This window comes from Pseudomonas fluvialis, assembly GCF_002234375.1.
GTDB classification, from domain to species: domain Bacteria; phylum Pseudomonadota; class Gammaproteobacteria; order Pseudomonadales; family Pseudomonadaceae; genus Aquipseudomonas; species Aquipseudomonas fluvialis.
The window spans coordinates 55138-110589 of the sequence record NZ_NMQV01000005.1 but is presented as its reverse complement, the minus strand read 5'-3'; the positions used below and the strand labels follow the sequence as shown (position 1 = coordinate 110589).

Annotated in this window: 53 protein-coding genes and 1 pseudogene (2 of these 54 cut by a window edge); 35 read left to right on the top strand and 19 right to left on the bottom strand. The window is 64.0% G+C overall.

Translation table 11 applies throughout. The annotated features are described in order from the left end of the window. Nucleotides 1-519, bottom strand: partial view of a LysE/ArgO family amino acid transporter gene (locus CFY91_RS04110; protein ID WP_093985078.1) — the 5' portion only. 78 nt of this gene lie to the left of the window's left edge; 519 of the gene's 597 nt are visible here — the first part of the coding sequence; the start codon lies at nucleotides 517-519; its stop codon lies off the left edge, out of view. Nucleotides 520-619: 100 nt separating this feature from the next. Between CFY91_RS04110 and CFY91_RS04105 the strand changes: the two genes are divergently transcribed. After that, nucleotides 620-1510, top strand: a complete 891-nt coding sequence (locus tag CFY91_RS04105; protein ID WP_093985077.1) for a LysR family transcriptional regulator ArgP — start codon at nucleotides 620-622, stop codon at nucleotides 1508-1510. A gap of 12 nt (nucleotides 1511-1522) precedes the next feature. Here the strand turns inward: CFY91_RS04105 and CFY91_RS04100 are convergent, their stop codons facing one another. The 5 genes from CFY91_RS04100 to CFY91_RS04080 form a co-directional block, all read right to left on the bottom strand. Next, complete coding sequence (locus CFY91_RS04100; protein WP_093985076.1) at nucleotides 1523-1867, bottom strand: HopJ type III effector protein; 345 nt, start codon at nucleotides 1865-1867, stop codon at nucleotides 1523-1525. A 99-nt stretch (nucleotides 1868-1966) separates the two neighbouring features. Continuing rightward, nucleotides 1967-2341 carry a dihydroneopterin triphosphate 2'-epimerase gene (gene folX / locus CFY91_RS04095; RefSeq protein ID WP_093985075.1) on the bottom strand — a complete coding sequence of 125 codons (375 nt, stop codon included), beginning with the start codon at nucleotides 2339-2341 and terminating at the stop codon, nucleotides 1967-1969. Continuing rightward, nucleotides 2342-2902, bottom strand: coding sequence for a GTP cyclohydrolase I FolE (folE, locus tag CFY91_RS04090; RefSeq protein WP_093985074.1), 561 nt, complete (start codon nucleotides 2900-2902; stop codon nucleotides 2342-2344). A 22-nt stretch (nucleotides 2903-2924) separates the two neighbouring features. After that, complete coding sequence (gene folM / locus CFY91_RS04085) at nucleotides 2925-3635, bottom strand: dihydromonapterin reductase (protein WP_093985073.1); 711 nt, start codon at nucleotides 3633-3635, stop codon at nucleotides 2925-2927. Nucleotides 3636-3850: 215 nt separating this feature from the next. Further along, nucleotides 3851-4312, bottom strand: coding sequence for a thiol-disulfide oxidoreductase DCC family protein (locus CFY91_RS04080; RefSeq protein ID WP_093985072.1), 462 nt, complete (start codon nucleotides 4310-4312; stop codon nucleotides 3851-3853). 125 nt (nucleotides 4313-4437) lie between these two features. Between CFY91_RS04080 and CFY91_RS04075 the strand changes: the two genes are divergently transcribed. Both CFY91_RS04075 and CFY91_RS04070 read left to right on the top strand, forming a co-directional pair. Beyond that, nucleotides 4438-5388 (top strand): MerR family transcriptional regulator, encoded by a 951-nt coding sequence (locus tag CFY91_RS04075; protein ID WP_093985071.1) that lies wholly within the window; start codon nucleotides 4438-4440, stop codon nucleotides 5386-5388. Between the two features lie 197 nt (nucleotides 5389-5585). Then, nucleotides 5586-7364, top strand: coding sequence for an acyl-CoA dehydrogenase C-terminal domain-containing protein (locus CFY91_RS04070; protein ID WP_093985070.1), 1779 nt, complete (start codon nucleotides 5586-5588; stop codon nucleotides 7362-7364). Nucleotides 7365-7492: 128 nt separating this feature from the next. On the opposite strand, the gene CFY91_RS04065 is transcribed toward CFY91_RS04070, so the two are convergent. Continuing rightward, entirely contained in the window at nucleotides 7493-7939 is a 447-nt protein-coding gene (locus CFY91_RS04065; protein ID WP_093985069.1) for a PAS domain-containing protein, read from the bottom strand. Between the two features lie 94 nt (nucleotides 7940-8033). Between CFY91_RS04065 and CFY91_RS04060 the strand changes: the two genes are divergently transcribed. The 5 genes from CFY91_RS04060 (at nucleotide 8034) to CFY91_RS04040 (ending at nucleotide 11777) form a co-directional block, all read left to right on the top strand. Then, the gene (locus tag CFY91_RS04060; protein WP_093985068.1) at nucleotides 8034-8486 is read left to right on the top strand and encodes a flavodoxin; all 453 of its coding nucleotides are present in this window, start codon (nucleotides 8034-8036) and stop codon (nucleotides 8484-8486) included. A gap of 49 nt (nucleotides 8487-8535) precedes the next feature. After that, nucleotides 8536-9312 (top strand): class II aldolase/adducin family protein, encoded by a 777-nt coding sequence (locus tag CFY91_RS04055; protein WP_093985067.1) that lies wholly within the window; start codon nucleotides 8536-8538, stop codon nucleotides 9310-9312. Continuing rightward, nucleotides 9309-10217, top strand: a complete 909-nt coding sequence (locus CFY91_RS04050; RefSeq protein WP_093985066.1) for an alpha/beta fold hydrolase — start codon at nucleotides 9309-9311, stop codon at nucleotides 10215-10217. Before CFY91_RS04055 ends, CFY91_RS04050 begins: the two co-directional genes overlap by 4 nt. A 2-nt stretch (nucleotides 10218-10219) precedes the next feature. Beyond that, nucleotides 10220-10765: a DUF1569 domain-containing protein gene (locus tag CFY91_RS04045; protein ID WP_093985065.1), complete on the top strand. Its 546-nt coding sequence runs from the start codon at nucleotides 10220-10222 to the stop codon at nucleotides 10763-10765. 100 nt (nucleotides 10766-10865) lie between these two features. Then, entirely contained in the window at nucleotides 10866-11777 is a 912-nt protein-coding gene (locus tag CFY91_RS04040) for an SDR family oxidoreductase (RefSeq protein WP_093985064.1), read from the top strand. 65 nt (nucleotides 11778-11842) lie between these two features. On the opposite strand, the gene CFY91_RS04035 is transcribed toward CFY91_RS04040, so the two are convergent. Continuing rightward, nucleotides 11843-12916: an alpha/beta hydrolase family protein gene (locus tag CFY91_RS04035; RefSeq protein WP_133063668.1), complete on the bottom strand. Its 1074-nt coding sequence runs from the start codon at nucleotides 12914-12916 to the stop codon at nucleotides 11843-11845. Nucleotides 12917-13061: 145 nt separating this feature from the next. Here CFY91_RS04035 and CFY91_RS04030 point away from each other — a divergent pair, with 145 nt between their 5' ends. From CFY91_RS04030 to CFY91_RS04000, 7 genes are all read left to right on the top strand, one after another. Next, entirely contained in the window at nucleotides 13062-14093 is a 1032-nt protein-coding gene (locus CFY91_RS04030) for a Glu/Leu/Phe/Val dehydrogenase dimerization domain-containing protein (protein WP_093985062.1), read from the top strand. Between the two features lie 130 nt (nucleotides 14094-14223). Further along, nucleotides 14224-15324, top strand: a complete 1101-nt coding sequence (gene pdhA, locus CFY91_RS04025) for a pyruvate dehydrogenase (acetyl-transferring) E1 component subunit alpha (RefSeq protein ID WP_093985061.1) — start codon at nucleotides 14224-14226, stop codon at nucleotides 15322-15324. Beyond that, nucleotides 15317-16306 (top strand): alpha-ketoacid dehydrogenase subunit beta, encoded by a 990-nt coding sequence (locus tag CFY91_RS04020; RefSeq protein ID WP_093985060.1) that lies wholly within the window; start codon nucleotides 15317-15319, stop codon nucleotides 16304-16306. Before pdhA ends, CFY91_RS04020 begins: the two co-directional genes overlap by 8 nt. A gap of 21 nt (nucleotides 16307-16327) precedes the next feature. Next, nucleotides 16328-17449: a dihydrolipoamide acetyltransferase family protein gene (locus CFY91_RS04015; protein ID WP_093985059.1), complete on the top strand. Its 1122-nt coding sequence runs from the start codon at nucleotides 16328-16330 to the stop codon at nucleotides 17447-17449. Nucleotides 17450-17598: 149 nt separating this feature from the next. Continuing rightward, on the top strand, nucleotides 17599-18789 hold the full coding sequence (locus tag CFY91_RS04010; protein ID WP_093985058.1) for an NnrS family protein: 1191 nt from the start codon (nucleotides 17599-17601) through the stop codon (nucleotides 18787-18789). 21 nt (nucleotides 18790-18810) lie between these two features. After that, entirely contained in the window at nucleotides 18811-19248 is a 438-nt protein-coding gene (locus CFY91_RS04005) for a hypothetical protein (protein WP_093985057.1), read from the top strand. Between the two features lie 166 nt (nucleotides 19249-19414). Then, nucleotides 19415-20662 (top strand): acyl-CoA dehydrogenase family protein, encoded by a 1248-nt coding sequence (locus CFY91_RS04000; protein WP_093985056.1) that lies wholly within the window; start codon nucleotides 19415-19417, stop codon nucleotides 20660-20662. Nucleotides 20663-20725: 63 nt separating this feature from the next. On the opposite strand, the gene ytfE is transcribed toward CFY91_RS04000, so the two are convergent. Continuing rightward, nucleotides 20726-21385: an iron-sulfur cluster repair protein YtfE gene (gene ytfE, locus CFY91_RS03995; protein WP_093985055.1), complete on the bottom strand. Its 660-nt coding sequence runs from the start codon at nucleotides 21383-21385 to the stop codon at nucleotides 20726-20728. Between the two features lie 190 nt (nucleotides 21386-21575). Here ytfE and norR point away from each other — a divergent pair, with 190 nt between their 5' ends. The 8 genes and pseudogenes from norR to CFY91_RS16380 all read left to right on the top strand — a co-directional run bounded on the left by norR (nucleotide 21576) and on the right by CFY91_RS16380 (nucleotide 29233). Further along, a complete protein-coding gene (norR, locus tag CFY91_RS03990) occupies nucleotides 21576-23111 on the top strand; it encodes a nitric oxide reductase transcriptional regulator NorR (RefSeq protein ID WP_093985224.1) in 1536 nt (511 codons plus the stop codon). Between the two features lie 108 nt (nucleotides 23112-23219). Next, complete coding sequence (gene moaB / locus CFY91_RS03985; protein ID WP_093985054.1) at nucleotides 23220-23774, top strand: molybdenum cofactor biosynthesis protein B; 555 nt, start codon at nucleotides 23220-23222, stop codon at nucleotides 23772-23774. Next, nucleotides 23771-25006 carry a molybdopterin molybdotransferase MoeA gene (locus tag CFY91_RS03980; RefSeq protein WP_093985223.1) on the top strand — a complete coding sequence of 412 codons (1236 nt, stop codon included), beginning with the start codon at nucleotides 23771-23773 and terminating at the stop codon, nucleotides 25004-25006. The genes moaB and CFY91_RS03980 overlap by 4 nt, the downstream gene beginning before the upstream one ends. Nucleotides 25007-25107: 101 nt before the next feature. Then, nucleotides 25108-26103 carry a ubiquinone anaerobic biosynthesis protein UbiU gene (ubiU, locus tag CFY91_RS03975; RefSeq protein WP_093985053.1) on the top strand — a complete coding sequence of 332 codons (996 nt, stop codon included), beginning with the start codon at nucleotides 25108-25110 and terminating at the stop codon, nucleotides 26101-26103. A 10-nt stretch (nucleotides 26104-26113) separates the two neighbouring features. Next, nucleotides 26114-27004 carry a U32 family peptidase gene (locus CFY91_RS03970; protein ID WP_093985052.1) on the top strand — a complete coding sequence of 297 codons (891 nt, stop codon included), beginning with the start codon at nucleotides 26114-26116 and terminating at the stop codon, nucleotides 27002-27004. Continuing rightward, a complete protein-coding gene (ubiT, locus tag CFY91_RS03965) occupies nucleotides 26998-27501 on the top strand; it encodes a ubiquinone anaerobic biosynthesis accessory factor UbiT (protein ID WP_093985051.1) in 504 nt (167 codons plus the stop codon). The genes CFY91_RS03970 and ubiT overlap by 7 nt, the downstream gene beginning before the upstream one ends. Nucleotides 27502-27643: 142 nt before the next feature. After that, a pseudogene (locus CFY91_RS16385) lies at nucleotides 27644-28372 on the top strand (type IV pili methyl-accepting chemotaxis transducer N-terminal domain-containing protein); the annotation flags it as partial. Nucleotides 28373-28390: 18 nt separating this feature from the next. Next, nucleotides 28391-29233, top strand: coding sequence for a methyl-accepting chemotaxis protein (locus tag CFY91_RS16380; RefSeq protein WP_371870531.1), 843 nt, complete (start codon nucleotides 28391-28393; stop codon nucleotides 29231-29233). 28 nt (nucleotides 29234-29261) lie between these two features. Here the strand turns inward: CFY91_RS16380 and CFY91_RS03955 are convergent, their stop codons facing one another. The 6 genes from CFY91_RS03955 to CFY91_RS03930 form a co-directional block, all read right to left on the bottom strand. Further along, nucleotides 29262-29690, bottom strand: coding sequence for a putative zinc-binding protein (locus CFY91_RS03955; RefSeq protein ID WP_093985049.1), 429 nt, complete (start codon nucleotides 29688-29690; stop codon nucleotides 29262-29264). 37 nt (nucleotides 29691-29727) lie between these two features. After that, entirely contained in the window at nucleotides 29728-30402 is a 675-nt protein-coding gene (locus CFY91_RS03950) for a Crp/Fnr family transcriptional regulator (RefSeq protein ID WP_093985048.1), read from the bottom strand. 156 nt (nucleotides 30403-30558) lie between these two features. Then, nucleotides 30559-31344, bottom strand: a complete 786-nt coding sequence (locus CFY91_RS03945) for a type IV pili methyl-accepting chemotaxis transducer N-terminal domain-containing protein (protein WP_093985047.1) — start codon at nucleotides 31342-31344, stop codon at nucleotides 30559-30561. A 99-nt stretch (nucleotides 31345-31443) separates the two neighbouring features. Next, the gene (locus tag CFY91_RS03940) at nucleotides 31444-32700 is read right to left on the bottom strand and encodes an alginate export family protein (RefSeq protein ID WP_093985046.1); all 1257 of its coding nucleotides are present in this window, start codon (nucleotides 32698-32700) and stop codon (nucleotides 31444-31446) included. A gap of 260 nt (nucleotides 32701-32960) precedes the next feature. Then, on the bottom strand, nucleotides 32961-33611 hold the full coding sequence (gene narL, locus CFY91_RS03935; protein ID WP_093985045.1) for a two-component system response regulator NarL: 651 nt from the start codon (nucleotides 33609-33611) through the stop codon (nucleotides 32961-32963). Next, nucleotides 33608-35452 carry a type IV pili methyl-accepting chemotaxis transducer N-terminal domain-containing protein gene (locus CFY91_RS03930; RefSeq protein ID WP_229727175.1) on the bottom strand — a complete coding sequence of 615 codons (1845 nt, stop codon included), beginning with the start codon at nucleotides 35450-35452 and terminating at the stop codon, nucleotides 33608-33610. The genes narL and CFY91_RS03930 overlap by 4 nt, the downstream gene beginning before the upstream one ends. 373 nt (nucleotides 35453-35825) lie before the next feature. Between CFY91_RS03930 and CFY91_RS03925 the strand changes: the two genes are divergently transcribed. From CFY91_RS03925 to CFY91_RS03870, 12 genes are all read left to right on the top strand, one after another. Further along, entirely contained in the window at nucleotides 35826-37427 is a 1602-nt protein-coding gene (locus CFY91_RS03925) for an MFS transporter (RefSeq protein ID WP_093985044.1), read from the top strand. Between the two features lie 18 nt (nucleotides 37428-37445). After that, nucleotides 37446-37904, top strand: a complete 459-nt coding sequence (locus tag CFY91_RS03920) for a universal stress protein (RefSeq protein WP_093985043.1) — start codon at nucleotides 37446-37448, stop codon at nucleotides 37902-37904. A gap of 19 nt (nucleotides 37905-37923) precedes the next feature. Continuing rightward, the gene (locus CFY91_RS03915; RefSeq protein WP_093985042.1) at nucleotides 37924-39405 is read left to right on the top strand and encodes an MFS transporter; all 1482 of its coding nucleotides are present in this window, start codon (nucleotides 37924-37926) and stop codon (nucleotides 39403-39405) included. A 99-nt stretch (nucleotides 39406-39504) separates the two neighbouring features. Beyond that, a complete protein-coding gene (locus CFY91_RS03910; protein WP_093985041.1) occupies nucleotides 39505-43263 on the top strand; it encodes a nitrate reductase subunit alpha in 3759 nt (1252 codons plus the stop codon). A gap of 11 nt (nucleotides 43264-43274) precedes the next feature. Beyond that, nucleotides 43275-44813 carry a nitrate reductase subunit beta gene (gene narH / locus CFY91_RS03905; protein ID WP_093985040.1) on the top strand — a complete coding sequence of 513 codons (1539 nt, stop codon included), beginning with the start codon at nucleotides 43275-43277 and terminating at the stop codon, nucleotides 44811-44813. A 2-nt stretch (nucleotides 44814-44815) separates the two neighbouring features. Further along, entirely contained in the window at nucleotides 44816-45571 is a 756-nt protein-coding gene (gene narJ, locus CFY91_RS03900; RefSeq protein ID WP_093985039.1) for a nitrate reductase molybdenum cofactor assembly chaperone, read from the top strand. Further along, the gene (gene narI, locus CFY91_RS03895; protein ID WP_093985038.1) at nucleotides 45564-46259 is read left to right on the top strand and encodes a respiratory nitrate reductase subunit gamma; all 696 of its coding nucleotides are present in this window, start codon (nucleotides 45564-45566) and stop codon (nucleotides 46257-46259) included. Before narJ ends, narI begins: the two co-directional genes overlap by 8 nt. Nucleotides 46260-46355: 96 nt before the next feature. Further along, nucleotides 46356-47288 (top strand): peptidylprolyl isomerase, encoded by a 933-nt coding sequence (locus tag CFY91_RS03890; RefSeq protein ID WP_093985037.1) that lies wholly within the window; start codon nucleotides 46356-46358, stop codon nucleotides 47286-47288. A 55-nt stretch (nucleotides 47289-47343) separates the two neighbouring features. After that, nucleotides 47344-48336, top strand: a complete 993-nt coding sequence (gene moaA / locus CFY91_RS03885; RefSeq protein WP_093985036.1) for a GTP 3',8-cyclase MoaA — start codon at nucleotides 47344-47346, stop codon at nucleotides 48334-48336. Between the two features lie 323 nt (nucleotides 48337-48659). Next, nucleotides 48660-50675, top strand: coding sequence for a ribonucleoside triphosphate reductase (locus CFY91_RS03880; RefSeq protein WP_093985035.1), 2016 nt, complete (start codon nucleotides 48660-48662; stop codon nucleotides 50673-50675). Between the two features lie 34 nt (nucleotides 50676-50709). After that, on the top strand, nucleotides 50710-50859 hold the full coding sequence (gene nrdD, locus CFY91_RS16280) for an anaerobic ribonucleoside-triphosphate reductase (protein WP_093985034.1): 150 nt from the start codon (nucleotides 50710-50712) through the stop codon (nucleotides 50857-50859). Between the two features lie 71 nt (nucleotides 50860-50930). Further along, nucleotides 50931-51665 carry an anaerobic ribonucleoside-triphosphate reductase activating protein gene (locus tag CFY91_RS03870; protein ID WP_229727174.1) on the top strand — a complete coding sequence of 245 codons (735 nt, stop codon included), beginning with the start codon at nucleotides 50931-50933 and terminating at the stop codon, nucleotides 51663-51665. Nucleotides 51666-51672: 7 nt separating this feature from the next. On the opposite strand, the gene lnt is transcribed toward CFY91_RS03870, so the two are convergent. The 4 genes in view from lnt to CFY91_RS03850 are tightly spaced (at most 37 nt apart) and all read right to left on the bottom strand, a layout consistent with a single transcriptional unit that may run on beyond the window. Continuing rightward, a complete protein-coding gene (lnt, locus tag CFY91_RS03865; RefSeq protein WP_093985032.1) occupies nucleotides 51673-53193 on the bottom strand; it encodes an apolipoprotein N-acyltransferase in 1521 nt (506 codons plus the stop codon). A 37-nt stretch (nucleotides 53194-53230) separates the two neighbouring features. Further along, entirely contained in the window at nucleotides 53231-54070 is an 840-nt protein-coding gene (locus tag CFY91_RS03860; protein WP_093985031.1) for an HlyC/CorC family transporter, read from the bottom strand. Beyond that, complete coding sequence (gene ybeY / locus CFY91_RS03855; RefSeq protein ID WP_093985030.1) at nucleotides 54067-54546, bottom strand: rRNA maturation RNase YbeY; 480 nt, start codon at nucleotides 54544-54546, stop codon at nucleotides 54067-54069. The genes CFY91_RS03860 and ybeY overlap by 4 nt, the downstream gene beginning before the upstream one ends. Continuing rightward, nucleotides 54543-55452 carry the 3' portion of a PhoH family protein gene (locus CFY91_RS03850; RefSeq protein WP_093985222.1) on the bottom strand. The gene runs 83 nt beyond the window's last position, so 910 of the gene's 993 nt are visible here — the last part of the coding sequence; its start codon lies beyond the right edge, outside the window; it ends in the stop codon at nucleotides 54543-54545. The genes ybeY and CFY91_RS03850 overlap by 4 nt, the downstream gene beginning before the upstream one ends.

The window sequence follows — 55452 nt, the reverse complement described above, 5'->3', positions numbered from 1 at the left end:
GCGTGCCAGCCAGGGAGCCAGCCAGGCGGCGCCCAGCGCGATACCGAAGAACCACAAGGCCGAAGCACTGGCCGCGCCGGCGGCGTATGCGCCGGGAACGGCTTGCTGCGCGCCCAGACTGCCGATCAGCAACACGGTATCCAGGTAGACGTGTGGGTTGAGCAGCGTCACGGCGAGGGCGGCGAGCAGCACTGCGCGGCGCGAACGGGGGGCGGCGCTGGAAGGGTCCAGGCCTTGCGGGCGTAGCGCGCGTTGCAGGGCCAGGATGCCGTAAACCAGCAGGAACAGCACACCCCCCCAGCGAGTGATCGAGAGCAGCCAGGGACTTTGGCTGATCAGGCTGGCCAGGCCGAACACGCCGGCAGACATCAGCAGGGCATCGAACAGTACGCACAGTGCGGCCACCGGCAGGTGGTGCTCGCGACGCAGGCTCTGGGCGAGTACGAAGGCGTTTTGTGCGCCGATCGCCATGATCAGGCCGAAGGCCACCAGCAGGCCGTTGCTATAGCTTTGCCACATGTCTTGAAAGTTCCAGGGGGCGAGAAGGTGCTGGTCAGTCTGGGGGGGCTGCTTGTATAAGGAAAACAAATCATGCTGATGATTCATTAGGAAAAATGATGTGTTTGACTACAAGTTGCTGCTAGCCCTGGCTGCAGTGGTGGAGCAGGGCGGGTTCGAACGTGCCGCTCAGGTCCTGGGGTTGTCGCAGTCGGCGGTATCGCAGCGCATCAAGCTGCTGGAGGCGCGGGTTGGCCAGCCGGTGTTGCAACGCAGCACGCCGCCGCAGGCTACCCCGTTGGGCATGCGTCTGCTTAACCATGTCCAGCAGGTGCGCTGGCTGGAGCGCGACCTGCGTCGGGTGGTGCCGGCGCTGGCAGACAGTCAGCAGCCCGAGCGTTTGCGCATCGCCTTGAATGCCGACAGCCTGGCCACCTGGTGGGCGCCGGCGGTGGCCGACTTCTGTGCGCAGCAACAGGTACTGTTGGAGTTGGTGGTCGAAGACCAGCAGGTAGGACTCAAGCGTATGCGCGCCGGCGAGGTGGCGGCCTGTCTGTGCGCAGCAGAGCGTCCCGTGGCGGGCGCGCGCAGCCTGGCCTTGGGACGCATGCGTTACTTGGCGCTGGCCAGTCCGGCGTTCATGGCCCGGTATTTTGCCGATGGTGTGCAGCGCACCCGGCTGGCGCAGGTGCCGGCCATTGTATTCGGCCCGGATGACCAGCTACAGCACCGCTATCTGGCCGCGCTCGGTGTGCATGGGCATTTCAACCACCACCTGTGTCCCTCTTCGGAGGGTTTTGTGCAGCTGGCCCTGGCCGGGCTGGGTTGGGGGCTGGTGCCTGAGCTACAGGTGCGTGAGTTGCTGGCAGGTGGCGAACTGGTCGAGTTGCTGCCCGGGCAGTTCATTGATGTGCCGCTGTACTGGCATTACTGGCGGCAGGGCGGCGCTTTGCTGGATGGCTTGACGGCTGCCCTGCGCGACTATGGCCAGACACACCTGCATGCCTGGTAAATGGGCTGTGGCTCAGGGGGTCTTGCGCTGTAGCGGCAGGCTGCTGAAGCTGACGCCGGCCAGGCCGGTATCCATCAGGGCGCGGATATTGCCGTGATCCTTGCCCTCCGGGTGACCCAGCACCTGGCGGTAATGCTCACCAAAGGCCTGCAGGGTTTCTTCCAGGCTCAACCCTTCGAGCAGGGCCAGGCCGAGCAACTTGCAGGAGCCTTCATTCTGCCCGGCTGGATTGTCCAGTGTGCCGTTGCGGAAGGCGGCAGGCTGGTAGTCATAGTGTTCGGCAATGAACGCCAGGGTTTGGCTGAACAGATGCTGGCCACTGTGTAATTGGGCACGAAAGTGCTCGAGTGCGGTCATGCGCAGGGCTCCCGGAAAAGGCGACAGGGTAGGCGCGATAGTATAGGTCGCGCCGGCCGGCGAGCATGCCAGCCGGCCGGCGCGGGAGCAAATGGACGGTCAGTCGCGATGTGCGGCGAGGGTGATGGATACCGATTCGGCAAAGCGCAGGGCATGCGGCTTGTCGACTTCCACTTCGGCATAGCGCACCGCCGGATGAGTCATGACCAGGTCGAGGATTTCCTGGGTCAGGCGCTCCAGCAGGGCAAAGCGATTGCCTTCCACATGGGCGATCACCGCCTTGGTGATCGTGCGGTAGTTGAGTGCCTGCTCGATCACGTTATCCGCTACCGCCTGTTGCGCGGGGTAGAGGATGGTCAGGTTGATCAGCACATCCTGGCGGTTGAGGATTTCCTCTTCCTTGATACCTATATAGGTGCGCAAGCGCAGATCCTTGACGCGGATGCGCGCCATGCCCGGTTCCAGTCTCGGCATTTACTTGCTCCGTCCGATCAGCGTGAGGAATTCGTGGCGGGTATTGCACGACTCGCGGAAGGCACCGAGCATCACCGAGGACGTCATTACCGAATTCTGCTTTTCCACACCGCGCATCATCATGCACATGTGCTGGGCCTCGACGACCACGGCGACGCCGGCGGCCTGGGTGACCTGCTGGATGGCGTCGGCGATCTGCTTGGTGAGGTTTTCCTGGATCTGCAGGCGGCGGGCGAACATATCGACGATACGTGCCACCTTGGACAGTCCCAGCACCTTGCCGGTGGGAATATAGGCAACGTGTGCCTTGCCGATGAACGGCAGCAGGTGGTGCTCGCACAGTGAGTACAGCTCGATATCGCGGACAATCACCATCTCGTCGTTATCCGACTCGAACAGTGCGCCGTTGACCACCTCGTCGAGACTCTTGTGATAGCCGTTGCACAGGTACTGCATGGCCTTGGCGGCACGCTTGGGGGTATCCAGCAGGCCTTCGCGCTGCGGATTCTCGCCCAGGCCGACGAGGATGTGCTGGTAATGGGTGGACAGTTCTTGGCTCATGGAAAAATCCTCGCAGGCCGCCTCATTTGAGGTGACGGCCGCCGTTGACGGTGAGTGTGGTGCCGGTGAGGTACGGGTTGTCCAGCAGGTAACGCAGGCTTTGGTAGATCACCTCGGCACCCGGTTCGATGCCCAGGGCCGACTTGGCCAGGGTGCGGGCGCGATAGTCGGCATCATCGCCCTCGTTGAACTGAATCAGCGCCGGGGCAATGCCATTGACCTTGACCTGCGGCGCCAAGCGCGCGGCAAACGACAGGGTCAGGCTGTCCAGCCCGGCTTTGCTGGCGCAGTAGGCAATGCGCTGGGCACTGCCCTTGCGTGCTACGTCATCGCTGATGTGCACGATGTCGGCGGGGCCGCCGTGCTGCAGCAGGTCGCTGCAGTGCAGGTTGATCAGGTAGGGCGCCAGCATGTGTACGTTGAACAGCCGGGTGAAGGCGGCGGCTTGCTCGCTGGACGGATCGGCCTGCCAGGTCGAGGCATTGTGCACGATGGCGCGCAATCCCTGGCAGGCCTGGCGCAGGCGGGCAATGAAATCGACTATGCCGGTGCTGTCGCTGAAATCGGCCTGCAATACGCAGGCGCCGCGTTCGGCCAGCTCATTGACTGCCGGGCGCAGGGTGCGATAGCTGATGATCAGCGGATGGCCTTCATCGAGCAGGCGGCGCGCGCAATGCAGGCCGATGCGCTGACTGGCGCCGGTGATCAGGATGGGGAGCTGCGCTGGGCTCATGGGGGCCTCGACAAGAAAGTGGGCGTTCAGCGACCGCGCGCATAACCTGACCTGAGCTGCGTTTGGCCGTCTGAACGTACTAAGAAACTTATACCACTGCTCTTGTTTGTACAACCATGAGTATTGTGTGGAGATGGCTTGCTGCTGGCTTTTAGTGTTATCTAATTGATTATAAACAATTTTTGCTGGTTGATAATGTGCGTCGCGTAGGTTTTTTATTGTACGAAATGGTCTTTATGTACAGCTCTTGTCGGTGTTTTTGCGTGGTCGCTGCTCTGCGTTGTGCAGGTTTCCTCTGTGCAGCGACTGGCGCCTTGCGGGTGGGGCAGGCGGCCGAGATGTGGGCGAAGTCGGCAGAACGCGGCATACAGTGGTTGTAACACGGGTTGCAGCCAGCGGCGCTGCAACAGCCAGGCGCTCCGTCGCAGTCCGGCGGCCTGCCAGCTGGCGGCGGTGGCCTGCAGGCCGATATACCAGTGGCCGGCGGCATCCCGGGCATGCAGGCGCGCCTGCAACGCGGCGAGTGGTGGCGTGGCGGCCTGCTGCGGGTCGAAGTCTGCCAGGCTGATATCGACCAGCACGAGGCGCTCGACACTACAGCGTCGGCGCAGTACGGCGATTTCCCGGGCGCAGAGGGGACAGGCGCCATCGTAATAAAGGGTCAGGGGCCAGTGCATGAGTGCTCCAGGGTGATGTGAGGCGGCTTATGCTGAATCTGCGAGTTGTATAACCTAGGTACAATGTATGCTGGCTTGCCCCTGGGGTACAATGCCGGCCTTTCTCTGACCTGCCTGGCCACGCTATGAACGACATCGCCGGTACTCCCACGCTTGCCGCTGCCTTCAAGCAGGAAGAGTTGTTTCCGATTCGTGAAGTGTCGCGCCTGACCGGCGTCAATCCGGTGACCCTGCGGGCCTGGGAGCGTCGTTATGGGCTGATTCAGCCGACCCGCACCGACAGCGGTCATCGTCTTTACTCGCAGGCGGATATCGAGGCGGTACGCAGCATCCTCGCGTGGATCGAGCGGGGCGTGGCGGTCAGCAAGGTGGGCAAGATTCTCGCCAAGAACGAGGCAGCCAAGGCGCCAGTCGTCGAGCCTTATCAGGCCTTGGCCGAGGGCGAGTGGGGCGAGTGGCAGACACAGATCCGCCTGGCCTTGTCGCGTTTTGATGAGCTGCAGCTGGAGCGCCTGTACGGCCAGGTGTTCGCCACCTATCCGTTGGCCGTGGTGTTTGCCGATATCTTCCTGCCGATCTGGCAGGACCTGTTGCTGCGCCGCGAGCAGTTCGGCCAGACCAGCGAGTGGCTGTTCCTCGACAGTTTTCTGCGCGCGCGGGTACTGCAGCGCCTGCAACTGGCGCGTAATCCGGCACAGGAGCGGGTATTGCTGGTGGCGATTCCCGGGCATTGCCATGAGCTGGAGTTGTGGGTGGCCGGACTCCTGCTGGGCAGCAACGAATGGGCGGTGAGTGTGCTGGCGCTCGGACAGCCACTGGATGAGCTGGCGCTGGTCTGCGAGAAATTGCAGCCGCAGGCGTTGGTGCTGTTTTCCAACCATGCGCCGAGTGCCGAACTGCCCCGCCAGTTGCAGCGTCTGGCGCTGGGCCTGGGTTGTCCGCTGGCGCTGGCCGGCGAGGCCGCCGAGCTGGGTGGCGAAGCGCTCAGCGGTACGCCAGTGGCCTGTCTGGGCAATGCTCCAGGACTAATGTCGCGCCGCTTGCAGCGTTTCCTGGCGGGTCAGCTGGACACCTGACACACCCTGCGTTTTCCCTGATCTGCTGAGATGTGCCGGGCTGCTGTCAGCCAGCTCTGGCCGATTGCGGCTGTGCGGAGCCATGCCGCGCACGGCATAACCTGTACGGCTTGTACAAAAAATCCTTGCCTAAAGCTGCAAATGGCTATACAAAAGCTGTACAGATATTTTTCCTGTACAGCTTTGAGGAATGCCGCATGCCCGCTTATCGCGCCCCGCTTCGTGATATGCAGTTTGTCTTCGACGAACTGCTCGACGCCTATGCCACCCTGCAGTCGCTGCCCACGCAGCGCGAGTTCGGAAACGATCTCGGTGGCGCCATTCTGGAAGAGGCCGCCAAGCTGGCGGAAAACGTCCTGGCACCGGTCAACGGTTCCGGTGACAAGCAGGGTTGTCACTATGACCCGGTGAGCAAGACAGTGAAGACCCCGGACGGTTTCAAGGCCGCCTACAAGCAATTCGCCGAAGGTGGCTGGACCGCACTGGCCTGTACTCCGGAGTTCGGTGGTCAGGGCCTGCCGCATGTGCTGAACATGATGGTCGAGGAGATGGTCTGCTCGTCCAACCTGTCGCTGGGTATGTACCCGGGGCTGACCCATGGTGCGATCAATGCGCTGACTCAGCACGGCACCCGCGAGCAGCAGGAACAGTACCTGCCCAAGCTGATCAGCGGTGAGTGGACCGGCACCATGTGCCTGACCGAGCCGCAGTGCGGCACTGACCTGGGTCTGATCCGCACCCGCGCCACGCCGCAGGCGGACGGCAGCTATGCGATCAGCGGCACCAAGATCTGGATCACCGGCGGCGAGCAGGACCTGGTCGACAACATCATCCACCTGGTGCTGGCCAAGCTGCCCGATGCACCGGACAGCGTTAAAGGCATCTCACTGTTCCTGGTGCCCAAGTTCCTCGAAGACGGCTCACGCAACCCGGCTTTCTGCGGTGGCCTGGAGCACAAGATGGGCATCAAGGGGTCGGCCACCTGCGTGATGAACTTCGAAGGCGCCAAGGGCTGGCTGATCGGCGAGCCGAACAAGGGCCTCAAGTGCATGTTCACCATGATGAACTCGGCGCGCCTGATGGTCGGCATGCAGGGCCTGGGGATCGCCGAGAGCGCCTACCAGATCAGCCTCGGCTTCGCCAAGGAACGCCTGCAGAGCCGTTCGCTGTCAGGCCCGAAGGCCGCCGACAAGCCGGCCGACCCGATTCTGGTACACCCGGACGTGCGGCGCATGCTGCTGCGCCAGAAGGTGATGATCGAGGGCTGCCGTGCGCTGGCCTACTTTACCGGCCTGCACCTGGATGTCGCCCACGATCACGAGGACGCCGAAGTGCGCCAGCAGGCTGACGATCTGGTGCAGTTGCTCACCCCGGTGGTCAAGGCTTTCCTCACCGACGAGGGCTTCGCCTGCGCCAACGAGGGCCTGCAGGTGCTCGGCGGCTCCGGCTTCACCGAGGACTGGGGCATCGAGCAGTTGGTGCGTGACTGCCGCATCACCCGCATCTACGAAGGCACCAACGGCATCCAGGCGCTGGACCTGGTCGGTCGCAAGCTGGGCCTGGGCGGTGGGCGTGCCGTACGCGGCTTCTTCGCCCTGGTCGAAGGCTGGCTGAAAGCCAATCCCGAAGCGCCGCACGCGGCCGCAGTGGGCAAGGCGCTCAAGCAGCTGCAGCAGGCCACCTTGTGGATTGCCAGCGAAGGCATGAAGGACCCCGAGCAGGCCGGTGCTGCGTCGGTGCCGTACCTGCGCCTGTTTGCCCTGACTACCCTGGCCTGGCTGTGGTCGCGTATGGCCCTGGTGGCCCAGCAGAAGCTGGCCGCCGGTAGCAGCGAGACGGCGTTCTACGGTGCCAAGCTCAAATCGGCGGACTTCTACATGGCGCGCGTGCTGACCGAAACCGACAGCCTGCTGGCCGAAGTTCTGGCGGGCAAGGCCACGCTGATGGCCTTCAGTGAGGAAGAGTTCGCCGTGTAACGACTGCGCAATCCGGCAGCTGCCACATCCCCTTTTGGCTGTCGGATCTTTTTATGCCAGTGGGAAGGGGCTGATCCCCCTTCATCTTTCACCCGCTGCGTTGCCCGACGCAGCGGGTGTTTTTTTGTTCAGCCCTTGCAGCGGGCCAGTTCCGCCTGCAGTTCGGCCACCTGGGCTTCCAGTTGGCGCACGCGCTCCAGTGCCTCGACTTCGTCGGTGACGTCTTTCTGGATGCCGATGTAGTAGGTCAGCTGGTCGGCTTCGTTGACCACCGGGGTGATCGACAATTCATTCCAGAACGGTGTGCCGTCCTTGCGGTAGTTGCGGATGATCTGCCGGCACGGGCGATGTTCACGAACCGCTTCGCGAATGGCTTGCAGGGCAGGTTGCTGGCGGTCGCCAGCCTGCAGGAAACGGCAATCCTGGTAGAGGATGTCGTCGACGCTGTAGCCGGTCAGGCGCTCGAACGCCGGGTTGGCGTAGATCAGGATGTTGTCTTCGCCCTCTTGCTCGGCGACCACGATGCCATCGTTGGAGGCGTTGATTACCAGTTGCAGCAGCTTGGCGTTGATCATCGAAGGGACTTCCCGGTTCAGGTTGGCGGCATTCTAAGATAACGCCGCACTTTGCGGCATAATCCTGCGCATTTCCAAGTATGACGGAGTCTTCATGAAAGTAGCGATTGTCTCGGGAACGGTCTACGGCACGGCCGAGGAAGTGGCTCGCCACGCACAGGCGCGCCTGCAGGCGGCAGGCTTCGAGGCCTGGCACCAGCCGCGTGTGCAGCGCGCCGAGCTGGAGGCCTTTGCCCCGCAGGCCTTGCTGGTGGTGACCGCTACCACGGGCATGGGCGAGCTGCCGGACAATCTGCAGGCGCTGTATGCCAGCCTGCGCGATCAGCCACCGGCCTGGTACGGCCTGCCGGCGGCGGTACTGGCGCTGGGGGATTCCAGTTATGGCGACAGCTTCTGTGCCGCCGGCGAGCAGGTGCGTGAGTTGTATGCCGACATTGGCCTGCGCGAGGTATTGCCGATGCTGCGTCTGGATGCCAGCGAAACGGTGACCCCGGAGCTGGACGCCGAGCCCTGGCTGGATCAGTTGGCGGGCGCCTTGCGCGGCTGAGGCACGGGCTGTCATCCTCGCCGAAAACAACAACAAGAGGCGGCGCATCATGTCTGCATCCCTGCAGTTTCCCAGCTTGAAGAATCAGGTTAGCCGCGAGGAGTGGCAGGCGCGTATCGACCTGGCGGCCTGTTACCGGCTGATTGCCCTGTACGGCTGGGACGACCTGATCTTCACCCACATCTCGGCCAAGGTGCCTGGTACCGAGGACTTCCTGATCAACCCCTACGGGCTGATGTTCCACGAAATCACTGCCTCCAGCCTGGTCAAGGTCGACCTGGCCGGCAACAAGCTGATGGACAGCCCGTTCGACATCAATCCGGCCGGCTACACCATCCACAGCGCGGTGCATGAAGCGCGTAGCGACGTCGGTTGCGTGCTGCACATCCACACGCCGGCCGGTATCGCCGTGTCGGTGCAGAAGCAGGGCTTGCTGCCGCTGTCGCAGCAGTCACTGTTCGTGCTGGCCAGCCTGGCCTACCACGGTTATGAAGGCGTGGCGCTGCACCACGACGAGAAGGCCCGCCTGCAGGCTGACCTGGGCGACAAGCATTTCATGATCCTCCCCAACCACGGTCTGCTCACCGCCTTCGCCAGCATCGCCGATGCCTTCCTCGGCATGTTTACCCTGCAGCGCGCCTGTGAGATCCAGGTGATGGCGCAAAGTGGTGGTGGTGAGCTGATCCACATCCCGCAGGCGATTCTCGACGGTGCGGCGGGGATGATCGCCGGGGTGATGAAAAGCCCGCAGGGCATGGGCGGTGCGCTGCCCTGGCCGGCGCTGTTGCGCAAGCTCGACGCACAGATGCCGGGCTACGACCAGTGAGCGGCCTGCCGGGCATCGCCCTGGCCGACTGGCAGGCGCAGGGGCACGATTTACTCTGGCACGGCCAGCGCATCCGCTACTGGACGGCGGGCGAGGGCGAGCCGCTGTTGCTGATCCACGGCTTCCCCACGGCCAGCTGGGACTGGCACCTGTTGTGGCAGCCGCTGGCGCAGCGTTACCGGGTGATTGCCTGCGACATGCTCGGCTTCGGCTACTCGGCCAAGCCGCGTGGCCATGCCTACAGCCTGCTGGAGCAGGCCGATGTACAGCAGGCGTTGTTGGCGCAGCTGGCGGTCGATCAGCCCGTGCATGTGCTGGCCCACGACTACGGTGACAGCGTGGCCCAGGAGTTGCTGGCGCGGCATCAGCAAGGAACGGCCCGCCTGGCCAGCTGCGTGTTCCTGAATGGCGGCCTGTTTCCGGAAACCCATCGCCCGCTGCTTATGCAGAAGCTGTTGCTCGGTCCGCTGGGGCCGCTGCTCGGCCGGCTGTTTTCGCCTGCCGCGCTGGCGCAGAACCTCACCCGCATATTCGGGCCGCACACGCCGCCCAGCCCAGCCGAGCTGGAGGCGTTCTGGACGCTGATCGCGCATAACGACGGCACTCGGGTGATGCACCGGCTGATGGGCTACATGCCCGAGCGACGGCTGCACCGCCAGCGCTGGGTGACGGCCATGCAGCAGGCCGGTGTGCCGCTGCGGGTCATCGATGGTGCGGCCGATCCGATCTCCGGGGCGCACATGGTGCGGCGTTACCGCGAACTGCTGGCCGAGCCCGACTGCGTGCTGCTGGACGGGATCGGCCACTACCCGCAACTCGAGGCTGCGCCGCGGGTGCTGGAACATTACCTGGCATTTCGTCAGGCACTGGCCGGGGCGGGCCAGGCCACCACTCAAGAGGACTGATCATGCAACGTCGACACCTGCTTGGCCTGCTCGGCGTGGCCGGCCTCGGCACCGCCGCTACCGGTTACTGGCGCCTGCCCCTGGCGGCGGCGCCGGCCGCCCTGACCCTGCCGGCCGCCATGCAACTGCTCGAGCGCCTGGCGCAGGCCAGTCTGCACAGCGTGGCGGGTTGGCCGCCGGCCATGGTGTTCAACCATTGCGCACAGAGCGTGGACTATTCGATCGATGGTTATCCCCAGCTCAAGCCCGCCTGGTTCCGCCACACGGCTGGGCCGCTGGCCTTCAGTGTGTTTGCCGCGCGTGGTGCGATGCGCCATCCACTTGACGAGGCGATTCCCGGTGCGCCGGAGCTGAACGAGCCTGGCGAAGTGCGTGTGGCGCTGGCGCGCCTGCAACTGGCCTTTGCGCGTTTTGCCGCGCATCGTGGCCGCCTGGCGGCGCACTTTGCCTATGGCGAGCTGAGTCATGACGAGTATGCCCTGGCCCACGTGCTGCACCTGTACAACCATCTGGCGCTGCTGCGCGCCAATGGGCAGCCCATAGCCTGACCTTATCGCCGTGCATTCAGCGCCGAGCGCCTTGCTTGCCGGAGCGTTGCGCGCTGCGCACACTGGCCATCCATAGCTAAGCCGAACGGGAGGGTCTGTGATGAGTGATACCGTGCGTTTTGACGACAAAGTGGTAATTGTCACCGGTGCCGGCGGCGGCCTGGGGCGCGCCCATGCCCTGCTGTTTGCCCAGCTGGGCGCCAAGGTAGTGGTCAACGACCTGGGTGGCAGTACCCATGGCGAGGGCGCCAATGCCTCGGCGGCCGACCGGGTGGTGGCGGAGATCCGCGAGGCCGGTGGCAGCGCGGTGGCCAACCATGACTCGGTGACCGATGGCGAGAAAATCGTCCAGCAGGCCATGGACAGCTTCGGGCGCATCGACGTGGTGGTGAACAACGCCGGCATCCTGCGTGACAAGTCCTTCCACAAGATGGAAGACACCGACTGGGAGCTGGTCTACAAGGTCCACGTCGAAGGCGCCTACAAGGTCACCCGCGCGGCCTGGGAACACCTGCGCGAGCAGCAGTATGGCCGGGTGATCTTCACCTCCTCGACCTCCGGCATCTACGGCAACTTCGGCCAGAGCAACTACGGCATGGCCAAGCTGGGCCTGTATGGCCTGACCCGCACCCTGGCCATCGAGGGCCGCAAGAGCAATATCCTGGTCAACGCCATCGCGCCTACCGGCGGCACGCGCATGACCGAGGGGCTGATTCCGCCGCAGGTGTTCGAGCAGCTCAAGCCCGAACTGGTCAGTCCGCTGGTGGTGTTCCTGGCCAGTCAGGCGTGCCAGGAAACCGGCAGCTTGTTTGAAGTCGGCGGTGGCTGGATGGGCAAGGTGCGCTGGGAACGCAGCCTGGGCGTGGGTTTCGATCCGCGCGCTGGCTTCAGTCCGCAAGACGTGGCGGACAACTTCGCGCAGATCTGTGACTTCGCGGGGGCGGCCCATCCGAAGGACAACATCGAGGCCATGAAGGAAATGCTTGCCAACCTGCAGCGCTTTGCCGGCTGATCCGGCTTTTCCCGCAGACACGACAAGGCCGGCTTTCGCCGGCCTTGTCGTGTGCGCCCCAGGCTTCAGCGTGCCTGCAGCTTGAAATTGTCGTCCGAGGGTTCCTTTGTATAGGCGCCCTGGTCCTGCACCAGCTTCTGGGTGCCGTTCATCAGGGTACCGATGCGGCTATCGCTGGTCCTGGCCGAGGCGGCCTGGTTGCTGGTGCCGCTGATCAGCGGCGGGTTGAAGCTGAACGACCACAGGTAGTGCCAGACCGCCGCGTTGTGCTTCTCGGTCAGCTGGGTGGAACCGAAGTACCAGGGCTTGAGCTCGCTGAAGGCGGTCATGTTCATCAGCCCGCTGTTGCTGTCGCCGATGAAACCGGTGCTGCTGGCCCCGGAGGAGCGGTAGGCTTCGAAGATCACACCCTTGCTCTTGAGTTCACTGACGTAGCTGCGGCAGACCTCGCCGACCCACTTATTACCCAGGTAACTCTTGGCCTGGTTGGAGTAGAAAGGGTCGAGCAGGGCTACCCGTTTGGGCAGCAATTTGCTGTTCATGCTGCCGGCGCTGACCGCATCGCTGATCTTCTTGGTGATCACGATGGCCATCTGATTGCCCAGCGAATGACCGACCAGGCGGATATTGCTGCCGCTGTAGCCAGCCAGGTTGTCGCGATAGCTGCGAAACAGCAGTTCACCCGCCGAGATATTCGGGCCGGCACTGTACACGCCGCTGCTGTTGCGCCAGCGCATGGCGCGTGGGCCGCTGGCGGTCCAGATCTTCGCCTCGGCGTCCTTCACCTCGCCCTCGTCGGCGAACTGGTTCCAGTAGAGGATGCCGACGTTGTAGCCGGCGGCCAGCCAGGCATAGGCCAGGTCGAGATCCGGGCCGCCGGCGTCCTTGCGGTTGAAGGTCTCGCGGTTCTTCTTCTGCGTCGAACCGTTCTGCCAGCCATGCACATAGATCAGCGTGGGCTTGCTGGCGTTGTAGTAGGCATTGCTCTGGCCGGGCACGGCCTTTTGCCAGGTGTCGCCATAGCCGAACCAGTACAGCCCATGATCAAGGTTGTTGAAGGTCGAGTCGGGAAACACGCCGGTGGCGGCCTGGGCCAGTCCGCACAGGCAGAGCAGGCAGGAAAGCAGCAGTTGCCGCATGGTGAACCCTTTTTTGTTGTTGTTTGGGGTGGGCACAGCCTACGCCGGCCTGGAACAGCGACCATCGCCCAGATGGGGGAAGGGTGACTGGCTGCCGGTGAGCTGCCACCTATACTCAGCGCATGAAGCCCCGGAGAGCGTGAAGATGTTCAGGCAGATGCAGTCGAGCGGCGCGCAGGCGCTACATCTGGTGCAGGATCCGCGCAGCGGCCTGCAGGCGATCATCGCTGTGCAGCCGGGGCAGCGGGGGCCGGCGCTGGCGGGTTGCAGCTACCTGCCCTGGGAGGATGAATACCAGGCGTTGCAGCGCACGCTGCAACGTGCACGCAGCATGAGCTACCGTACTGCCCTGGCTGGCCTGCCGTTTTCCGGCGGGCATGCCTGGTTGCGCCGGCCCGCGCATGTGCGTAGCCGCGCCGAGCTCTTCGAAGCCTTTGGCCGTGTGCTGGATGAACTATCCGGGCGGGTGGTAGGCATCGCCGATGAAGGCAGTTCATGCGCCGACATGGACTGCCTGGCGCAATACACGCGTTATGTCGGCGGCATCTCGGCGCAGGGTGAGCCGGCCCTGCACGGTGCGCTGGGTGTGTTCGCCGCTATTCGTGCCACGGCCATGGCACGCCTGGGCAGTGACGACCTGAGTGGCTTGCGCGTAGCCGTGCATGGCCTCGACGACCTCGGCTGGGCGTTGGCCGCACAGCTGGCAGCCGCTGGCGTGGAACTGCTGGTCAGCGATGCGGATGCGGGGCGCCTGGAACTGGCGCAAGACGAGCTGGGTGCGCGGGTGCTGGAGAGCGAGGTGTTGCTGGCCAGCCCCTGTGACCTGCTGGTGCCTTGCAGCGGGCAGGGCCTGCTGGACAGTCGGCGCGTCGCTGGCCTGCGCTGCGCGGCAGTGGCTGGTGCGGTCGATGGCTTGCTGGCCGCTCCCGAGCTGGCCGAGGAATTGGCAGCGCGTGGCATCCTGCTGGCCCCGGATTTCGTCATCAACATCGGTGCGCTCCTGCATACCGCCCTGCATTACCTGGGGGAGCCGGCCAGCCGACTGACCGCCGAACTGGCGCAGATCGGACTACGCTTGACCGACATCTACGCCCAGGCACAGGCACACAACTGTTCGCCAACGCGCATTGCCGTGGCGCGTGCCGAGGCGCTGCTGCACGGCGCGGCGCAGCAATAGGCCGTTAAACAACGTCGCGTGTTGTGCAACGCCCTATTGAGTGTCGCGCCATACCCGGCCCGCCTTACCCAGGTGGGTAATCGGCTCAGCGCCTACCCGGCGCTTGGCCCTTGCCGTGGGAGGTGTCGTTATGCCCTTCGTGCAACCGCAGGTCCCTCTGACCCGCTATCTGCAAGCCGATGGCCAGCCGCTGGGCGAGCTGCCGGCCTGCGCCGAGAATACCGAGCAACTGCGCGTGCTGTACCGGCAGATGTTGCTGACCCGTCTGTTCGACCAGAAAGCCGTGGCGCTGCAGCGCACCGGGCGTATCGGCACCTATGCGCCAACCCTCGGCCAGGAGGCGATTGGCGTGGTACTGGGCAGCCTGATGCACGCCGAGGATGTGCTGGTGCCCTATTACCGGGATACCGCCGTGCAGTTGCTGCGCGGGGTGCGCATGGAGGAAATCCTCCTCTACTGGGGCGGTGACGAACGTGGCAGCGCCTATGCCGACCCGGCGGTGGCCGAGGATTTTCCGCCCTGCGTGCCGATTGCCACCCAGGCCCTGCATGCCTGTGGCGTGGCCTCGGCATTTCGTATCCGCGGCCAGGCCCGGGTCGCGGTGACCACCTGCGGCGACGGGGCGACCAGCAAGGGCGATTTTCTCGAAGCACTCAACGTGGCCGGTGCCTGGCAGTTGCCGGTGGTATTCGTGGTCAACAACAACCAGTGGGCCATTTCGGTGCCGCGCCATTTGCAGTGCGCGGCTGCCACGCTGGCGCAAAAGGCCCTGGGCGCGGGGATTCCCGGTGAGCAGGTGGATGGCAACGATGTGCTGGCCCTCCACGAGTGCCTGGGCCGTGCCCTGCAGCGTGCCCGCCAGGGCAAGGGCCCGAGCCTGGTGGAGTGCCTCAGTTACCGCCTGGGCGATCACACCACTGCCGACGATGCCAGCCGTTACCGCGACAGTGCGCAGGTGCGCCAGGCCTGGGAGGCCGAGCCGCTGCGCCGCCTGCAGCGTTTTCTGGCCGCGCGGGGGGCCTGGGACGAGGCGCACGAACAGGCCTGCGTGGCCGACTGCCAGGCGCGTATCGAGGCGGCGGTGGCACGTTTCGACGCCATCACCGCGCCCAGCCCGGAAAGTCTCTTCGAACACGTCTATGCACGCTGGCCGGCGGCTCTGGCCGAGCAGCGCGATGCCTGGCGCGAGCGCATGGCGCAGCGTCCCGCCGGAGGGCCTGTCGATGAATGACACGACGCGTTACAGCCTGCTGGAAGCGGTCAACCTGGCGCTGCACCGCGCCATGCGTGACGACCCCGAGGTGCTGGTGCTGGGCGAGGATGTTGGCGTCAATGGCGGGGTGTTCCGCGCCACCGCCGGTCTGCGCGAGGCCTTTGGTGCGCGGCGGGTGATCGACAGCCCGCTGGCCGAGACCATGCTCGCCGGGGTTGCCGTGGGTATGGCGGCGCAGGGGCTGCGGCCGGTGCTGGAAATCCAGTTCCTCGGTTTCATCTATGCGGCCATGGAACACCTGATTTCGCACGCCAGTCGCCTGCGCAATCGCACCCGCGGGCGCTTGAGTTGCCCGCTGGTAGTACGCAGCCCGATGGGCGCGGGGATTCGTGCGCCGGAACATCACAGCGAAGCGGTGGAGGCGCTGTTTGCGCATATTCCCGGGCTACGCGTGGTGGTGCCGTCCTCGCCGGCACGCGCCTATGGGCTGCTGCTGGCGGCCATCGATGACCCGGACCCGGTGCTGTTTCTCGAACCCACCCGGCTGTACCGGATGAACCCGCAGCCGTTGTCTGACGATGGCCGGCGCCTGCCGCTGGACAGCTGTTTCACCCTGCGCGAGGGCAGCGACCTGACCCTGCTCAGCTGGGGCGCGAGCATCCACGAATGTCTGCAGGCCAGCCGGCAGCTGGCCGAGCAGGGGGTATCCGTGGAGTTGCTCGATGTGGCCTGCCTCAAGCCGCTGGATATGGCCAGCCTGGAAGCCTCGGTACGCAAGACCGGGCGTTGCCTGATCGTCCAGGAAGCGCCGCAGAGCGCCGGCCTGGGCGCGGAAATAGCCGCCAGCCTGTATGAGCGTTGTTTCCTCGACCTGCAGGCACCGATCCAGCGCCTGGCCGCGGCGGATATCCCACCGCCGCTGTATCGCCTGGAACCGCTGTACATGCACAGCGTGGCGGACATCGTCGCGGCTTGCCGCCAACTGCTCGCGCAGCCCTGAACGAACCCCGGGAGGCTACCGATGAAATATTTCAAACTGCCCGACCTGGGCGAAGGCCTGCAGGAAGCGGAGATCGTCGCCTGGCATGTACAGGCGGGCGATCAGGTACAGGCCGATCAGTTGCTGGTGTCAGTGGAGACCGCCAAGGCGATTGTCGATATTCCCGCGCCCTATGCCGGCGAAGTGCTGCAGACCTTTGGTGCGCCCGGCGACATCCTGCATGTCGGCGAGCCGCTGCTGGCCTACCAGGGCGAAGGCGAGGCGGCCACCGTGGTTGGCAACCTGCAGGGCGGCGACAGCCAGCAGAGCGATGACTTCTGTATTGGTGCTGCCGCGAGCAGCCGCGCCTTTGCCGCGCCACGCGCCACGCCGGCAGTACGCCAGCTGGCGCGGCAGCTCGGCGTGGCCCTGGAGGGGCTGAGCGGCAGCGGTACGGATGGGCTGATCAGTCGTGCCGATGTCGAAGCGGCGGCGCAACAGCAGGCGGCGTTTGCCGGTGAGCGGCTACGCGGAGTACGGCGCAGCATGGCGCTGAACATGGTGCGTTCGCATGCCGAAGTGGTGCCGGTCACCCTGTTTGGCGATGCCGACCTGCAGCAGTGGGGGCAGGCACGTGATCCGCTGGTGCGTCTGGCCCAGGCGATCGCCCACGCCTGCCAGGTCGAGCCGCTGCTCAACAGTTGGTTCGACGGGCGCACGCTGAGCCTGCGCCAGCATGCCCAGCTTGATCTGGGGATCGCCGTGGATACCCCGGACGGGCTGTTCGTGCCGGTGTTGCGCGATGTCGGCCGACGCAGCGCCGCCGACCTGCGCGAGGGGATCGCACGCCTGCGGGCCGATGTGCAGGCCCGCAGCATTCCGCCGCAGGAAATGCAGGGTGCCACGCTGACCCTGTCCAATTTCGGCACGCTGTTCGGTCGCTACGCCAATCCGGTGGTGCTGCCGCCGCAGGTGGCGATCGTCGGCGCCGGGGGGATCCGTGATGAAGTGGTGGCCTGCGCCGGGCGTGCCGAGGTGCATGCCGTGCTGCCGCTATCGTTGACCTTTGATCACCGGGTGGCTACCGGCGGCGAGGCGGCACGCTTTCTGCGTGCGCTGGTCGAGCATTTGCAGCAGGCGCAGGCTGATCGAGGTGATAACTGAGTGCATTAGTCGGATAAACTGTCCGCGCTGAGGAAGTTTCTTGACCTCACGCATGGCCGGCGACCTGGCCAGGGGTGATCCTAACCCTGCGACAGCCTGTCGCTGGCCGGCCGCTCGCGCCGCCTCATTCGTACCTGGTTGGAATTGCGATGCAGATTATCGATAAACGCAAAGCCCTGATGATCCCGCCCTTGCTGCGCCTGGGTTTCCGTCCTTTTTTCCTGCTCGGCAGCGTGCTGGCGCTGCTCGCCGTACCGTTGTGGATACTTGGCCTGTTCGGCCACCTGGGTAGCCTGCAGCCGAGTGGTGGCTGGCTGGCCTGGCACCGCCACGAACTGGTGTTCGGTTTTGCCGGTGCGATCATTGCCGGTTTCCTGCTCACCGCCGGGCAAACCTGGACCGGCCAGGCCGCGCCCAGCGGCCGTCCGCTGCTGTTGCTGGTGCTGGTGTGGCTGGCGGCACGCCTGGCCTGGTTGCCGCTGGTGCCCGGCGCGCTGCTGGTACTGCTGAATGTCGGCTTCTTCGTGCTGGTCGCGCTGACCCTGGGGCGCATGCTCTGGGCGGTGCGCCAGACGCGCAACTATCCCATCGTGGTGGTCCTGCTGCTGCTGGCCTTGGCCGACGCGGTCAATCTGCTGGGTGTCTGGCAGGCCAATGATGCCTGGCAGCGCCAGGGGGCGCTCGGCGCGGTGTGGCTGGTGGCGGCGCTGATGGGGCTGATCGGTGGCCGGGTGATTCCCTTCTTTACCCAGCGTGGCCTGGGCCGTGTGCAGCAGGTAGCGGCCTGGCCGAAACTGGACTGGGCGTTGTTGCTGGGCAGCCTGCTGGTGGCCGTACTGCATGTCAGTGGTGTGGCTTTGCAGGCCAGTTGGCTGGTGGCGGTAGTGTTCCTGGCGCTCGGCGTAGGGCATGCCATTCGCCTGGTGCGTTGGTTCGACCCAGGCCTGCTTCGCGTGCCGCTGTTGTGGTCGCTGCACTTGGCCTATGCCTGGCTGGTGCTGGCCTGCTTGGGCATGGCGCTGTGGCATGCCGGGCTGCTCGGCAATGCCAGCCCGCCCCTGCACGCGCTGACCGTGGGCAGCATGGCCGGGCTGATTCTGGCCATGCTGGCGCGGGTCAGCCTGGGCCATACCGGGCGGCCACTGGTACTGCCACGCGGCATGGCGGCGGGGTTCATCCTGCTCAACGTGGCGGCGCTGGTGCGCGTGTTGCTGGTCGAGGTATGGCCGGCGCTCAGCCTGTGGCTGGCCATGCTCTGCTGGGCCGCGGCGCTGCTGATCTATCTGGGCCTGTATGCGCCGATGTTGTGTCGGCCACGGGTGGACGGCCATCCAGGCTGACGGCGAACGGGGAGGGCGGGCATGTTGTTCTGGTTGATCAAGAGCGTTCACCTGCTGGCCGCCATCGCCTTCTTCGGCACGCTGTTCTATCAGCTGCTGATCATGCCGGCGGCCTTGCGGGGGCTGTCCGATACGCAGCGCCAGACCGCGGAGCTGGCCCTGGCGGCACGCACCCGGCAGTTGCTGCATTGGGTGGTCGGCCTGCTGTATGGCGCCGGCTTCTACCTGGCCTGGCACTACCGCAGCCTGCTGGGAGCAGCCCCCGAGGTGCTGGCGGGGTTGCTGCTGTGGCTGAAGATTGGCCTGGCGCTGAGCATCGTCGTTCACTATGGCGCGCTGGCCTGGCTGCGCCGCAGCGGGCAGATGACTGCGCGCCGCGAGGCACGGCTGCTGTATGCCGTGCTGGCGCAGATGGTGCTGATTGTCTTGCTGGCCAAGGGATTGTTCGTGTTTGCCTGAGCGGCCCTGCCGACAATGACCCAGATCAAGGTGGCGTGCAGTTGCAGGCTTGCTTATGACGGGCGATTCAGCGACGGCAACTAGCTGTTGTAGGGCGCGGTCAGCGCCTAGGCTGTAGTCCATGAGGGCTGTTCGCCCATCCTTTCGCCAGTCAGGGGTCTGTCTCATGGAATTTGCCTACAGCAGCAAAGTGGAAGCCTTGCGTCGCCAGCTGCGCGACTTCATGGATGCGCACATCGTGCCGCGCATCGGCCAGTGGCATCAGGAGGTGCAGGCCGGGCAGTACCCGGTGTCGTTCATGGACGACCTCAAGGCGCTGGCGCGTGCCGAGGGACTGTGGAATTTGTTCTTGCCGTCACTGCATGACGATGAGCCGGGCACTCGCCTGAGCAACCTGGAATATGCGCCGCTGGCGGAAATCATGGGGCGTGTCAGCTGGGCCTCGGAAGTCTTCAACTGCAATGCCCCGGACACCGGCAACATGGAGCTGCTGCACATGTTTGCCAGCCCCGAGCAGCGTGAGCGCTGGCTGGTGCCGCTGCTCAATGGCGAGATCCGCTCGGCCTTTGCCATGACCGAGCCGGACGTGCCCTCTTCGGATGCCGCGAACATCCAGACGCTGATCCGCCGCGACGGTGACGATTACGTCATTAACGGCCGCAAGTGGTTCATCACCAATGCCTCGCACCCCAACTGCAAGGTGCTGATCGTGATGGGCAAGACCGACCCGGACGGCGAGGCACACCGTCAGCAGAGCATGATCCTGGTGCCGTTCGATACGCCGGGGGTGCAACTGCTGCGCAATATCCCGGTACTCAACCACCTGTCGCCGGAAGGTCACAGCGAACTGCTGCTCAAGGACGTGCGCGTGCCGGCCAGCAATTTGCTGGGCCGCGAAGGCGATGGTTTCATGATGGCCCAGGCGCGCCTGGGGCCGGGACGCATCCACCACTGCATGCGTTCGATCGGCATGGCCGAGCTGGCCCTGGAGCTGATGCTCGAACGTTGCCAGGAACGCAAGACCTTCGGTCGTTACCTCAGCCAGTACAGCAATATCAGCGACTGGATCGCCGAGTCGCGTATCGAGATCGAGCAGGCCCGCCTGCTGGTGCTCAAGGCCGCCTGGATGATCGATGCGGTGGGGGCCAAGGCGGCGCGCAAGGAAATCGCCATGATCAAGGCCATCGTGCCGCGCATGCATGCGCGGGTGGTTGACCGGGCCATGCAGGTATTTGGTGCCATGGGCCTGACACCGGACACTCCGCTGGCTGATCTGTATGTGTTCGGCCGTTCGTTGCGCTTTGCCGACGGCCCGGACGAAGTGCACCTGCGCAGCATTGCGCGCATGGAACTCAAGGACAGTGCCGAGCGACTGGGCAGTGCGGCTGCCTACCTGACGCCGCCGCACTATTGAGGGCAACATGACCCGCAGCTCGCAGGAGCGGGCCGCGGGTCATGCGCGTGCGGGCTGTGCTGATCAGCTGCGCAGGAAGAGGATGTCGTTCTCCAGGTGGATGTGCTGCAGCAGGTCGTTGCGCAGTTCATCCAGCCCGCGGTACAGCGCCCGCCAGGTATTGCAGGCGCCCGCGGGTGGTTGCATGTCGTTGGTCAGCGTGCTCAGTTCGGCCAGCGCGTCGCCGTGCTGGTCATGCTCGAAGCGCATCACCGAGATCGGCCCGCCGGCCATCCTGCCCGCACCCTGCAGCAGCATGGGGAAGAGAATCTGCTCTTCCTTCATCATGTGGCTCTCCAGTGCTTCGCGCATTTCATGCAGAAAATCGGTCAGGCCATGTGGGCAGTCGCCGCTGGCCGCGTGTACCTGCTCGACACGGCTGGCCAGGCGGATCAGTTCCTCGAACTGCTGGCGATGGCGGGCGTGGTAGCGGGTCAGCAGGTGGTCGATCAGCGCCGGCGTGGCGGTGGCCTGCCAGTCCTGGTCGCTACCCGGCTGCTGGCTGAGGGCCTGCAGCGCCTCAAGCAGCTGTTCGCGGTTCAGGCCGGGCTGCTGGCAGGCCTGCTCCAGGGTGTGCTGGCCGCCACAGCAGAAATCCAGCTGATGTTCACGGAACAGGCGCGTCGCGCCGGGGATCTGGCTGGCCAACTGGCCCAGGGTTTGTTGCAGCAACTGTTCGCGCATCGCGCAGCCCTCGTAGGTGACGGACAAGAACGTTGTCCATCGCAAGGACTGTGCCGTGTAAGGCCTGGCCCAGAGCGGCTGCGCCTTGCCGGGAAGCGGCTTGATGGCGATCAAGGTGGTGTCGCGCGGAGCAGGTCTAATCTACCCGGCATTGATCGGGTGATGGATACCTGTCGCAGTGGAATTGACCTTGTTGCAAAGTGCCTTGCTGGCCGACCTGACGGGTGAACTGAACATGCCGGTGCGCCTGCAGCGTCTGCTGGTCAGCCTGCAGGTGGCCTATGCCTGTGATGCGCTGGCGCTGCTGCGCCTGGATGGTGAGTGCCTATGCCCGCAGGCGCTGGTGGGCCTGCCCCACGAGGTGCATGGCCGGCGGCTGCGCCTGGATGAGCAGCCCCGCCTGGCGGCGCTGCTGGCACAGCGTGAGGCGCTGCTGTTCGCGGCGGATTGCCCCTGGCCGGACCCCTTCGATGGTCTGCTGCATGCGGATGCCGCCGGTTTGCCACCGACCGTGCATGACTGCCTGGGCATCAGCCTGTACCTGGATGGGCGCCTGTGGGGCGTGCTGACCCTGGACAGCCGGCGCGCCGGCACGTTCGACGAGCGCGCCCGCCAGCGCCTGCAGCGGGATGCCCTGCTGGTCGAGGTGGCCCTGCGCGTGTCCCGCCTGGAGCGTGAGGCGCGCAGCCTGCGCCAGGCCCGTAGCCTGCCGGCGTTACGCGAGCCGCACGGCGAGGATGGCGTCATCCTGGGCCAGCATCCGCCGCTGCTGGCCTTGCTCGATGAGCTGGCGGTGGTGGCGGCTGCCGATCTGCCGGTGTTGCTGCAGGGCGAAACCGGGGTCGGCAAGGAATTGTTTGCGCGCTGGCTGCATGCCCACTCGCCGCGGGCCGGACAACCGCTGATCCATGTCAATTGCGCCGCCTTGCCGGAAAGCCTGGTGGAAAGCGAGCTGTTCGGACATAGCCGTGGCGCCTTTTCCGGTGCCGGGCAGGAGCGCGCCGGGCGCTTCGAAGCGGCGCACGGCGGCACCCTACTGCTCGACGAGGTGGGTGAACTGCCGCTGAACGTGCAGGCCAAGCTGCTGCGCGCCCTGCAGAATGGCGAAATCCAGCGGCTGGGCGAGGATCGGCCACGTCATGTGGATGTGCGGGTGATTGCCGCCAGCAACCGCCAGCTGCATGACGAGGTGCGCGAGCAGCGCTTTCGCGCTGACCTCTACCATCGTCTCTCGGCCTACCCGGTGCACATTCCGCCGCTGCGCGAGCGTGGCCAGGACATTCTGCTGCTGGCTGGGCATTTTCTCGAACTCAACCGGGCGCGCCTGGGTCTGCGTGGCCTGAGCCTGTCGACGGCGGCCGAGCAGGCGTTGTTGGCACACGCCTGGCCAGGCAATGTCCGCGAGCTGGAGCATGTGATCAGTCGGGCGGCGCTCAAGGCGCTCAGTCAGGCCGCATCGCGCAGTGCCTTGCTGTGTATCGAGGCGCCCTGGCTGGGCCTGGATGGCGGCCAGTCGCGCCTGCCAGCGGCCGTACCGGCGCTGCCCGAGGCCCGTGCGCTGCCGTTGGCTGCGCTGCGTGAACAGGTTGATGAGTGCCAGCGCCAGGCCATTCGTGCTGCCCTGCAGGCACATCCCGGCAACTGGGCGGCGGCCGCGCGCCTGTTGCAACTGGACCCGAGCAATTTGCGCAAACTGGCGCGGCGCCTCGGGGTGCAGGCGGTGTAGGCTTGACCTCGATCAATCGTTGCCGCCGTTTACCTCCGAGGGGGTATGGGCGTGCTCCGGCCAGCCGGGCAGGCTGCCGCCATCTTGAGACATGAGGAGAGTTGTTCCATGGCCCATTCGTCCAGCAGCGTCTTCCAGGCGCTGCGTATCGCCGTGCTGACGGTCAGTGACAGTCGTACCCTGGAGACCGACAGCTCGGGACAAACCCTGATCGATGCCCTGCAGCAGGCCGGCCACCAGTTGGCTGAGCGTGCGCTGGTCAGCGACGATATCTGGCAGATCCGCGCACGCCTGTGCAGCTGGATTGCCGATCCACAGGTGCAGGTAGTCCTGATCACCGGCGGCACCGGCTTCACCGCGCGTGACAACACCCCACAGGCGGTGTCGCCGCTGTTGGAAAAAAGCGTGGACGGCTTTGGTGAGTTGTTCCGCCAGCTCTCGCTGCAGGAAATCGGCACTTCCACGGTGCAGTCGCGAGCCCTGGCCGGGCTCAGCAACGGCACCCTGGTGTGCTGCCTGCCCGGCTCGCCGGGCGCCTGTCGCACCGGCTGGCAGGGCATCCTGCAGGCGCAGCTGGATAGCCGCACGCGGCCCTGCAACTTCGTTGCGCACCTCAAGCGCCTGCCCGGTCAGGACGCCCAGTCATGCGGGCCGCGCTCATGAGCGGCTGCGGCTGCTCAAGCAGCATGCTGCGCCCGGTGGACGAGGCCATCGCGGCGCTGCTGGAACGTGTCCCCGGCGTACCGGAGATTGAAACAGTCAGTCTGCAGGACGCGTTGGGGCGTACCCTGGCGGAAACCTTGCAGGCGCCCTTTGCCGTACCGGCCTGGGACAACAGCGCGATGGATGGCTATGCGCTGCGCGCTGCCGATCTGCCGGCCGAGGGTGGCTGCCTGCCACTGGCTGGGCGGATTGCCGCCGGCGATGCGGCCGATACCTGCCTGCCGGCAGGCTGCGTCGTACGCATCTTTACCGGCGCGCCGCTGCCGCCCGGTGCGGACAGCGTGGTGGCGCAGGAAGACTGCCAGCTGCAGGGTGAACAGGTCTGCCTGCCGCCGGTGCAGGCTGGCCAGCATGTGCGCCGTCGCGCCGAGGAAGTGGATGCCGGCGCACCACTGCTGGCTCCCGGGCAGCGTCTGCGCGCCCAGGAAATCGGCCTGCTGGCCAGCTTCGGCATTGCCCGTGTGCAGGTTTATCGGCGTCTGCGGGTTGCCGTCCTGAGTAGCGGCAACGAATTGCGCGAACCGGGTGAAAGCCTGGCGCCGGGACAGATCTACAACACCAACCGCATTACCTTGGCGTCGCTGCTACGTGGCTGGGGATTACAGGTGCTGGAGTATCCGAACATCCCTGACGACCCCGCGCAGACCCGCGCAGCGCTGAGTCGCGCGGCCAGCGAGGCCGACGTGCTGCTCAGTTCCGGCGGGGTGTCGGTGGGCGAGGAGGATCATCTCAAGCAGGCCATCGAGGCGCTTGGTCAGTTGCACCTGTGGCGTCTGGCCATCCAGCCGGGCAAGCCGCTGGCCTTTGGCGAAGTGGCCGGCAAGCCCTGGCTGGGGTTGCCGGGGAATCCGGCGGCGGCACTGATTACCGCGCTGGTAGTAGGCAGGCCGTTCCTGTTGCGCTGCCAGGGTGTCGAGCGGGTCCTGCCGACGCCATTACGTCTGCCGGCCGGCTTTGCCTGGAGCAAGGCCAATGTGCGGCGTCAGTACCTGCGTGCGCGCTTTGTTGTGGCCGAAGAGGGGCAGGCCAGCGTCCAGCTGCACCCGCGGCAGGGCTCGGCGATGCTCAGTTCGGCCTGCTGGGCCGATGGCCTGGCTGTGCTGGAGTGCCAGCGTACCTTGCAGCCGGGCGACTGGGTGGACTACCTGCCGTTCAGCGAGCTGCTTGGCTGAAATTGATAGCCTGCTAAGGGGTCGCCGTTGATTACCGTCAAGGTTAGGCCCCGGGGCAGCTCCTATAGTGCCCGACTGTGTTTCGTCCCGGAGGGGAACCCATGCAACTGGTTTGTCCAGCAGGCAGCCTGCCTGCGCTCAAGGCAGCCGTCCGCCAGGGCGCCGATGCCATCTATGTTGGTTTCCGCGATGACACCAACGCTCGCCACTTCGCTGGCCTCAACCTGGACGAGAAGCAGCTGCAAACCGGCCTTGAGCTGATCCGCAAGGAAGGTCGCAAACTCTATGTGGCGGTCAATACCTATGCCCAACCAGGCGGCTGGCAGCGCTGGCAGCGCGCAGTGGATCACGCCGCCGAGCTGGGCGTGAATGCCCTGATCGCCGCCGATCCCGGTGTGTTGGCCTATGCCTGCAAACATCACCCGGACCTCAACCTGCACCTGTCGGTGCAAGGCTCGGCGACCAATGCCGCGGCCCTCAGTCTTTACCAGCAGCGCTACAACATCCGCCGCGCGGTACTGCCGCGCGTGCTGTCGCTGGCTCAGGTGCGCCAGGTGGCGGAGAAGAGCACGGTGCCGCTGGAGGTATTTGCCTTTGGCAGCCTGTGCATCATGGCCGAAGGGCGCTGCCACCTGTCGTCCTACCTCACCGGCGAGTCGCCCAACCTGTGTGGCGTTTGCTCGCCGGCCAAGGCCGTACGCTGGCAGGAGGATGCCGACGGGCTCAGCTCACGGCTCAATGGCGTGCTCATTGATCGTTATGCCAAGGACGAGCCGGCCGGTTACCCGACCCTGTGCAAGGGCCGCTTCATGGTCAATGGCCAGCGCTTCCACGCCCTGGAAGAGCCGACCAGCCTGAACACCCTGGACCTGATCCCGCAGCTTGCGGCCATCGGCATCAAGGCGGTGAAGATCGAGGGTCGCCAGCGCAGCCCGGCCTACGTCGAGCAGGTCACCCGGGTCTGGCGTGCCGCGCTGGATGCCTATGCGCGTGCCCCGCAGAGCTTCAGTGTGCAGCCGCAGTGGCGCAGTGCCCTGGCGACGCTCTCCGAGGGCAGCCAGACCACCCTGGGCGCCTACCACCGTTCCTGGCAGTGAGGAGCCAATGATGAAACTCAGTCTAGGTCCGGTCCTGTTCTACTGGACGCGGGAAAAACTGCTGAACTTCTACGCCGAGATGCTCGAGCAACCGCTGGATGTCATCTACCTGGGCGAAACCGTATGCTCCAAGCGCCGTGCCTTCGGCCTGGACGAATGGCTGGGGCTGGCTCGCGACTTGCGCGGCAGCACCACTGCCGAGCTGGTGATCTCCGGACTGGCGCTGGTCGAGGCAGCTTCCGAACTGTCCAGCCTGCGTCGTCTGTGCGACAACGGCGAGTTGCTGGTCGAGGCCAACGACATGGGCGCGGTGCAGTTCCTCAGCGAGCGCAAGCTGCCCTTCGTCGCGGGGCCGGCGCTCAATGTCTATAACGGGCATGCCCTGGCCGAACTGATCGATTGCGGCATGCAGCGCTGGGTGCCGCCGGTGGAGTGTTCCGGGGCGCTGATCCAGGACAGCCTGGAGCAGCTCGACCGCCTGGGCGTGGCGCGTCCTGAACTGGAACTGTTCGCCTACGGTCACCTGCCGCTGGCCTACTCGGCGCGTTGCTTTACCGCCCGTGCGGAGAACCGTCCCAAGGACGATTGCCAGTTCTGCTGCCAGAACTACCCCGAGGGGATTCCGCTGCTCAGTCAGGAGGGCGAGGCCTTGTTCACCATCAATGGCATCCAGACCATGTCGGCCAAGGTCAACAACCTGCTGGCCGACTATCCGCAGCTGCAACAGGTCGGCGCCGATCTGCTGCGTCTCAGTCCGCGTGCCGAAGGCATGGCTGAAGTTGTCCAGGCCTATCACGCGGTACGCCAGGGCAGCTTGCCGCCGCTGGCCGTGGAAGGCTGCAATGGTTACTGGCATGGTCGTCCCGGCATGCTGGGTGCCGAGGAGGCTGGCTTATGCTGAAGCTGACCCGCATGGCCCTGCGCGTGGGCGAACCGCTGCTGCCGCTGGGCCGGCATGTGCCGTTTCTGCTACAGCGTCTGGTGCTTGAGAAGGCCGTGGCGCGTTTGTTTGCCGAGCCGCTGGCCGATGGCGACTTCGACCTGTTGCAGGGGCGCTGGATGCGCCTGGAAGTCAGTGATCTCGGCCTGGCCTGGTGTATCACCCGTGATCGCAGTGGCTTGCGCATTGCCCAGGAAGCGCCGGTGGACGTGACCATCCGTGGCAACTGGCGGGAGTTCCTGCTCCTGGCCAGTCGTCAGGAAGACCCGGATACCCTGTTTTTCCGGCGTCGCCTGGTGATCGAAGGCGATACCGACCTGGGGCTGGGGATCAAGAACCTGCTCGACAGTCTCGACCCGGATAACCTGCCGCCGCGCCTCTGGCAACTGATCTGCCACCTGGCCATGGCGGCGCGCCCGGACGATCCGGCCGAGCCGGCGTTTCCCGGGGGCCGGTGAGTAGCGACCGTTGGGCGCCTGGTGGCTTTGAGCGTGGTGCATTGTCGCAGGGATCGGCTACGCTGCTTTCTGTCCGTTCGGACAGGGCGCTGGTGCGTGCGATGCCTGCCAGCCAATACAGCGAGAAGCAGAGGACACCCTTATGTCTGAGACCCTGACCCGTGGCGTGCAGGGGGTGCTTCGCGGCCTTGGTCTGCGCTCGATCAATGCCCAGTTTTTTTTCTCCTACAGCCTGATCTTCATTTGTGCCGCACTGACTGCGCTGGCCCTGTTCCTCTCCGATCGTGATGCCACGCAGATCGACCGCGCCGGTGCGCAGCGCATGCTCAGCCAGAAAATGGCCAAGGAAAGCATCCTGGTGGCGCAGGGGGCCATCCCGTTGGAAGCCCTGCAGAGCACTATCCAGCGCTTCGAACAGTCACATCGCCTGCTCCTGCAAGGTGACCCCAGCCAGGGCGTGGCACCGCTGCAACAGCCCGAAGTACAGCAGCGCATGCGCCAGGTCGATCAGCGCTGGCAGCAGTACCGTACCGTGGTGCTGGCGGTGGCGCAGGGCGATAAGCAGGCGCTGAGCTCGCTGGCGGGCGACTCCGACGCCTTGCTGGGGCAGGTCAACGAAGTGACTGCTCTGGTATCGGCTGATGCCAACCGTGCAGCCAGCCAGCAGCGCTGGATTGCCCTGGCCTCGACCCTGGCCATTCTGGTGCTGGTGGTGCTGGGCCGGGTGACGGGGATGAGCTGGCTGATGCGCCAGATCGACGAACTGCGTGGTCGCCTGGAAAAGGTCAGCCAGGGCGATTTCTCCGCGCCGTTGAATGCCCGCTATGCCGACAACGAACTGGGTGAAATCACCGAGTCGTACAACCGCCTGCTGCAACAGGTCGGCGAAATGATCGAGGCGGTACGGTGTTCGGCCGAGCAGGCCGCCGAACACTGCAACCATATGGCACGGATGGCGGCAGCCAGTGCGCAGAATGTGCAGGGTCAACAGGCCGAGATCGAACAGGTGGCAACAGCCATGCAGGAGATGCTCGCTACCTCGCAGGAGGTGGCGCGCAGCACGGTGGAGGCTGCACAGGCCGCCGATCTGGCCGAGAGCGAGACCAGCAAGGGGCATGCGGTGATGAATGTCTCGGTCGAGGCCATTCGTGGCTTGTCCGGGCACGTCGACGGTCTGGCCGAAGTCATGCAGCAGCTGCTGGCCGACAGCGCGGAGATTGGTCGCGTGCTGGAGGTGATCAGCAGCATTGCCGGGCAGACCAACCTGTTGGCACTCAACGCGGCCATCGAAGCGGCGCGCGCCGGCGAGCAGGGGCGTGGGTTTGCCGTGGTCGCCGATGAAGTGCGCAGCCTGGCGGCGCGCACACAGACCTCAGCCGGTGAGATCAGTGGTTTGATCGAGCGCCTGCAGCAACAGGCCGGGCGGGCCAGTGAGGCGATGGGCGAGTCGCGTCAGGGCAGCGAGCTGACCCTGCAGCAAATCGAATCAGCCCAGCTGGCCTTCGAGCACATTGTCGAGGCGGTGCAGACCATACGCGGCATGGCCACGCAGATTGCTACCGCCGCCGAGGAGCAGTCGCAGGTGGCGGATGATATGAATCGCTCGTTGCTGAGCATTGCCTCGGCGGCCGAACGTGCGGCGCAGAGCACCGGGGAGACCGAGCAGATCAGCCAGGCGGCGCGTCAGGATATGCTTGAGCTACAGGGGCTGACCGACCGCTTCCGCCTGTAAACGGAGCGGCTCGCGCTACGGGCCCTGGCTACTTGACCGAGCGCAGCCGGCGCTTGCCGCTGGAGGGGGCCTCAGGCGCAGGCTGAACCTGCATGCGGTCGCTGGCAATCAACTGGCACACTTCCTGGTACAGCTCTTCGGCGTCTTCCGCACTGCAGTCCTCGCCGTAGCGTTTTTTCAGACCGTACTGGCTGAGCACCAGATGCACATTGGCGGTGACGCCATGCTGGTCCAGGCAGCCACGCACGCACTGTAGCTGGCAGCCATCAATGGCCAGGATCGGCCGGCCTGAGTTGGCTTTCTTGACCAGCGAGGAAACCCGCCCGCCGACGCCGGCAATGCAGGACATCTCGGCCAGCCCGGCGCGATCCAGGCGTACCGCCAGGGTATTGGCCAGTTGCGCAACATTCGAACAGCCCGAGCAGGAATAAACCAGTGGGCGCTGGGGGTCTGGCATGGCGTCTCTCCTCTGGCAGGGCTGCCCGGCGGGCGGCTCACTCGCAGTAATTGACCAGGCTGGTGGTATCCAGCACGCGGATGTTGCGCCGCTCCATGGCAATCAGCCCGGCATCGATCAGACGATGCAGGATGCGCGAGAAGGTTTCCGGCTGGATGCCCAGCTGTGAAGCGATCAGGCGCTTGGGCACGCTGAGGTTGATCTGCCCGTCGCTGTTCTGCGCATTACAGAGATAACGCACAACACGACGGCTGGCATTGGCCAGGGTCAAGGTATCGATCTCGTGCAGGCGCTGGTGCAGACGAATACTGAAGCTGGCCAGCAGGTCCAGGCAGATCCTCGGCTGTTCTTCCAGCAGGCGCCGGTAGTGGTTGGCGTCGATGCTGACCAGTGTGCAGGCCTTGAGTGCAGTGGCGGTCACCGGGTAGTGGCGCGCACCGTTGAACATCAGTGCTTCGGCAAAGCTTTGCCCAGGGTGGATGACTTCGACGAGCTTTTCCTGGCCTTCCTGCAATACACGGGTCAGCTTGATCTGGCCGTTCTGCAGGACATAGAAACGATCCGCCGTATTGCCCTGGTGAAACACGCTGTCACCGGTTTCCAGGCGACGCAGGTTGGCCAGGCCACAGACTTCCTGGAATACGCCTTCAGGTAGTTTGTCGAACAGGTGATGGCGGCGCAGCAGTGTCAGGGTTGTCGAGTCGGATAGCATTGTCCACCTCCAGAGTAGTGATGGTACTGGCGTGAGGTGGCAGGCAACAGTCCTCCAAATGCCGGTTTGTACTGCCTCCTGCTGCCTATCTCCTTGGGGGTAGCGAGGCGTTCGGTCGCCGCCCTGGCGCCTTGTGCCGGGCGGCTTTGCACGGTGTCAGCGAGGTTTGCCGAGTACTTCGGTGTAGGCATCGGTAAGACTGACCATCTGTTGGAACAGGGTTTCGCTGGTAACGCTGATTACCGTCGGTACATAGCGGCCGTTTTCGGCAAGGGCGAAGCCGCTTCTCGAGTAACGCCAGTGGCTACCGCTCTTGCGCAGCAGTTCGCTGATGGCCGGGGTGTTCTGGCTGGCGCCTTGCAGCTCCTGCAAGGCCTGGTCGAACTCGTCGATGCTGCGTTGCAGCTGGTCTTGCAGGTCGGGCGGGGTAATCTCCTGGCTCTGCGCCAGATAGAGCAGGGCAATCCGCTGGCTGAGCATGCGCTGGCGGCCGCTGCGGTTGATCAGGTGCGCGGCATGCAGGTTACTGTCCTGCTCGACACGATTGACCAGTTGCTCGGCATTGGCCAGTACCTGCTGGCTGTGTACGACCACCTGGCGAGCCGTTGCCTGCGCCGGGGCTTGTTGCAGCAGCGCCTGATAGGTCTGCCAAAGGTTTTCCTGGGTTTCTAGCAGGGCGACCTGTGCGGGGTTTCCGGCATAGGCACGCAAGGCCTGCAGATTTTCGGCAAAGCGTTGCTGGCTGCTGTGCAGCTGTTCACGGGCCTGTTCGGCGCGTATTTCGCCGGCCAGCATCAGGTAGCTTTTAGCCATGCGCTGGCTGAGGAAACGCTGCATGCCCGCCACGTTGACGGCTTCGGCATGACTGAGGGCGGCCCAGCTGGGCAGGCTGCAGGCGAGTAACAGGGTGACGCTGAGAAAACGCACAAACAAGGCGGGCATGGGGGTAATCCTCTGACCGTACAACGGGACACGGCCGCTTGTGGCGGCCGTATGAAAAGCCCGCCCGTTGACGGGCGGGGTGGGTTGGCAGGTGCAGACTCAGTAGCTGTACTGCATTTGCAGCCAGAGCTTGTCGGTATCGACGTGCAGGTCGTCGGCGTCGTAGCGTGCAGCCTTGATCAGGCCGACCAGGCCTTTGACGCCAGGGATCGGCCGGGCGTAGGACAGGTTGTACTCGTCGCCGTAGTGGCTGCTGCCCAGTTCGGCACGGTAGTCGTGGTACATGCCGGTGAGGGTGCCGCCCAACAGGGGCAGGCTGGCGCTCAGGTAGCTGTCCTTGATGCCGTCGGCCGGGGTGGTGAGGAACATGTCGGCCCAGCCCTGGAAGGCGTGCTTGGTGGCCAGCGGAGTCTGGAAGGCGCGGTTGTCCGGGCCGCTGTCGCCGCCGAGGATTTCCAGGCCGCCCTTGAGGGCAACGCCGGACAGGGTATAGCCCAGTTCGGCCAGGTAGTACTCGCTGCTCAGCTCCAGCGGGTTGTCCGCATAGTCGCGCTGACGGGCATATTCCAGGGCATAGCTGACCCCGGCCAGGGTGCCGTTGAGGCGTGTGCCGTAGGTCTTGCTGGACAGGTTGCCGAGCATGGCCGGCTGGTTGACGTTGGCAATGTTGTCCAGGCCCAGCAGGTAGTTGTAGGCGGTGACGGTGAGTGCCGGGGACACCACGTACTGGGCATTCAGCAGGTGGCTGTGGCCTTCGATGTTGGCCGGGTTGGTGCGGTTGTCGAAGCGGTTGTCGCCCGGGCCGAAGATGGTGTTGATGTTGTCGATATAGGCATAGGTCAGGGTCAGCTTGTCGATCGGCTTGAGCTGGCCGAGCAGACCGTCATAGGTCTGCTCGTTCTGCCGCCAGGCGACCCCGCCGACGAAACGCTGGTTGTCCAGGTTGATACGCTGGCGACCGACCACCAGGTTGCCCTGGGCGAAGTCATAGCGCAGCAGCGCCTGGTTGATCTCGCTGCCATCCGGGTCGGCCACTACCGAGTTTCCTGCCACCAAGGTGCCCTGGCCGTTGCGGGTGTTGTTGTAGCTGGCGTCACCAATGCGGCTGGTGTTGTCGGCTTCGATAAGGCCGGAGAGACCGTACCATTTGCCCGTCTGGAAGCCGACCCGGGTGCGCAGGGTCTGGGCATTGGCATGATCGAGCGTATTGTCCTGGTCGACGTGCTCATAACGGTAACGGGCATCGAGGATCAGCTTACCGTCGTTGAACAGCTGGCTGATGTCTTCGGCCTGTGCGAGGGGGGCACTGAGGGCGAGGAGCGCGATATACAGCGGTTTCAGGGCGTGGTTGTTCATGAGGGTGCTCGTCCACTGGGTTGGTATGGGGTGGACGATAGGGGCGCATGGGGCGAATCAACTTGATGATTGTCAAATTCGCCAAAAGGCCGGCGTGGGCGCCAGGCGCGACAAAATGCCCGTCCAGCATGCCCCGAAGGCCCGTGTTTACGGGCCTTCGGGGCATACTGCAGGTTTTTACGCAGGGCGGCCTGTGACCTTATGTCGCGAGGGCTGGCGGGAACTCAGTGTGCTTGGCTTGCTCTGGGTCAGTGCCGACTTCAGCGCAGGTGTTCTGTGGCCCAGATGGCGGCTTCCACGCGTGAGCGCAGGCGCAGGCTGTGCAGCAGGTTTTTCACATGCACCTTGACCGTGCCTTCGGTGATGCCCAGTTTGCGGGCGATCATCTTGTTGCTGAGTCCCTTGGCGATCAGGCGCAGGACATCCTTTTCGCGCTTGGTCAGGCTGGCATTGGCATTCTGGCTGGCGTTGCTGGGTCGCTCGCGAATCGCCTGGGCGAGGATCAGGGTCAGCTCCGGGGTCAGTGCCAGCTTGCCGTTGGCGGCGGCACGCACCTGTTCGACCAGCTGTTCCGGGTCCATGTCCTTGAGCAGGTAGCCATCGGCCCCCTGGCGCAGGGCTTCCAGTACATGGCTCTGGTCGTCTGACACGGTGAACAGGATGATCCGTGCATCGACCTTGGCTTCGCGCAGGCGTTGCAGGGTTTCCAGGCCGTCCATGCCTGGCATGTTGAGGTCGAGCAGGATCAGGTCGGGATCCAGTTCGTCGACCAGGCGCAGGGCCTCTTCGCCGGTACCGGCTTCGCCGACCGGTTGCAGGTCGTCTTCCATGGCCAGCAGGTCGCGCATGCCGCGACGCATCAGTGGGTGATCATCGACCAAGAGGATGCGGATAGGGGCCTGCTCGTTCATGCGGTCTCCTGATGTAGGGGAATCTTGCGAAAGGATGGGGTGAAGTGCAGTTGCACGCGGGTGCCGCCCGCCGTGCGTGGGACGATCTCCAGTTGGCCGCCCAGGCTGCTGGCGCGCTCCTTGAGAATGCTCAGGCCATAATGGCCGCTGGGGCTTTCGCTGTGGCGAATGCCGATGCCGTCGTCATCGATCAGCACCTCGATATTGCCATCCTCGGCCTGGTGCAGCACCAGCCAGCAATGCGCGGCCTGGGCGTGCTTGAGCACGTTGCTGAGCGCCTCACGGACAATCTGCAGGCAGTGGATCTCCTCATTGGGCGTCAGCGGGCAGTGTTCCAATTGATAGTCCAGCTGGATACGCAGCCCGGAGTTCTCCATGAATTCCTTGCAGGTGGCCTCCACCGCAGGTTTCAGCCCTGGCGCATCGACACGGATGCGGAAGGTGGTGAGTAGTTCGCGCAGCTTGCGATAGGCCGCATTGAGCCCCTGCTCGATCTGCGCCAGGGTTTCACTCAGCTCTTCCGGTACGCCGCTGCGGCTGGCCTGGCGCTTGAGTCGGGCCAGTTGCAGTTTTTGTGCGGAAAGCGACTGGGCCAGGGAGTCGTGCAGTTCGCGGGCGATCACCGCGCGTTCCTCCATCAGCGCCAGGCGTGCCTCATGCTGACCGAGTTGCGCCAGGCTGAGCGAGGCGGCGAACAAGTCCGCCAAGGTCACCAGCAATTGCGACTGCCAGTCCTGTAGCGGTTGGCCATCGGGGAGTTCGACGTGCAGCACGCCCAGTGCCGCGCCGCTTGCGCGCAGATCAAAGCTGGCCAGTGGCAGGCCGGAGGGCAGCGGTTCACCCTGCTTGATCGGGCACTCGTCGCAGTGTGGCAGGCGGCAGTAGTCGGGTTGCCCCTGATGGCTGTTGAGGGCGGTGTGGCTGGTCTGCTCGGTGGGCTGGTTGAGGCACAGCGAAACCTGACCACTACCGAGCACCTGCTGCACCTTGCCGAGCAGTTGGCCCATCAGTCGCGAAGGATCGCTGGGTTGGCTGTAGAGCATGCGCGCGCAGTTGAGCAGTAATTGCAGGCTGGCATTGCTTTGTTGCAGTTCGGCGGTCTTGGCATCCACCTTGCGCTCCATTTCGCCGTACAGCTCACCCAGTTCGCGGCTCATGTGATTGAAGGTTTCGCCCAGCTGGCTCAGTTCGGTTTCGCCGGCGATATGTACCTGGCCGCTGAAGTCGCCGCGACTGACCTGGCGGGTCAGTTCGGTCAGGCGGCTGAGCGGGCTGGCCAGGTTGTTGTGCAATCCGTAGATCAGCACGAACGCAATAATCACGCTGATGAACAGGGTGGCGATCTGCAGGCCGCGGATGATTTCCAGCTTTTGCTCCGAGGCCTGTTGCAGGGTCAGGACGAAATGATTGAGCTCTTCGACGAAGTGCGGCAGCTCCTCGTGGTAGCGTAGGATGGTCGGTGCGGGGTTGTTCAGTAATGGCCGCATGTGCTGTTGCCAGTGCTGGCGCACTACGTTGTAGCGCTCGCTGAGTGTCGGGCCGCCATGCCGGGTCAGCGCCGAACGCAGGGATTGCGATTGCAGGGTGCGATCCAGGCCCTCGATGTGTTGCTGGAGCAGCGCCGGGTTGTCCTGCTGGGCGGTAATCGCCAGGCGATAGGCCTGCATGCGCAGGCTGCCGGCATGGTTGATGGCTTCCGCGTCGCCCTGCAGTGCGTCGGCGGTATACAGGCTGATCAGCATGCTCAGCAGGGTAAAGCTGATGATCACGACGAACGCCAGCAGGGTGTTGAATACCACCGAGTGACGTGGCGTGGGTAGTGGCGACGAGCTCAGGGGCATGGCTTGTAGGCGACTATCAATAGACCAATGTAAGGGTGACGGGTGTGGACGTCGTGCGAGTGCTAGCTAGCGCAGGAGTTTGAAGCTTTGCCAGGACATTGCAAGTAATGCTGGGTTATCACCAACGTTTTGGTGCTTTGGAAAAAAAGCCTTATTGTTTTTTGAAAACCATCCTATCTTCATGTTTTTTATATGTTTTTTATGTGAAAAAAGAGTACCGCCAAAGAGGTATTTGAGAGGGCTTGGCATATTTCTGCGGAAGATCCATTGATCAAGGTCAAAACACGCAGCCTTCTCTGGCCGGTAACGTGCCGATCAAGAAAGCAAAACCAGATGTTTTGCGATGGTTTTAGTGTTTGATCTAGGGGGCTCCATGAGCAATATCGAAAAGTGGGATGTGGAGAACCAGGCGTTCTGGGAATCCACCGGCAAGAAAATTGCCAACCGCAACCTGTGGATATCCATTCCCAGCTTGCTGATGGGGTTTGCCATCTGGCTGATGTGGGGCATCGTGACGGTGCAGATGATCAACCTGGGCTTTCCCTTCGAGCCGTCTGAGCTGTTTGCCCTGACCGCCATCTCCGGCCTGACCGGTGCCACGCTGCGCATCCCGGCATCGTTCATGATTCGTATCGCCGGCGGGCGCAACACCATCTTCCTGACCACCGCGCTGCTGATGATTCCGGCCATTGGCGCCGGCATCGCCCTGCAAGACAAGACCACGCCGCTGTGGGTATTCCAGTTGCTGGCGTTCCTCTCCGGTATCGGTGGCGGCAACTTCGCCTGCTCGATGAGCAATATCAGCACCTTCTTTCCCAAGAGCCAGCAGGGCCTGGCGCTGGGCCTGAATGCCGGGCTGGGCAACTTCGGCGTAACCACCATGCAGATCCTGATTCCTCTGGTGATGACCGCCGGGGTGTTCGGTGCGCTGGCCGGTGCTCCCATGGAGCTGCTCAAGGACAGCGGCACACTGATCGGCAAGATTGCCGCCGGTACCGAGACCTGGATTCAGAACGCCGGCTGGGTGTGGTTGCTGTTCCTCATCCCGCTGGCTTTTGCCGGCTGGTTCGGCATGAACAACCTGTTGGCGATTACCCCCAACCCGGGTAACCCGCTGGCCGCCTTCGGCAAGATTATCGGTCTGTACCTGGTCGGTTTCATCACGGCGGCGGTGGGTCTCTACCTGTACCTGCCGGCGCCGGTCGGCCTGGGTGTGTTGAACATGTGGGTGACCATGGTGCTGATCATGGCGGGCACGCTGTTCATGCTGCGTATGCTGCCGGGCAGCATCAAGCCGAACATCCAGCGCCAGTTCACCATCTTCAGTGACAAGCACACCTGGTCGATGAGTGTGCTGTACATCCTCACCTTCGGTTCGTTCATCGGTTTCTCCATGGCGCTGCCGCTGTCGATCACCGTGATCTTCGGCTTCATGAACGAAGTGGCCGCCGACGGCAGCATTACCCGTGTGGCCAATCCCAATGCGCCAAGTGCGCTGACCTATGCCTGGATCGGTCCGTTCGTCGGTGCGCTGATTCGTCCGCTGGGCGGCTGGATCTCCGACAAGGTCGGCGGCTCGATCGTCACGCAGATCATTTCCGCGGTGATGGTGGTGGCCTCGGTGGCAACCGGCTACGTGATGCACCAGGCCTATGGCTCCAGCCAGCCTGAGCAGTACTTCTTCACCTTCCTGTTGCTGTTCATGGTGCTGTTCGCTGCATCGGGTATTGGCAACGGCTCCACCTTCCGCTCGGTCGGGGTGATTTTCGACCGTGAAAAGGCCGGCCCGGTACTGGGTTGGACCTCGGCCGTGGCGGCTTACGGTTCTTTCGTCGCGCCCATCGTCATCGGCGACCAGATCAAGGCGGGTACCCCCCAGGTAGCCATGTACGGCTTCGCGGTGTTCTACGCGCTGTGCATGGTCCTCAACTGGTGGTTCTACCTGCGTGCCAATGCCTACGTGAAGAATCCTTAACCGAGTGGAGTGATCGCCATGCGCATCCTCATTGCCTATGACAATTCGCGTAATGCCAAGCTGGCCCTGCAACGCACCATCGACATGTTCAAGCCGCTACAGCCGCTGATCATGCTGGTGGGGGTGGTTGAAGACAGCCTGGACAGCAGCGACGACGCCGACACGCTGTTCCAGCGGCAGAAGGCGGAATTTCGCAGCTTCCTGCACGAAGCCGCCGAGCAGGTGGGCCAGCAGGGCCTGGATGCCGAAGTGATTCTGGCCGAGGGCGATGCCCGCAAGATGATTCTCAAGGCGGCCGAGCACAAGAAACCGGACTTGCTGGTTATCGCCCGCCACAGCAACGAGCCGGACGGTGGCTTCATTTCCCGTTCGCTCAACCTGCTGGTCGACGAGCTCGACTACATGACCTTTGGCAGCGTCAGTGCCTTCCTGGCGCGCCGGGCCCCGTGCCCGGTGCTGATCCAGTCCTGCCAGTAGGGCCAAGGAGTACGCGGTAATGAAAGTCTCTGAACTGTTCAACTGGAAACAACCGGAAATCCGAGCCCTGCACCTGACCTGGATTGCGTTCTATATCTGCTTCTTCGTCTGGTTCGGCATGGCGCCGCTGGCCTCCAGCATGCTGAAGAGCGTCGACTGGCTGACCCCGGAAGACCTCAAGCTGTTCGCCATTGCCAACGTGGCCCTGACCATTCCGGCGCGGATCATCGTCGGCATGGCACTGGATCGCTTCGGTCCGCGTCGGGTGTTCTCCATCCTGTTGGTGGTGATGGCGGCGCCTGCGCTGTTCTTTGCCTTTGGTGATACGCGCACCCAGTTGCTGGTCTCGCGGCTGGTGCTCAGCTCGGTAGGTGCCAGCTTCGTGGTCGGCATCCATATGACCGCCATGTGGTTCAAGCCCAAGCACATCGGCTTTGCCGAAGGCTTCTATGCCGGCTGGGGCAACTTTGGTTCAGCAGCGGCAGCGATGAGCCTGCCGGCCATTGCCATCCACATCTTTGGTGGCCCGGAAGGCTGGCGCTGGGCGATTGCCAGTTCGGCCATCATCATGGCGCTGTATGGCGTGTACTACTGGTTCGCCATCACCGATGGCCCCAAGGGCACCGTGCACCACAAGCCGCACAAGGCCAGTGCCATGGAAGTCAGCACCTGGGCGGACATGATCAAGCTGATCCTCTGGACCATTCCGATGATCGGTGTACTGGGCATTCTGGTCTGGCGTGTCGAGAAGCTCGGTTATCTGAGCAATGTCGGTGCATGGATCTGCTACGGGGTGATCATTGCCGTCGTGCTGTATCAGATCGTACAGATCCTGCGCGTCAACGTGCCGATCCTCATGAAGGGTGTGCCGGAAGACGACAAGTATCCCTTCAACACCGTGGCGGCATTGAACTCCACCTACTTCGCCAACTTTGGTGCGGAGCTGGCGGTGGTGTCGATGCTGCCGATGTTCTTCGAGGAGACCTGGGGCCTGACCCCGACGACTGCCGGGTTGATCGCCGCTTCCTTTGCCTTCGTCAACCTGGTGGCGCGTCCCATGGGCGGCCTGGTTTCCGACCGTTTCGGCAACCGCCGCTTCGTCATGCTGGCCTACATGTTCGGCATCGGCATCGGCTTCGTGCTGATGGGCCTGATGAACTCGAAGTGGCCGCTGTTCATCGCCGTAGCCATCACCGTGGCCTGCTCGATGTTCGTGCAGGGCGCCGAGGGCGCCACCTTCGGGATCATTCCATCGATCAAACGACGCATCACCGGGCAGATCTCCGGCATGGCCGGGGCCTACGGCAACGTCGGTGCGGTGGTCTACCTGACCCTGTTCACCTTCGTTACCCCTTCGCAGTTCTTCCTGATCATCGCCGCCGGGGCCTTTGTCAGCTTCGTGCTGTGCCTGCTCTGGCTGAAAGAGCCGGAAGGGGCCTTTGCCGATGAGTACTACGTGTCCTCCGTGGATAAGGAACGCGCCGCCCGCCAACACGCTTGAACCTGAGTAAGCCATGCGCCGGGTGATCCGGCGCGTCATAACCGTTGATAGGTAATCCGGCCAGACTTGTGTGCCAGAGCCGGGATGAGGAGAAGAAAGATGAGCCACTTGCTCGACCAACTGCGCTTCTTTAACAGGAAGCAAGGTGAGTTCGCCAACGGCCACGGAGAGACCCGCAAGGAATCTCGTGACTGGGAGAACGTCTACCGCTCGCGCTGGCAGTACGACAAGATCGTGCGCTCCACTCACGGGGTCAACTGCACAGGGTCGTGCTCGTGGAAGATCTACGTGAAGAACGGTCTGATCACCTGGGAAACCCAGCAGACCGACTACCCGCGTACCCGTAACGACCTGCCCAACCACGAGCCGCGTGGCTGTCCGCGTGGCGCCAGCTACAGCTGGTACATCTACAGCGCCAACCGCCTGAAGTACCCCAAGGTACGCAAGCCACTGCTCAAGCTGTGGCGTGAAGCGCGGCGCAGCATGGCCCCGGTTGAAGCCTGGGCCAGTATCGTCAGCGACCCGGTCAAGGCTGCCAGCTACAAGAGCAAGCGCGGCATGGGTGGCTTCATCCGTTCCAGCTGGGACGAAGTCAACGAGATCATCGCCGCGGCCAACGTCTACACCGTCAAGCAGCACGGCCCGGACCGCGTGGTCGGCTTCTCGCCGATTCCGGCGATGTCCATGGTCAGCTACGCAGCGGGTAGCCGTTACCTGTCGCTGATCGGTGGCGTGTGCCTGTCCTTCTATGACTGGTATTGCGACCTGCCGCCGTCCTCGCCGCAGGTGTGGGGCGAGCAGACCGACGTGCCGGAGTCGGCCGACTGGTACAACTCCAACTACATCATCGCCTGGGGCTCCAACGTGCCGCAGACGCGTACCCCGGACGCGCACTTCTTCACCGAAGTTCGCTACAAGGGCACCAAGACCGTGGCGATTACCCCGGACTACGCGGAAGTCGCCAAGCTCACCGACCTCTGGCTGAACCCCAAGCAGGGCACCGACGCCGCGCTGGCGCAAGCCTTTGCCCATGTGATCTTCAAGGAATTCCACCTGGAGAAACCCAGCGCGTACTTCCGCGACTACGCCAAGCGCTACACCGACCTGCCGGTGCTGGTACTGCTCGACGAGAAGGACGGCAGCTTCCGTGCCGACCGTTTCCTGCGTGCTTCCGACCTGGCCGACAACCTGGGGCAGGAAAACAACCCCGAGTGGAAAACCATTGCCGTCGACGGCCAGAGTGGCGAGCTGGTTTCGCCGCTGGGTTCCATCGGCTATCGCTGGGGCGAGAAGGGCAAGTGGAACATCGAGGCCCGTGAAGGCAAGGACGGTCGTGATGTCGACCTGCAACTGAGCCAGATCGACGGCGGCGAAGCCGTGGAGGTTGCCTTCCCCTATTTCGGTGGCCAGGTGCACGAGCACTTCGCACACGTTGAAGGCGAAGAAATCCAGCTGCGCCGGGTGCCGGTGAAGAGCCTGACCCTGGCCGACGGGCGCAGCGTCAAAGTGGCCACGGTCTTCGACCTGATGGCCGCCAACCTGGGTATCGACCGTGGCTTGGGCGGCAAGCATGTGGCGGCCAGCTACGATGATGCCAGCGTACCGGGTACCCCGGCCTGGCAGGAGCAGATCACCGGAGTGAGCCGCGAGAAGGCGATCCAGATCGCCCGCGAGTTCGCCGACAACGCCGACAAGACCCATGGCCGTTCCATGATCATCGTCGGCGCGGCGATGAACCACTGGTACCACATGGACATGAACTACCGCGGCCTGATCAACATGCTGATGTTGTGTGGTTGCGTAGGCCAGACCGGTGGTGGCTGGGCCCACTACGTTGGCCAGGAGAAACTGCGCCCGCAGTGCGGCTGGCTGCCCCTGGCCTTCGGCCTGGACTGGCACCGTCCGCCGCGCCAGATGAACGGCACCAGCTTCTTCTACAACCACAGTTCGCAGTGGCGTCACGAGAAGATGAGCATTCACGAAGTGCTCTCGCCGCTGGCCGACAAGTCGCAGTTCCCCGAGCACATGCTCGACTACAACATCCGTGCCGAACGCGCCGGCTGGCTGCCCAGCGCCCCGCAGCTGAACCGTAACCCGCTGCAGATCACCCGGGATGCCGCTGCGGCCGGTATGGATGCCAAGGACTACGTGGTCAAGTCGCTGCAAGACGGCTCGCTGCGTTTCTCTTGCGAACAGCCGGACAGCCCGGTCAACTTCCCGCGCAACATGTTCATCTGGCGTTCCAACCTGCTGGGTTCCTCCGGCAAGGGCCACGAGTACATGCTCAAGTACCTGCTGGGTACCAAGAACGGCGTGATGAACGAAGACCTCGGCAAGCGTGCCGACGGCTTCAAGCCGACCGAGGCGGAATGGCAGGACGAGGGTGCCATCGGCAAGCTCGACCTAGTCACCACCCTGGACTTCCGCATGTCCTCGACCTGCGTGTACTCCGACATCGTCCTGCCGACCGCGACCTGGTACGAGAAGGACGACATGAACACCTCGGACATGCACCCCTTCATCCACCCGCTGTCGGCCGCTACCGATCCGGCCTGGGAAGCGCGTTCCGACTGGGAAATCTACAAGGGCATCGCCAAGGCCTTCTCGCAGATGGCCGAAGGCCACCTGGGGGTGGAAAAGGACCTGGTCACCGTGCCGCTGTTGCACGACACGCCCGGTGAGCTGGCGCAACCCTTCGGTGGCAGCGATTGGAAAACCGCCGGCGAGGCGCCGCAACCGGGCAAGAACTGCCCGAACATGACGGTGGTCGAGCGCGATTACCCGAACACCTACAAGAAGTTCACCTCGCTCGGCCCACTGCTCGACAAGCTGGGCAACGGCGGCAAGGGCATCAACTGGAACACCGAGCACGAGGTCGAGTTCCTCGGCGAGCTGAACTACAAAGTGCGCGAGGAAGGTGTCAGCAAGGGGCGTCCGCAGATCGAATCGGCGATTGACGCTGCCGAAGTGATTCTCTCGCTGGCCCCGGAAACCAACGGCCATGTGGCGGTCAAGGCCTGGGCGGCGCTGTCCGAGTTCACCGGCCGCGACCACAGCCACCTGGCGTTGCCCAAGGAGCACGAGGCGATCCGCTTCCGTGACATCCAGGCGCAGCCGCGCAAGATCATCTCCAGCCCGACCTGGTCTGGCCTGGAAGACGAGCATGTCAGCTACAACGCCGGCTACACCAACGTGCACGAGTACATTCCGTGGCGTACCGTCACCGGCCGTCAGCAGTTCTACCAGGATCACCCCTGGATGCTGGCTTTCGGCGAGGGGCTGCAAAGCTACCGGCCGCCGATCAATACCCGTTCGACCGGGTATGTGAAAGGCAAGATGAGCAACGGCAATCCGGAAATCTGCCTGAACTGGATCACCCCGCACCAGAAGTGGGGTATCCACAGCACCTACACCGACAACCTGATCATGCTCACCCTGAGCCGTGGTGGTCCGATCGTCTGGATGTCGGAAATCGATGCCAAGAAAGTGGGTATCGAGGACAACGACTGGATCGAGTGCTTCAACGCCAACGGCGCGCTGACCGCGCGTGCGGTGGTCAGTCAGCGGGTCAAGGAAGGCATGGTGATGATGTACCACGCCCAGGAACGCATCGTGAACGTACCGGGCGCGGAGAGCACCAAGACCCGTGGTGGCCACCACAACTCGGTGACCCGCGTGGTGCTCAAGCCCACCCACATGATCGGTGGCTACGCGCAACTGGCGTATGGCTTCAACTACTACGGCACCGTGGGCTGCAACCGCGACGAATTCGTCGTGGTACGCAAGATGAACAAAGTCGACTGGCTCGACGGCCCTAACGGCGACGCATTGCCGCAACCCCTGCCGCAGGATATTTGAGGAGTACTGCCATGAAGATTCGTTCACAAGTCGGCATGGTTCTGAACCTGGACAAGTGCATCGGCTGCCACACCTGCTCGATCACTTGTAAGAACGTTTGGACCAGCCGTGAAGGTATGGAATACGCCTGGTTCAACAACGTCGAAACCAAGCCCGGTATCGGCTACCCGAAAGAGTGGGAAAACCAGGAAAAATGGAAGGGCGGTTGGGTGCGCAATGCCGACGGCTCGATCAATCCGAAGATCGGCGGCAAGTTCCGCGTGTTGGCGAATATCTTCTCCAACCCGGACCTGCCGAGCATCGACGACTACTACGAGCCGTTCGATTTCGACTACCAGCATCTGCACACCGCGCCGCTGGGCGACCACCAGCCGGTGGCCCGCCCGCGTTCGGTGATCTCCGGCAAGCGCATGGAGAAGATCGAGTGGGGCCCGAACTGGGAGGAAATCCTCGGTACCGAGTTCGCCAAGCGCCGCAAGGACAAGAACTTCGATGCCATCCAGGCGGACATCTACGGTCAGTACGAAAACACCTTCATGATGTACCTGCCGCGCCTCTGCGAGCACTGCCTCAACCCGGCGTGCGCGGCCTCGTGCCCGAGCGGTGCGATCTACAAGCGTGAAGAGGACGGCATCGTCCTCATCGACCAGGAAAAGTGCCGCGGCTGGCGTATGTGCATCAGCGGTTGCCCGTACAAGAAGATCTACTTCAACTGGAAGAGCGGCAAGTCCGAGAAGTGCATCTTCTGCTACCCGCGTATCGAAGCCGGCATGCCCACCGTGTGCTCGGAAACCTGCGTGGGGCGCATCCGCTACCTCGGCGTGCTGCTGTATGACGCCGACCGTATCCAGGAAGTGGCGAGCACGCCGAACGAGCATGACCTGTACACCAAACAGCTGGAAATGTTCCTTGATCCCTTCGATCCGAAGGTCATCAAGCAGGCACTGGCCGATGGCGTACCGATGTCGGTGATTGAGGCCGCACAGAAGTCGCCGGTGTACAAGATGGCCGTGGACTGGAAACTGGCCCTGCCGCTGCACCCGGAATACCGCACCCTGCCGATGGTCTGGTACGTACCGCCGCTGTCGCCGATCCAGAACGCCGCCAGCGCCGGCAAGGTGAGCATGGACGGCGTACTGCCGGACGTCGACAGCCTGCGTATTCCGCTGCGCTACCTGGCCAACCTGCTCACCGCGGGCGACGAGAAGCCGGTCAAGCTGGCCCTCAAGCGTCTGCTGGCCATGCGTGCCTACAAGCGTGCCGAACAGGTGGACGGCGTACAGGACCTGCAGGTCCTGGAAAGCGTCGGGCTGTCGGTTGCCCAGGTCGAGGACATGTACCGCTACCTGGCGATCGCCAACTACGAGGATCGCTATGTGATCCCCACCGCGCATCGCGAGCAGGCCCTCAGTGACACCTATGCCGAGCGTTCCGGCTGTGGCTTCAGCTTCGGCAGCGGCTGCAATGGTTCCTCCGACACCAACATGTTTGGTGGCAAGAAAGCCAACAAGCGTGACGTGCTGAAAACCGTCCAGCTGTGGGAGGACTGAACATGCAAATCCTCAAGGTAATCTCGCTGCTGCTGGATTATCCGACCGAGGCCTTGCAGGGAGGCCGCGACGAACTCGTCGCGGCTATCTCCGCCGCCCGGGAAATCAGCCCGCAACAGCGCGCCGCGCTGCTGCAGCTGCTGGATACGCTGGCCGCTAGCGATCTGATGGATATCCAGGAGCGTTACAGCGAGCTGTTCGACAAGGGCCGTTCGTTGTCGCTGCTGATGTTCGAGCACGTGCATGGCGAATCGCGTGATCGCGGTCAGGCCATGGTCGACCTGATGGCGCAGTACGAGGACGCCGGCTTTGCCATTGGCGTGCGCGAGCTGCCCGACTACATCCCGCTGTACCTGGAGTACCTGGCCACCCGCGAGGACCTCGAGGCGCGCGAAGGCCTGGCCGATGTCGAGCATCTGCTGGCGTTGCTGGCGGCACGTCTGCAAGAGCGTGAAAGCCCCTATGCGGGCTGTTTCACAGCACTGCTGCAGATTGCCGGCTGCGAGCCGCAGCAGGCCGTGGCCGAGCTGCTCGAGCAGGTGGCCGGCGAGACGCGCGACGACTCGCTGGAAGCGCTGGACAAGATCTGGGAAGAAGAGGCCGTGGACTTCCTCCAGGCCGAGCAGCAGGACCGCTGCCCCAGCCAGACCACCCTGCCGGGCAAGGCCCGCGAGGAAGTGCCGGTGCCGCTGCACTGGGTCGATTTCAAGCATGACGGCCAGGCCACCGAGCTGGCCCAGGAGGTGCGCAATGTCTAACCTGAACCTACTCGCCTTTGGCGCGTATCCCTACATCGCCCTGGCTATCTGCGTGATTGGCAGCTGGGCGCGTTTCGACCTGTCGCAGTACACCTGGAAAGCCGGCTCCAGCCAGATTTTCAACCGTACGGCCGCTGAACAGCGCTACATGCGCATTGCCAGCAACCTGTTCCACGTCGGCATCCTCGCTGTGCTGGGTGGCCACTTCGTGGGCCTGCTGACACCGCATGCGGTTTACCATCACGTGATCAGCACCGAGCACAAGCAACTGGTGGCCATGGCGGTCGGCGGCTTCTTCGGCCTGATGTGCCTGGTCGGCCTGCTCATGCTGATCAAGCGTCGACTGACCGATGACCGGGTGCGGGCCAACTCCAACCCCTCGGACGTGCTGATCCTGCTGGTGCTGCTGGTGCAGCTGCTGCTGGGCCTGGGCACCATTGTCGCTTCCACCCATCACATGGATGGTTCGGTGATGGTCATGCTGGCCGACTGGGCGCAATACACCGTTACCCTGCAGCCGCTCAAGGCCGCCGCGGCCATCGAGCCGGTCAGCCTGGTGTACAAGCTGCACGTGTTCCTCGGCCTGACCCTGTTCGTGCTGTTCCCCTTCACCCGTCTGGTGCACATTGTCAGCGCGCCGGTCTGGTACCTGGGGCGTCGTTACCAGATCGTCCGTCAGCGCGGTTGATCCACGCGTCCTCGCCCGCGCCCGCCACAGGTCGGCACGGGCGAGGACACGAGACAGATTCATGACACGTCGCCCAGGCGGCGTGAGGAGTTAAACATGGCTTGTGGTTGTGGTGGTGGCAATGGCGGCGGTTGCTCGGGTGAGCAGAACGACAGCGGGGTCATTCAGCAGGCGGTTGCCGAGGAAGTGCGCGCAGCAGCGGTGGAATTCGTTGATGCAGCGCCCGAGCTGATTGCCAGCAGTGAGCAGGAGTGGCCACGCATCAAGGTCAACGGCGTGGCATTGGAGGCGGAAAGTATTGCCCGCGAGTTGCAATACCATCCCGCACCGAATCGCCAGGAAGCAGTGTTCCTGGCCTGCCAGGCGCTGGTTATTCGCGAACTGTTGCAGCAGCGTATCCAGGCGCTTGGCCTGCAGGTCACGCCACACGCCGGCGAGCCGGCCGAAGAAGCGGCCATTCGTGCCCTGATTGAGTGCGAAGTGCCGCTGCCGGTGGCCGATGAGGCGGCCTGCCAACAGTTTTTCGAGCGCAACCGGCAGCGTTATGCCAGTGCTCCGCTGCTGGCGGCGCGGCATATCCTGCTGGCCTGTCCGGCGGATGATGCCGACGAGCGCGATGCGATGCGCGCCCAGGCCGAACAACTGGTCAGTCAGTTACAGCAGCCTGGCGCAGATTTTGCTGCCTTGGCCATGGCCCACTCGGCCTGCCCGTCCAAGGCGCAGGGCGGCGCCCTCGGGCAGATCAGCAAGGGGCAGACGGTCCCCGAGTTCGAGCGGCAGTTGTTCCGCCTGCCGCTGGGACTGGCCAGCCAGCCGCTGGAAAGCCGCTACGGCTTCCATGTGGTATGGGTCGACCAGCGTATCGAAGGCCAGCTGTTGCCCTACGAGGCGGTGGAGGGCAGCATCCGTGCCGAGCTCAACCAGCGTGTCTGGCAGGTGGCGGTGGCCCAGTACCTCAAGGGGCTGGTGGGCGAAGCGGATATCCAGGGCATCATTCTCGACGGCGCCGAGTCGCCGTTGGTGCAATAAGACACTGGAGCGCGTGCCATGGTGTGTGGCGCGCTTCGGCGAATAGGGAGCCGGTATGACCACGCAATTGCAGGATGGCTTTGGCCGCAGCATCGACTACCTGCGTATGTCGGTGACCGACCGTTGCGATTTCCGCTGTGTGTATTGCATGGCCGAGGACATGACCTTTCTGCCGCGCCAACAGGTGCTTGGCTTGGAAGAGCTGTATCGCCTGGCGGCACTGTTCGTGCGCAACGGCGTGAAGAAGATTCGCCTGACCGGCGGCGAGCCACTGGTACGCCAGGGCATCGTCGGGCTGTGTGAAAAGATTGCTGCGCTACCCGGGCTGCGTGAGCTGGTGATGACCAGCAATGGCTCGCAACTGGGCAAGCTGGCCCGGCCGCTGGCCGATGCCGGGGTACGCCGGATGAACATCAGCCTGGATAGCCTGCAGGATGACAAGTTCCGCGCGATTACCCGTACCGGCGAGTTGTCACAGGTGTTGGCCGGCATCGAGGCAGCGCGCCAGGCCGGTTTTGCGCGCATCAAGCTGAATACCGTGGTGATGCAGGGGCGCAATGCCGACGAGGTGGTCGACCTGGTCGACTATGCGGTCAGTCGCGGCCTGGACATCAGCTTCATCGAAGAAATGCCGCTGGGCGAGGTGGGCCGCTCACGCGGTGAAAGCTTCTGTTCCAGCGACCAGGTACGTGCGCTTATCGGCGCGCGTTACACACTGCTCGACAGCCCCGAGCAGAGTGGCGGGCCGGCCCGCTATGTACGCCTCAAGGAGTTCCCGGACAGTCGCATCGGCTTTATTTCGCCGCACAGCCACAATTTCTGCAGCACCTGCAATCGGGTGCGGTTGACGGTGGAGGGGCGGTTGCTGTTGTGCCTGGGGCATGAGAACTCCATTGATCTGCGTGCCTTGCTGCGTCGTTACCCGGAAACTGACCAACCCCTGCTCGACGCTATCCGCGCCGGGCTCAACCGCAAGCCGCTGCGCCACGAGTTCAGCAGCAACGGTGATGTTCAGATCCTGCGCTTCATGAACGCCAGCGGCGGCTGAAGCGCCCCGTTTACCTCCCATTGGCCTGGCCTTTCAGGCCATCGCGCCACGCGCCGTTTCCAACCCGGTGTGTGGCGTTTTTTTTGTGCGCTCCCAAAAATTGTGCTGCCGCGCACAGGTTGGCTTTTTTTTGCGTGGCGCCCTTCAGGGGCGCAGCCGCGACTGCCGCGGGTTTGCCGCCGACTCGGCGACTGGCAGCGCGGGAGCTGTGTGGCACGGCTTGACGCTGGTCAATTTTTTTCAGGGATTTACGCCTAGAGTACACAGCATCTTGTGTTTATCTGGTGATAAACAAACATCATGTTGTGTTCAGGAGGCTTTGTATGATCATCCCGGGGCAGGCGGCACGGAACGGAACTCTGCGCAAGCGCGATGGCAGTCAGGTGCCGTTTGCCGCGGAAAAGATCACTCGGGCGCTGGTGGCTGCCGGGCGAGCTACCGGCGAGTACCCTGCTGAACAGGGTGAGGCCCTGTGCCAGGCCGTGTTGCTGCGCCTGCCGGCGGACGAGTTGGAGGTTGAGCAGGTGCAGGACGTGGTCGAGCGCGTGCTGATGGAGGCGGGCTATTACGCCACGGCACGCGCCTACATCGTCTACCGCGAACAACATGGTCGGCGCCGTCGTGATCGCAAGGCACTGGTGGATGTCGCGGCATCGATGAACGAATACCTGTCGCGCAAGGATTGGCGCGTGCGCGCCAATGCCAACCAGGGCTATTCGCTGGGTGGGCTGATCCTCAACGTCGCCGGCAAGGTCACCGCCAACTACTGGCTCGACGAGGTGTACAGCCCGGCGATTGGTGCCGCGCACCGTGAAGGCGACCTGCACATCCATGACCTCGACATGCTGGCCGGCTATTGCGCCGGCTGGTCGTTGCGCACGCTGCTCAACGAAGGCTTCAATGGTATCAGCGGACGTATCGAGGCCGGTCCGCCCAGGCACCTGAGCAGCGCCCTGGGGCAGATGGTCAATTTCCTCGGTACCTTGCAGAACGAGTGGGCGGGCGCCCAGGCGTTCAGTTCCTTCGATACCTACCTGGCACCTTTCGTACGCAAGGACCAGTTGCGCTACCCCGAGGTGCGCCAGGCCATCCAGGAGTTCATCTACAACCTCAACGTGCCGTCGCGCTGGGGGACCCAGACGCCCTTTACCAACCTGACGTTCGACTGGGTGTGTCCGCAGGACCTGCGTGAGCAGATTCCCTACATTGGCGGCGAGGAAATGCCCTTTGCCTATGGCGAGCTGCAGGCCGAGATGGCGCTGATCAACCGTGCCTACATCGATGTGATGATGGCTGGCGATGGCCTGGGCCGAGTGTTTACCTTCCCCATCCCGACCTACAACATCACCCATGATTTTCCCTGGGACAGCGACAATGCGACGCGGTTGTTCGACATGACCGCGCGCTATGGCCTGCCGTACTTCCAGAACTTCCTCAACTCGGATATGCAACCCAACCAGGTGCGCTCGATGTGCTGCCGCCTGCAACTGGACGTACGCGAGCTGCTCAAGCGTGGTGGTGGCCTGTTCGGCTCGGCGGAGCAGACCGGCTCGCTGGGCGTGGTGACGATCAACTGCGCGCGCCTGGGCTATCTGTTCCGCGGCGACGAGGTAGGCCTGTATCAACAGCTCGACTTGTTGCTGGAACTGGCCTACGAGAGCCTGGAGGTCAAGCGCAAGGTCATCCAGCAGCACATGGACAATGGCCTGTATCCCTACACCAAGCGCTACCTGGGCACGCTACGCAATCACTTCTCCACCATCGGCGTGAACGGCCTGCACGAGATGGTGCGCAACTTCACCGCGGATCGTGAAGGCATGCACAGCGAGGCCGGCCGGCACATGGCCTTGCGCCTGCTCGACCACGTGCGTGCGCGCCTGGTGCAGTTTCAGGAGGACAGTGGGCACCTGTACAACCTCGAAGCCACGCCGGCGGAAGGCACCACCTATCGCTTTGCCAAGGAAGACCGTCAGCGCTACCCGCAGATTCTCCAGGCTGGCAGTGCCGAGGCGCCTTACTACACCAACTCCTCGCAACTGCCCGTGGGCTTCACCGACGATCCCTTCGAGGCTCTGCAGCTGCAGGATGAGCTGCAATGCAAATACACCGGCGGCACTGTGTTGCACCTGTACATGGCCGAGCGGATTTCCTCGGCCGAGGCCTGCAAGCAGCTGGTGCGCACCGCGCTGAGTCGCTTCCGCCTGCCGTACCTGACCATTACGCCGACCTTCTCCATCTGCCCGGTACACGGTTATCTGGCCGGCGAGCATGAGTTCTGTCCGAAGTGCGACGAAGCCCTGCTGCTCAAGCAGCAGGCGCGTTGCAGCAGCTGCGCCTGATCTTCAACCCCCGCAAACCACAAGGAGCTACACCATGTCTGCATCCATCCAATTGCCGGAAAGCCAACGTCAGCGTTGCGAGGTCTGGACCCGCGTGATGGGCTATCACCGTCCGGTGGCCGCCTTCAATCCCGGCAAGCAGTCCGAGCACCGCGAGCGCCAGCACTTCTGCGAGCCCAAGTAACCGCGATGACCTGACGCCCCGGCCCGCCTGTGGCGGCTGGGGCGTTGCCCTGTGTGCAAGGATGAATGTCGATGAGCGCTTCTCCCTCGGCCACGCTGCCGCGTGCGCAGCGGGCCTGCAGCCTGCGGATCGGTGGCTTGCAGGCGATGACCACGCTGGACTATCCCGACCACCTGGCCTGCGTGCTGTTCTGCCAGGGCTGTGCCTGGCGTTGCCGCTATTGCCATAACCCCGAACTGATTGCCCCGCGCAGTGACAGCGAGCTGGACTGGCAACAGGTACGCCAGTTCCTGCGACGTCGTCAGGGTTTGCTGCAGGCCGTGGTGTTCAGTGGTGGCGAAGCCACCCTGCAGCCAGGGCTGGCCGCGGCCATGGGCGAAGTGCGCGAACTGGGTTTCAAGGTGGGCCTGCACAGCGCCGGCATCAAGCCAGCGGCGCTGGCCGAGGTATTGCCGCTGTGCGACTGGGTGGGCTTCGATGTCAAGGCGCAGGCCGCGCACAGCGAGCAGATCACCCTGGTCGCCGGCAGTGGGCAGGCCAATTGGCAGAGCCTGGCATTGCTGCTACGCAGCGGCGTGGCCCATGAATGCCGCACCACCGTGCATTGGCAGTTGACCAGCCCTGCGCAGTTGCTGGCGCTGGCCCGTCAGCTGCATCAGGCGGGCGTGCAGGATTACGTGGTGCAACTGGCGCGCGCCGGGCAGCTGCTTGACCGGCAACTGCCCGCCAGCCGCGCGCCCGGCCCGCTGGATGAACTCTGGCAGGAGCTGCAGGCGCTGTTTCCGCGCTTCGTGCTGCGTGAATGATGCCGCGCTAAAGGGTCTTGCCCAGGCGATTGGCCAGCAGCGTGGCAAGCACAATCAGCGCGGCCACTATAGCCAGTGGCAGGCTGCCGAAACGCAGGTAGGGGGTGTGGCCCTGCATGGCCTGCACTTCCCCATAGAGGATGGCCGCCTCGAACGGCGGAATGCGCGACTGGATGCGCCCCTGCGGATCAATCAGCACGCTGATCCCGTTGTTGGTGGCGCGGATCATCCAGCGGCCGGCTTCCAGAGCGCGCATCTGGGCCATCTGCAGGTGCTGCACGGGGCCGATGGAGCGGCCGAACCAGGTGTCGTTGCTGATCGTCAGCAGCAGGTCGCTGTCACGCGCCAGTTCGGCGGCAAATTCCGGATAGACCGCTTCGTAACAGATGTAGCTGGCAAGGCGCAGCCCCTTGGCCTGCAGCAGCGGCTGCTGTGCCGGGCCGCGGGCGAAGTCGGACATCGGCAGATCGAAGAAGGCAATCAGCCCGCGCAGCAGGTCCTGCAGGGGTACGTATTCACCGAACGGCACCAGCTTCTGCTTGAGGTAGGTGCCCTGGCCTTCGCCCAGCACGGTGATGGCGTTGTAGAAGCGCCGTTCGCCCGCCGCGTTGACCTGGCGCAGCGGCACGCCGGTGATCAGCGCTGCCTGGCGGTCGCTGGCGATACGCGCCATCACCGCCAGGTAGCCTTCGGCGTATTCCTTGAGTACCGGTACGGCGGTTTCCGGCCAGACAATCAGCTCGGCCGGGGGGCTGGCCAAAGTCATGTCGCGGTACAGGGCCAGTTGCGCCTCCAGGGCGTCCGGGTCCCACTTGAGGTTCTGCTCGACATTGCCCTGAATGGCCGCTACGCGCAGCGGCTCGCCCTTGGCATGGGTCCAGGCATGCTCGTTGAGCGCCTGGGCGAGCAACCAGGGGCCGAGCAACAGACTCAGGCCGCTGGCCAACGCCAGGTGCTGGCGACGCAGTTGCAGCAGGTTGCACAACAGGGCGGCCGTCAGCGCCAGGACGAATGACAGCAGCCACACCCCGCCGAGCGGCGCCAGGCCGCGCAGCGGGCCATCCAGCTGGCTGTAGCCGGCGTAGAGCCAGGGGAAGCCGGTGAGGAACCAGCCGCGGAAAGCCTCTTGAGCCAGCCACAGCGCGGCAAAGGCCAGCGCTTCAGCCACGCCTGGTCGCGGGCGGCGCAGGTAGCGTGCCCACAACCAGGCGGGCAGGGCGAAGAACAGCGCCACGGCCGCACAGAACGCCAGGGTCAGGCCGCCGGCCAGCAGTGGTGAAGCCGCCCCGTAGTCATGGATACTCACGTAGATCCAGCCGCTGCCAGCTAGGTACAGAGCCACGCCGTAGCACCAGCCACGCAGTGCCGCCTGGCGTGGCGTCAGTTCGCGCAAGCCCAGATAGAACAGGGCAATGCTCAGCAGCGCCAGGGGCCAGATGGCAAAGGGCGCCAGGGCCAGCGGGGTCAGCGCGCCGGCGCCCAGGGCGATCAGGTGGCCGGGCCAGCCGGCGCGGGTAATCCAGTGCATGGGAATCCTTGTCATGCCACGCGCGCCGCGCGCTGTATCACTTGTCCAGCGCGGTGACGCGCAACAGGTGGATACGCCGGCTGTCGGCATTCAGCACGCGAATGCGGAACTCGCCGATCTCGGTGGTTTCGTTGCGCTTGGGCAGGTGGCCAAAGCTGTTCATCACCAGTCCGCCGAGGGTATCGAAGTCTTCGGTGGAGAACTGGCTGTGGAAATACTCGTTGAACTGCTCCACCGGGGTCAGTGCCTTGACGATGAAGTCGCCGCTGGGCAGTGGCTTGATGAAGCTGTCTTCCTCGACGTCGTGCTCATCCTCGATTTCCCCGACGATTTGCTCGAGCACGTCCTCGATGGTCACCAGGCCGGCCACGCCGCCGTATTCGTCGATGACCACGGCCATGTGGTTGCGGTTGGCGCGGAACTCACGCAGCAGCACGTTGAGGCGCTTGGACTCGGGGACGAAGGTGGCCGGGCGCAGCAGTTCGCGCAGATTGAACGGTTGGTCGGGGGCTTGCAGCACCAGCGGCAGCAGGTCTTTGGCGAGCAGGATGCCGAGTACCTCGTCCTGACTTTCGCCGATCACCGGGTAGCGCGAGTGGGCGGCGTCGAGAATCGCCGGGAGAAACTCGCGCGGGCTCTGGCAGGCCTTGATGCTGACCATTTGCGAACGCGGCACCATGATGTCGCGAACCTGCAGGTCGGCGACCTGGATGGCACCTTCGACGATCGACAGGGCTTCGCTGTCGATCAGTTTGTTGCGTTGCGCTTCACGGAGCAGTTCCAGCAGCTCTTCACGGCTGCGCGGCTCATGGGCAAACGCCTGGGTGATTTTCTCCAGCCAGGACCTTTGCCCGCTGCTCGATCGATCTTCGCTCATGATGCTTGCTCGTCACTCTCAGGTTGATCATCCCGATAAGGGTCGGGAAAGCCCAATTCAGCCAATAGCTGGCGTTCCAGTGCTTCCATTTCCTCGGCTTCGTCATCGTCGATATGGTCGAAGCCGAGCAGATGCAGGCAGCCGTGGATAACCAGGTGCGCCCAGTGGGCTTCCAGGGCCTTGCCCTGTTCGGCCGCCTCGCGCTCGACCACCGGCACGCAAATCACCAGATCGCCGAGCAGCGGAATGTCGAGGATGCCCTCGGGCACCTCGGCGGGGAAGGACAGCACGTTGGTCGGGTAGTCCTTGCCGCGCCACTGCAGGTTGAGTGCCTGGCCCTCGGCCTGGTCGACCAGACGGATGGTCAGCTCGGAATCGGCACTGCGCGGTTGCAGGCCTGCCGCCACCCAGCGCTGAAACTGCGCCTCGCTGGGCACGCTGCCCGGGTAGGCGTGCTGCACGTCCAGCTCGATCATGCCGGGCGCTCCGTGCTGTGCTGCGCCTGCCGGGCGTCGAAACGGTCGTAGGCCTCGACAATGCGCTGCACCAGCGGATGACGGACCACGTCCTTGGACTGGAAGTGGGTGAAGCCAATGCCGGGGACGTCCTGCAGTACTTCCATGACATGCTTGAGGCCGCTCTTGGTGCCGCGCGGCAGGTCGATCTGGGTGATGTCGCCGGTGATCACCGCGGTCGAGCCAAAACCGATGCGGGTGAGGAACATCTTCATCTGCTCGGTGGTGGTGTTCTGCGACTCGTCGAGGATGATGTAGCTGTTGTTCAGGGTGCGTCCGCGCATGTAGGCCAGCGGGGCGACTTCGATGACCTGGCGCTCGATGAGCTTGGCCACCTGCTCGAAGCCGAGCATTTCATACAGGGCGTCGTACAGCGGGCGCAGGTAGGGGTCGATCTTCTGCGACAGGTCGCCGGGCAGGAAGCCGAGCTTCTCGCCGGCTTCGACGGCCGGGCGTACCAGCAGGATGCGGCGGATCTGCTCGCGTTCCAGGGCGTCCACCGCGCAGGCTACCGCCAGGTAGGTCTTGCCCGTGCCGGCCGGGCCGATGCCGAAGTTGATGTCGTGTTCGAGGATCGACTTGACGTAACGCTGCTGGTTGGCGCCGCGTGGGCGGATCATGCCCTTGCGGGTTTTCAGGGCGATGCTCGGGTCGGCCTTGTCTTCGGCCAGATCGGCCAGCGCGGATTCCTGCAGGTACAGATGAATCAGCTCGGGACTCAGCTCGGTGGCCTGGGTTTCCCGGTACAGGCGCTGGATGAGTTGCTGGCAAGCCTGGGCGCGCACGCTGTCGCCAAGGATTTCAAACTGGTTGCCACGGTTGCGGATCTGCAGCGCCATGCGCTGTTCGATCAGCCGCAGATGCTCA

What these genes read in the sequence shown, in the direction of transcription:
- CFY91_RS04100 (WP_093985076.1), bottom strand. Translation starts at nt 1,867, where the DNA reads ATGACCGCACTCGAGCACTTTCGTGCCCAATTACACAGTGGCCAGCAT.
- folX (WP_093985075.1), bottom strand. Translation starts at nt 2,341, where the DNA reads ATGCCGAGACTGGAACCGGGCATGGCGCGCATCCGCGTCAAGGATCTG.
- folE (WP_093985074.1), bottom strand. Translation starts at nt 2,902, where the DNA reads ATGAGCCAAGAACTGTCCACCCATTACCAGCACATCCTCGTCGGCCTG.
- folM (WP_093985073.1), bottom strand. Translation starts at nt 3,635, where the DNA reads ATGAGCCCAGCGCAGCTCCCCATCCTGATCACCGGCGCCAGTCAGCGC.
- CFY91_RS04080 (WP_093985072.1), bottom strand. Translation starts at nt 4,312, where the DNA reads ATGCACTGGCCCCTGACCCTTTATTACGATGGCGCCTGTCCCCTCTGC.
- CFY91_RS04075 (WP_093985071.1), top strand. Translation starts at nt 4,438, where the DNA reads ATGAACGACATCGCCGGTACTCCCACGCTTGCCGCTGCCTTCAAGCAG.
- CFY91_RS04070 (WP_093985070.1), top strand. Translation starts at nt 5,586, where the DNA reads ATGCCCGCTTATCGCGCCCCGCTTCGTGATATGCAGTTTGTCTTCGAC.
- CFY91_RS04065 (WP_093985069.1), bottom strand. Translation starts at nt 7,939, where the DNA reads ATGATCAACGCCAAGCTGCTGCAACTGGTAATCAACGCCTCCAACGAT.
- CFY91_RS04060 (WP_093985068.1), top strand. Translation starts at nt 8,034, where the DNA reads ATGAAAGTAGCGATTGTCTCGGGAACGGTCTACGGCACGGCCGAGGAA.
- CFY91_RS04055 (WP_093985067.1), top strand. Translation starts at nt 8,536, where the DNA reads ATGTCTGCATCCCTGCAGTTTCCCAGCTTGAAGAATCAGGTTAGCCGC.
- CFY91_RS04045 (WP_093985065.1), top strand. Translation starts at nt 10,220, where the DNA reads ATGCAACGTCGACACCTGCTTGGCCTGCTCGGCGTGGCCGGCCTCGGC.
- CFY91_RS04040 (WP_093985064.1), top strand. Translation starts at nt 10,866, where the DNA reads ATGAGTGATACCGTGCGTTTTGACGACAAAGTGGTAATTGTCACCGGT.
- CFY91_RS04035 (WP_133063668.1), bottom strand. Translation starts at nt 12,916, where the DNA reads ATGCGGCAACTGCTGCTTTCCTGCCTGCTCTGCCTGTGCGGACTGGCC.
- CFY91_RS04030 (WP_093985062.1), top strand. Translation starts at nt 13,062, where the DNA reads ATGTTCAGGCAGATGCAGTCGAGCGGCGCGCAGGCGCTACATCTGGTG.
- pdhA (WP_093985061.1), top strand. Translation starts at nt 14,224, where the DNA reads ATGCCCTTCGTGCAACCGCAGGTCCCTCTGACCCGCTATCTGCAAGCC.
- CFY91_RS04020 (WP_093985060.1), top strand. Translation starts at nt 15,317, where the DNA reads ATGAATGACACGACGCGTTACAGCCTGCTGGAAGCGGTCAACCTGGCG.
- CFY91_RS04015 (WP_093985059.1), top strand. Translation starts at nt 16,328, where the DNA reads ATGAAATATTTCAAACTGCCCGACCTGGGCGAAGGCCTGCAGGAAGCG.
- CFY91_RS04010 (WP_093985058.1), top strand. Translation starts at nt 17,599, where the DNA reads ATGCAGATTATCGATAAACGCAAAGCCCTGATGATCCCGCCCTTGCTG.
- CFY91_RS04005 (WP_093985057.1), top strand. Translation starts at nt 18,811, where the DNA reads ATGTTGTTCTGGTTGATCAAGAGCGTTCACCTGCTGGCCGCCATCGCC.
- CFY91_RS04000 (WP_093985056.1), top strand. Translation starts at nt 19,415, where the DNA reads ATGGAATTTGCCTACAGCAGCAAAGTGGAAGCCTTGCGTCGCCAGCTG.
- ytfE (WP_093985055.1), bottom strand. Translation starts at nt 21,385, where the DNA reads ATGCGCGAACAGTTGCTGCAACAAACCCTGGGCCAGTTGGCCAGCCAG.
- moaB (WP_093985054.1), top strand. Translation starts at nt 23,220, where the DNA reads ATGGCCCATTCGTCCAGCAGCGTCTTCCAGGCGCTGCGTATCGCCGTG.
- CFY91_RS03980 (WP_093985223.1), top strand. Translation starts at nt 23,771, where the DNA reads ATGAGCGGCTGCGGCTGCTCAAGCAGCATGCTGCGCCCGGTGGACGAG.
- ubiU (WP_093985053.1), top strand. Translation starts at nt 25,108, where the DNA reads ATGCAACTGGTTTGTCCAGCAGGCAGCCTGCCTGCGCTCAAGGCAGCC.
- CFY91_RS03970 (WP_093985052.1), top strand. Translation starts at nt 26,114, where the DNA reads ATGAAACTCAGTCTAGGTCCGGTCCTGTTCTACTGGACGCGGGAAAAA.
- ubiT (WP_093985051.1), top strand. Translation starts at nt 26,998, where the DNA reads ATGCTGAAGCTGACCCGCATGGCCCTGCGCGTGGGCGAACCGCTGCTG.
- CFY91_RS16380 (WP_371870531.1), top strand. Translation starts at nt 28,391, where the DNA reads ATGATCGAGGCGGTACGGTGTTCGGCCGAGCAGGCCGCCGAACACTGC.
- CFY91_RS03955 (WP_093985049.1), bottom strand. Translation starts at nt 29,690, where the DNA reads ATGCCAGACCCCCAGCGCCCACTGGTTTATTCCTGCTCGGGCTGTTCG.
- CFY91_RS03950 (WP_093985048.1), bottom strand. Translation starts at nt 30,402, where the DNA reads ATGCTATCCGACTCGACAACCCTGACACTGCTGCGCCGCCATCACCTG.
- CFY91_RS03945 (WP_093985047.1), bottom strand. Translation starts at nt 31,344, where the DNA reads ATGCCCGCCTTGTTTGTGCGTTTTCTCAGCGTCACCCTGTTACTCGCC.
- CFY91_RS03940 (WP_093985046.1), bottom strand. Translation starts at nt 32,700, where the DNA reads ATGAACAACCACGCCCTGAAACCGCTGTATATCGCGCTCCTCGCCCTC.
- narL (WP_093985045.1), bottom strand. Translation starts at nt 33,611, where the DNA reads ATGAACGAGCAGGCCCCTATCCGCATCCTCTTGGTCGATGATCACCCA.
- CFY91_RS03930 (WP_229727175.1), bottom strand. Translation starts at nt 35,452, where the DNA reads ATGCCCCTGAGCTCGTCGCCACTACCCACGCCACGTCACTCGGTGGTA.
- CFY91_RS03925 (WP_093985044.1), top strand. Translation starts at nt 35,826, where the DNA reads ATGAGCAATATCGAAAAGTGGGATGTGGAGAACCAGGCGTTCTGGGAA.
- CFY91_RS03920 (WP_093985043.1), top strand. Translation starts at nt 37,446, where the DNA reads ATGCGCATCCTCATTGCCTATGACAATTCGCGTAATGCCAAGCTGGCC.
- CFY91_RS03915 (WP_093985042.1), top strand. Translation starts at nt 37,924, where the DNA reads ATGAAAGTCTCTGAACTGTTCAACTGGAAACAACCGGAAATCCGAGCC.
- CFY91_RS03910 (WP_093985041.1), top strand. Translation starts at nt 39,505, where the DNA reads ATGAGCCACTTGCTCGACCAACTGCGCTTCTTTAACAGGAAGCAAGGT.
- narH (WP_093985040.1), top strand. Translation starts at nt 43,275, where the DNA reads ATGAAGATTCGTTCACAAGTCGGCATGGTTCTGAACCTGGACAAGTGC.
- narJ (WP_093985039.1), top strand. Translation starts at nt 44,816, where the DNA reads ATGCAAATCCTCAAGGTAATCTCGCTGCTGCTGGATTATCCGACCGAG.
- narI (WP_093985038.1), top strand. Translation starts at nt 45,564, where the DNA reads ATGTCTAACCTGAACCTACTCGCCTTTGGCGCGTATCCCTACATCGCC.
- CFY91_RS03890 (WP_093985037.1), top strand. Translation starts at nt 46,356, where the DNA reads ATGGCTTGTGGTTGTGGTGGTGGCAATGGCGGCGGTTGCTCGGGTGAG.
- moaA (WP_093985036.1), top strand. Translation starts at nt 47,344, where the DNA reads ATGACCACGCAATTGCAGGATGGCTTTGGCCGCAGCATCGACTACCTG.
- CFY91_RS03880 (WP_093985035.1), top strand. Translation starts at nt 48,660, where the DNA reads ATGATCATCCCGGGGCAGGCGGCACGGAACGGAACTCTGCGCAAGCGC.
- nrdD (WP_093985034.1), top strand. Translation starts at nt 50,710, where the DNA reads ATGTCTGCATCCATCCAATTGCCGGAAAGCCAACGTCAGCGTTGCGAG.
- CFY91_RS03870 (WP_229727174.1), top strand. Translation starts at nt 50,931, where the DNA reads ATGAGCGCTTCTCCCTCGGCCACGCTGCCGCGTGCGCAGCGGGCCTGC.
- lnt (WP_093985032.1), bottom strand. Translation starts at nt 53,193, where the DNA reads ATGCACTGGATTACCCGCGCCGGCTGGCCCGGCCACCTGATCGCCCTG.
- CFY91_RS03860 (WP_093985031.1), bottom strand. Translation starts at nt 54,070, where the DNA reads ATGAGCGAAGATCGATCGAGCAGCGGGCAAAGGTCCTGGCTGGAGAAA.
- ybeY (WP_093985030.1), bottom strand. Translation starts at nt 54,546, where the DNA reads ATGATCGAGCTGGACGTGCAGCACGCCTACCCGGGCAGCGTGCCCAGC.